The following is a 57,671-nucleotide window of genomic DNA, read 5'->3' on the forward strand; positions in this document are numbered from 1 at the left end:
TCCTTTTGCTCGTAAGCAAGCTCTAGTAGCTGCCTAATAACCTCTAACTGGTTCGAGCGCTTCTAGTCTGACTCCGTTAAGGGCTAGAGGCAAACCCCAACGGATGCGCTAGCAGTATTCTCTGGTTGACTTGCTAGCTAAGACTTAATCAGAGCATCCTACCGTTCGGGATAAAGAACGTTCCCCGCCTTGAGGGTAAGAAAGGCTAAACCTGTGAACGAGCGGGGGGTCAATACCCAGTCTGGACAGCAGTTCGACTCTGCTCGGATCCACTAACAGCTAATAAGAGACCAAGAATCCGCCTTACACTATCATGTGTTGGCGGATTTTGTTTTATAAGGATATGTCCAAAGTAGTTGTTGCTTGCTACAACCCGACCTGTGGCAAAGAGTTTACTAAACCACTAGCAGAGTTTCATAGAAGTCAAAAGTTAGGAAGACCTCATTTTTGTTCTTTGAAATGCCATGCACAATACAGAGGGCTAGGTAAAGGTAAGATAAATAGAGCTACTTCTCACTTAAGAGACATTATCAGAAGAGATGACTTTTCACCATTTAGATATCATTTAAAAGTCATGAAAAAGTCTGCCAAACGGAGAAAGAACGAATGTTCTGTAACACTGACAGACTTAAAGTTATTGTGGGAAAACCAAAAAGGCATTTGCCCTCTTACAGGCTGGAAATTGGTTCTTTTACCTTCCACAACTGATTATCAGAGTACAGCTTTAACCATTAATAGAGCCAGTGTAGATCGTATAGATTCTGCTCAAGGCTATACAACGAGTAACATACAATTTGTTGCTGTAATTGCTAATTTTGCTAAGAACGCTTTCTCAGAAGAAGATTTGATTGATTTCTGTTACAACGTATATAAATATAAAAAGCTAAGTATTGAAAATTTAATTGGTGATGCAGCTCCTAATATTTCTTATAATTTGTTTTCAAATAATCGCAGAGATGAATACTCACCCTTTCGCCAGCATTTAAAATTAGCAAGAAGACGCGTAAAAACTCATGGCAGGATATGTACTATTACACTGGAATATCTCAAGGAACTTTGGGAAAAGCAGGATGGAAGATGCCCTTATACTGGGTGGAAATTAGATAATCCTGAAACAACTGCTCACTGGAACAGTCATCAGCTACATCCAAGAACAGCCAGCCTAGATAGGATAAACTCTGCACTCGGTTATATTCCAGGAAATGTACAATTTGTTAGCGTGATGGCTAACTTTGCAAAGAGAGATTTTCAAGAGGACGAACTTTTAGAGTTTTGTTATGCTGTGGTTAGTTATAAGCTAGGGCAAGAAAATTTCTAACAAAATACTCGATCCGTACCACGTAAGGTAGAATGAAACATATGTTTCCAAATTTTCTACCTATCACCGTTGGGCAACTCACAGAAACCACTTCAGTTGCCCTTGCTCAAGCGATCGAGCAGATAGCGATCGCAACCCCCCTCGCTGCACAACCCGTGACGACAACCTATGTACGTCAAGGTAGTGGAGGTACGCCCTTGCTATTGATTCACGGCTTTGATGGTTCCGTATTAGAGTTCCGTCGGCTCTTGCCCTTACTGGCGCTGCAAAATGAGACTTGGGCAGTAGATTTGTTGGGATTTGGCTTTACAGACAGACCACCAGAAATCAAGTTTAGCCCCAATGCTATCAAAACTCATCTGTATTATTTCTGGAAAACCCTAATTAACCAACCTGTCATTTTGGTAGGCGCTTCGATGGGAGGAGCAGCCGCTATTGATTTTACCCTGACGTATCCAGAAGTTGTTCAAAAGCTGGTGTTAATTGACAGCGCGGGTTTAATAGGTGGTTCGCCACTAGCCAAATTTATGTTTCCACCCTTGGATTATTTGGCGTCTGAGTTTCTACGCAATCCCAAAGTAAGGGCTAGTATTTCCCGCGCTGCATACAAAAATAAAGCATTAGCATCAATTGATGCCCAATTATGTGCGGCACTACACCTCGAATGCTCTAACTGGAACAAAGCTTTGATTGCTTTTACAAAAAGTGGTGGCTATAGCGCTTTTAGATTTAAAAAATTATCAAAAATTGTGCAACCAACCCTCATTTTATGGGGTGATTCTGACCGCATTTTGGGTACTAAAGATGCTCAGAGATTCAAGCTAGCTATTCCAAATAGCAAACTTGTCTGGATTAAAGATTGCGGTCATGTACCCCATTTAGAACAGCCACAAATTACTGCCCAACACATTTTAGAATTTCAGTAAACTATATTCTAAAACAGTAGGGTGGGCACTGCCCACCATTTTTAACTTCGCTTAGCACTCTCATCAACCACTCATCTGCTATTCAGATTGATTTCGCTTATTAATCCAGCAACCACATTTAAGTAGTAGGGTGGGCACTGCCCACCATTTTTAACTTCGCTTAGCACTCCCATCAACCACTCATCTGCTATTCAGATCGATTTCGCTTATTAATCCAGCAACCACATTTAAGTAGTAGGGTGGGCACTGCCCACCATTTTTAACTTTGCTTAGCACTCCCATCAACCACTCATCTGCTATTCAGATCGATTTCGCTTATTAATCCAGCAACCACATTTGAGAATTAGTATTTTCAGCAGACTCTCCTGCTGAATTTTCAGGCATTTTTTTGGGAGTATAGGTAGGAGTTGAGTAGGATTTTTTGTATCTAGCCGCAGATTGGAAAGTATCCTTTCCTGGTTTTGGAACAATTTCAGGTTTGGAAACAGTTGCAGGTTTGGAAACAGTTGCAGGTTTGGAAACAATTTCAGGTTTGGAAACAGTTGCAGGTTTGGAAACAACTTCTGGTTTGGAAGCATTTACTTTCACCTGTTCCGTTAGCTGGGAATTAGCCTGTGCTAAATATATTGCTGCATTCTTTGCATCTTCAACTTCTTTTTTAAGTCTTTCTGACAATTCTTTTTGCTCGGATAAAGCTGATTGTAAATTAATAATCTCTTGTTGGAGAGCAGCTTCATTTTTACGTGATTTTTCCAAAGCCTCTCTCAATTCTTTGACTGTTGCTTCCAAGTTAGAATCTTTCGCATTTACAGGAGCTTCTAAAGGAATGGAGGAATTGTCATAGGTTGAAGTCACTGCAGTTGCAGTGATTTCAATAGTAGGTTCACCATCCCAAGGTGAGAATTTCTGTGCTTCTTGTTGCAAAATTTCCTCCATGACCTTTTTCCTCTTAAGACAAAAGGCGGTATTCTGGCTCTAAAGGAGACATAACCACCACTCTTAAATCGTAACCTGTTATCGTTAAAGTGACGATAGTTTTTGTTAAGAATTGGCACTTCAGACGTATTTACTCCACAAGATGTAGAATCAAGATGCATTCCATTCCATAATGTGCTTATGCAAGGAACTTACAATCTGCCTGATGGTCCTCAAATTCCTCTCTTTGTCAGGTTGATGAAATTTATTTTTCAACCATTGGAATATGTAGAAGGATTAGCCAAAACCTACGGGGATAGTTTTACAGTATGGGGTGCAAAAGGGACTCCTATCGTGTATTTCACTCAACCCCAAGCACTTCAACAAATTTTTGCCGGTGATGCCAATTCAGATGCTGGACGAGGAAACCAGGGTTTGGAATTTTTGATGGGAAGCAATTCTCTACTATTACTTGACGGAGAACGACACCAGCGTGAACGTCAACTTTTAACGCCTCCACTGCATGGCGATCGCATGCGGGCTTACGGTGATACTATCTGTGAAGTCACGCACCAAGTTATCGACTCCTGGAAAATGGGTAAACCTTTGGTTATCCGGACATCAATGCAAGAAATATCCCTGCGAGTGATTTTAAGGGTGGTCTTTGGTTTAGATGAGGGACCACGCTTACAAGAACTTCGGCAGCTTCTCAGTTCCGTAATGGATTTCCTTGGTTCCCCTTTCATGACCACCGTCACATTCTTTGAAATTTTCCAGAAAGATTTAGGTGCTTGGAGCCCGTGGGGTTGGGTTTTGCGCCAAATACAAAAAATTGACACCCTTATCTATGCTTTAATTCAAGAAAGAAGAACGGAATCGGAGCAAAATCGGCAAGACGTTTTGAGTTTAATGATGTCTGCGCGTGATGAAGACGGTCAGCCGATGACAGATAGAGAGTTGCGCGATGAGTTAATGACGATGCTAGTAGCTGGGCACGAAACAACTGCTTCGGCATTAGCATGGGCGTTTTATTGGATTGACTTCCTGCCAGAAGTGGGTGACAAATTGCTAGAGGAACTGGGCACCCTTGGTAGCAACCCAGATCCAACTGCTGTGACAAAATTGCCTTATCTCACAGCAGTCTGCCAAGAAACCTTGCGAATTTACCCCATTGTAATGAGTGCGTTGCCTCGCATTGTGCGATCGCCCATTAAAATTATGGGTTATGACTTACCAGTGGGAGCTATTATAATTCCCAATATCTATTTAGCACACCATAGGAAACAAGTTTACCCACAGCCAAAGCAGTTTAGACCAGAACGCTTTTTGGAGAAGCAATTTTCCCCATACGAATATATGCCCTTTGGTGGCGGGAATCGTCGCTGTATTGGGTTGGCATTCGCTCAGTATGAAATGAAGTTGGTATTAGCAACAGTTCTCTCACGCTTTCAGGTATCCCGAGTTGATAAGCGTCCCGTGCGCCCCGTGCGCCGTGGTATGACTTTTGCCGCACCAGGAAAAATGCGTATGATTGCAACTCCCATACCCCAATACCGTCAGATAAAACTGTAGGTTGGGTTGAGGAACGAAACCCAACATTAAACAACAAAACCCAACAACATTGTTGACAAACGAAACCCAACATGAGAAACAAAACCCAACAACATTGTTGACAAACGAAACCCAACATTGTTCATTGCATCATTCATCTGACGCCAAAGAACTGTCTAATTCACGGATAGCTACACCTATGCCGTTCCATTGATTGGGAAGACGTCAAATAAGCCCTGCTATGATATTAATACTAAGCGCCAAAATAATTGTGTTAAAAAAAAATGTTAATATACTGTGTGCCAGAGTCAAGCGTCTCATGCTGCTCGATCGCACAGCAACGTCGGAAACCTGACAAGTCATGCCAATAATAAAGGAAAAATATAAAAAGTCCCAGTAATCTGGTTGTTCTTCGTCAGGAAAATCTAAACCTCCAGCAGATTCATTCCTGGAATTTGCACGGCTTTCTACCCTGTGGTAATACATATGTGCATATCGCAAAGCAAAGATCGTGTGTATCAGTACCCAGGAACTAATGACTGTTACTCCTGCTAATATGACGTGCAGAGCCTTAAAAGACTCTGACAATCCTTTTGTATCTGCAAGCATATAAATGATGGCTAGTAAGCTACTACAAGCTGCACATATAACAAATATCATTAAAGCCCATCGCTTTTGATACTGGCGCTTAGCTAAAAGTTGCATTTTTTCCGGTGTGGCTTGAAGTATCATTAAAAACATTAAAACTATGAAGCAAATTGCACCTGAGTTCCAAGCAATAAGTATAGAGGTTGCTGGGCGCAGAAGGGTTCTTAATAGCAATGTGTATACTAATACAGCAACTATAATGGAAATAAATAATTTGAGCCTGGTATTTAACAAACCAAGTGCCTTTGCTCTGGACTTATATTTCACAGCGATTGCCTCAATTCCAAACATGAACCATACACCTCACCCCAGCAGACATTGAGAAATTAGTAGTAACTGCTCCTCAATACGGTTTGGAAATTATTCTTTCATCTTCTACAATGTAATACAGCATACTTTATTTTAGTAAGGTATACTTGGACGGGTAGAGATGCCAACCTCACAGGACTTGTATGATTTGGAGGGTAGTAAACTACCAAAAATAGTTAATAATACTAGTTACATACCAGTTTACCGTAGTATATGCTCCTTATTTAAAACCATACCTACGGAGGGCAAATGAGCGGTAAGAAGCAATTGAAACTGGGTGCTTTCATGCGCCCTGTCAGTATACACACAGGTGCTTGGCGCTATCCTGGGGCTTTGCCTGATGCCAATTTCAACTTTCCGGCGCTGAAACGATTTATCCAGAAACTAGAGCAGGGCAAGTTCGACGCATTCTTTATGGCCGATCACCTAGCGCTACTCAATATGCCGCTCAACGCCTTGAAGCGCAGCCACACTGTCACCTCATTTGAGCCTTTCACCCTGCTTTCTGCCCTCGCAACCATTACCGAACATATCGGGCTGATAGCTACGGCTTCCACAACCTATGACGCACCTTACCACATTGCTCGCCGCTTTGCGTCTTTAGATCATATCAGCGGTGGTCGTGCAGGCTGGAACATAGTGACCACAGCCAATCCCGACGCAGCGCTTAACTTCGGCTTATCTGAGGAAATTGAGCATGACCAGCGCTACGCACGGGCTAGAGAATTTTATGATGTTGTAACGGGTCTTTGGGAGTCCTTCGCTGATGATGCATTCATCCGGGATGTGGAATCAGGGATTTATGTCGATCCCGAAAAAATTCACGTTCTGGGTCATCGGGGAAAATATCTCTCAGTGCGGGGACCATTGAACATCGCCAGACCTGTCCAGGGTTGGCCTGTAATCGTCCAGGCGGGTTCATCCGAAGCAGGGCGTCAGTTGGCTGCCGAAACCGCCGAAGTCGTGTTTGCATCTGCCAGCAGTCTGGACGCTGGCAAGGTTTTCTTTGCCGACGTTAAGGGTCGTGCGCGGGCAATAGGACGTGACCCAGAAACCATCAAAATTCTTCCAGGTGCCTTGGTCATCGTGGGTGAAACTGTGGAAGCAGCAATTGCCAAGCGTGCCCATCTAGACAGTCTGGTACATTATGAAAGCGGAATTGGCAGTCTGAATAGCGCACTTGGCTACGATGTCTCTGGCTTCGATCCGGACGGTCCGCTGCCAGAAATCCCGCAGACTAACGCCAGTCAAAGCGCACGAGAACGAATTGTAACGCTTTCTCAACGCGATAATCTGACTATTCGACAGCTAGCTCAACGCATTGGCAGTTACGGAGGTCTTGCCTTTGTCGGTACGCCCAAAACCATCGCTGATGAGATGGAGCAATGGCTCACCGAGGAAGGATCTGACGGCTTTAACATCATGTTCCCTTTTCTTCCTCAAGGGCTGGACGATTTTGTAGACAAGGTTGTGCCAGAACTCCAACAACGTGGAATCTTCCGCCAGGACTACGAGGGCAAGACGCTGCGCGACAACCTGGGACTTGCCCGCCCTGCTAACCGTTTCTTTGAGCCTAAAACCGTGTCTTCTACCATGCTTGATAGTATCCAGTAGCAGTTCTAATAACCTGCACCCAAACTAAGTAAAATCTTCCAACAGCTTACCTTATGCTGTTTGATTTGCTTCCAACCAGGCTAGTAAGTCCTCAATAGCTGTAAAATCTGCATTTCCATCTAAACAATCGCTTAGAAGCGTTGCATTGACGATGGAGGTCATCAGTTAATTCCGCATGGCAGGAATATTGATGGATTTTCAGTAAGAGTAACTTTACTGCCTTAAGACAATATTGGTGTAGTTGTTCTCACTGATATGGATAAAAATGTAGTTATAAATACTGTGATATCATGTCCGCGTAAAGACTTATCATTAAGGCAGATGAGGAGATGGGGAGATGGGGGACGGGTTTTCCAGTTTTTGCACAGAGCGTTTAATAATAACTAATTAACCGGACTTAATATGACTTATTATTATATATGCGATCGCTGACTTGGTTTAGACGAAGTTCATTGGAATGAACGAATGAAGGAAAAATATGCAAAGGGCCAAAGAAACTGCTGCAATAGCCAGAGAGCAAATTGATTCAGCCCGTAAAACCGCAACCCAACCTTCTCATCCCTGTCCGGAAATATCTCCTAAAATTTGGGGAATTAAAAGTGTTAACCCTGCGAATGGACCACTCTTTTAAATTTCTTCATGCACGTCCATCATGGTCTCTACTAAGGCAAATCCAGTTGCAGATGCCGTTCCTAAAAGTATTCCATCTATTGGCTCGTATATTCCAATGCTTTTCCTATTAGGTGATGCAAGTAGTTTACTAAATAAATACACTATGAATAGTGGAAAGGCATGGTAGCGAGAAACTTGGTTACTCTTAAGCAGCATGCGTGCAACGCGTTTTCCCTTAAGTTCGACTGGCATATAAGAGAACTCTCGACCCAAAGCTATGGGTAAACTTAAATTTGGTTCTCTCTGTTCTCCTGTCACTGGATCTTTCCAACTTAATTGAATTTGAAAGTTCTTAGTCATTAGTTATTATGGTATGGCTAAAGTGTAGACCTTCAAAATTTTGACTGGAGTCGCCTCGAACATAACGAGTTGACCAATAATTACTAATTCGTAATTACCTGAGCGTAATGAAAATGACGGTGCTTAAATGTTCATACAGCTTGAGTATTTGAGTTTCCGGAACTTCTGGAAAATATATCTTGAAAATTGTGTTGGAGCGATCGCAAACCTGATTTTTCGACACGTTCAGTTTATACTAATTTCGTAGAAAAATATGTGCTGAATTAACTTTATCGCTTCAGTCCTGAACTTATTTGACGGGAGTCTCAAAGAATTTTTTCAATAAAAAACTGTTTTTTTAATAGTATCTGCCGCTTATATGAGTTATACTAATTCACTTTTTTAGTGATACAAATACGTGGGTAGGGGCTCTCGGCCGAAAGCTCCTACAGCAATTACATATGTATCAGGATTTTCGTGAAATGGTATTAGCGGTAGAATCTGTTGGGTTCTCAAGCTTAGCTAGCTAAATAACCTCTTATCTTATCTTGATTGATACGTAAGACATTCAAAGCTTGCATCTCTATTTGTCGTACTCGTTCACGACTAATACCCATACGTTGACCAATCTCTGCCAAAGAAAGCTCATGCTCATTTGTAAAACCAAAGCGCAAACATATGACTTCCTTTTGTTGGGAAGACAGTTTTGATAATAGGGTTTGAAGGTCTTGGCTGAGAGATTTTTCAACAACATAATTAAAAGGAGAATTGGTTTCATCTTCTAAAATTTCTTGCAATTCGGTGTCGCGTTCCGGTCCTACTCGTACCTCTAAAGAAATGGGTCGGCGAGAAAACTGTATAAAATCTCGAATTTGACCGGGCTCTAAGGAAAGGGCGTGTGCTACTTCTGCAGTCGTAGGAAGCCTGCCTAATGTTTGAGATAATTCTTGCTGAACTTGCTTTATTTTGTTTAGCTTTTCAACAATATGAATGGGCAATCGAATTGTACGTCCTTGTTGGGCGATTGCCCGTGTAATTCCCTGACGTATCCACCAGTAAGCATAGGTTGAAAGTTTGTACCCTTTATTAGGGTCAAATTTCTCAATTCCCCGCTCCAGCCCTAAAGTACCTTCTTGAATTAAATCGAGCAAATCCATGTTGCGTCTTTGATATTTCTTTGCAACTGCCACCACAAGCCGGAGATTAGCCTGAATCATTTTCTGTTTGGCTTTTTGACCTTTATGAAGCATATCAAGCAGTATTTCTGGGCTCAGATTCATTTTATCAGCCCACTCTTCTACTGTTGGTTCATGTTCTAATTTAATAGCCAGCCTTTCCTTAACAGCTAACAATTTCATCATCTCCTGAACTTTTGTAGACAAAGAAGTCTCTTGCTCTTGAGTTAACAGAGGTATGCGTCCAATTTCTTTAAGATAAGAACGTATAATATCTTGAGAGTAAATTTCTGTCTTATTGCTATTGGCTCCAGTCAGGGATTTTATTGACTTCCTCATCGTCATAATTTCCTATAGCTAATTTGTTCTTTCAACATTCAATTAACAACTTTTAACTTTAAAACTAATTTGTATTAAATATTATAAAATTAGCCCTATATTAAAAATTAAAAAAATAACTGATAAGATATCTATAACCAAGATATATTATTAGCATATGACCATCCTATTTGATTTTTAAATTACATATAGGATGGGCATAAAGATGCAAGCATCTGTGACAATGGCACTTGCTCCATATTGCATGCAAACATCAGCATCTGGCGCAGAACTGCAATATAGGTGCTACTAGCAACATTATCTAGACTGGAATTAGCAACGGTATTTACGCTAACATCAATCAAAATTCCCACTACTATTGCGGTTCCAATTGCTGCGATCGCGGTGTTAGAACAAGAAAAAAAGGATTTATTACCAGGCATTTTAGTTCGATGTGGCATAACTAAGATTTTGTCTTGGTCATTTGTCATTGGTTACCGTTTGATAGGCTTCTTTTTGATGCTTGTAACTTGACTGTATATGGAAAAAGTTAAGAACTTGGGAAGATTTGCTTTGAAGGCAAGGATTTTGTGAGGGGTTAGTGGTTACCGATAGTGGCGAGCACCTATCACCGTTAGCTGACTGCGGTAGACGTTATATTCCTCATAGAACCAAGGGTGCCGATCTTCTCCCAAAAGTGGTATATTGTCATTGAATTTAACGAGCCAAAATCATGAATTTGCCTGTAGGACAACGAAGTCGAAGTGTTGTACGTGCCCCTAAAGGACAGGCAAAGTTAGAGAACTGGATACGTCAGCTAGAAATTGAACGCTATCCGGTTCCAAAGTTTGTTCGCCGTTCACAGCTTGAAGGTTGGAGCGATCGCAATTAAAGATAATCAGTCGCAAGGTTCAATTGTGACAGTAGATATAACTGTACTTTGAACGCGTCTCGATAGCAAGGGGAATTTTGAAGCCGCTACAACTTACGCAAGAACCGTATGAGAAAAAATTAAAACACCTCCTCAATCTCCTACCAAAACTTCGCCTTGCTGTGCCGCCATATCTGAAACCGTACTTTCCTGTAATAGTAGGGATTGTGGATCTCTTTGGTCAATTTTGGGACGGATCGGAGTCAGAATTATTCCAACTAGCACCATTGCTGCACCAATGAAACTGCGAGTTGAAAAGGTTTCGCCCAGTAGCAGAAATGCGACAATTGACCCGAATACAGGTTCTAGAGCGAAGAATAGTGCCGCCTCGTAGGCAGATATCCATTGCTGTGCAACTGTTTGGAACAAAATGACTATGGCAGTGGCAACTACTCCCAGGTAGATTAGTACACCAAAACTTGTTTGAATTGCCTCAATGTGTTCAGTCAATAGACATAATAGCCATGCCCAATGAGGGTTTTGAGTTCTTTGCCCGTTGCCACATGCCAGAGTTTGATAGTTTTGTCCCAACTGGCGGAAGCAAGTTGTTTGCCATCACCACGCCATGCCACGCTTGTGACAGAACGGCTATGACCGGAGAGGGTTTTGAGTTGTTTGCCCGTTGCCACATCCCAAAGTTTGATGGTGTTGTCTAAACTACCAGAAGCAAGCTGTTTGCCATCAGCACTCCACGCCAAGCTATTGACATAACTGTCATGCCCAGAGAGGGTTTTGAGTTGTTTGCTCGTTGCCACATCCCAGAGTTTGATGGTTTTGTCTGAACTGCCGGAAGCAAGCTGTTTGCCATCAGCACTCCACGCCAAGCTATTGACATAACTGTTATGCCCAGTAAGGTTTCTGAGTTGTTTGCCCGTTGTCACATCCCAGATTTTGATGGTTTTGTCTGAACTGCCAGAAGCAAGCTGTTTGCCATCAGCACCCCACGCCAAGCTATTGACATAACTGTTATGCCCTTCTAGGGTGTTAACTTCTATAGTTTGCTGTTCTTGTGGGTGTAAGTAGACTGCTTGTTGTAATGTTGCCACAACCCGTAACTTAATATCTTGGGTTGCCCAAGTTGCGTTTTTGAGTTTTGTCCCTGCTTTGATGCCATCTACTATAGAACCTAATGTTTCCCCTGTGGAAGAAAAAGCTTCTGAAGAATTTGCTAGAGCTTTGATTTCGTTAATTTCAGCTTGTTTTCGTTGTTGTTCTTCTTGCTGTGCTGAATGCCAAGCAGTAACAGCTAGAACAGCCAATACAAACCCAGCTGCAACTGAACCAAGTAAAGCGCGTTTGAGCAACCGATTTAACTTGTCTTCACTTTGCTTTCTTTGCTTTCTTTCTTTTTCCAGTTCTGCCATTAACTGGGTTAATTTTGGTTCTTGCTGTTGGCGAATAAACGCTGCTAAATAGTCATGTACGAGTTGATAGCGGTCGGCAGGATTTTCTGGTAAGAACAGTACCAAGCCGGATTTCACAAAAATCTGCAACACCAAATTTAATTTGCTGGTTTCTGCTAAATCTCCTGCGAGTTCCTTTAAATTTGTTTCCAATTCAACTTGTGTTTTGAGAGGACGAGTTCCTTTTTCATCTGTCAGCAAATACAGCACAAATTCTGCTGCTTGCTTGTTTTCTTCGCCGCAATCTCGAACCACTTCTTGCAAGTAGCGATTGACCAGTTCTTCTTTTGTCCCGCACTCTCGATATCTTTCTAAAGTTGTGATATTTTCTGTCTGGAGTTGTGCTCCTACCACTTGTAACTCAATTGGACGTACTTCCCCTGTATCACCTGCTAAATTTTTAACAAGTTCATCTATCAAATCGGGTTCTAAGTGAAAATTAGAACGTTCTGTTAGATTTGCAATAATTTTCTTTGTATCGGTGGTAGAAAAGTTACCTAATTCATAAAGAACATTTTCACTGAGAATATCTATGCGAAGGTTGTCTCCCGACTGCAAGCGGTTAAATTTCAGCAAATAATGCAAGTAATCTTCCCGCAATGATAATATGACTTTTAATGGCAGAATTTTGAGGCATTCTCTCAAAAATTTAAAGAATTCTTGCCTTTGGGCTGGTTCATTCTTAACAAAGAAGAATTCTTCAAATTGGTCGAAAATGAGTATTGGACGGATGTTATGTGTTTTGCATTGCCGTAATTGTTCCACAATGAGCAATAATGGGGATGGGTGGCTGGAAAGATTGACCAACGGATTTGGCAACATTTTTCCCAACTCTTCTACCCAGTTTGTGTAAACGCGGATTGCAATGACTAAATTATCTTGAAAGCCAATAGCTTTCTTTTTTAAAGCTGGAACAAGCCCTGCATTCACTAGGGAACTTTTTCCCACTCCTGATTGTCCGTGAATTACAATCAGCTTGTAATCGTGACGCCCAATTCGTTCTATTAAACGTTCGACATCTAAAAGACGACCTGATGCTCTAATTTCTGGTGAAACGTTTTCTTGTAGAGACGGAAAGTTTTGTATTTCTAAAACTTTTGTGGAAGTTAAATTTACCTGTTTGGATGACTGCAAGCGACCCGCACCAATAAACGCCCTCAATCCAAATTGTTGCTCTACAGAACACTGTTCTTGCTTGATATCATAAGCTTGCAAATACTCTTTTTGCTTGTGATAAAGTTTTTGCAAAAAATTAAGAATATTCAGATAAATACTTAAATCTAACTGGGGATTAAGTTCTTGTTTGGCAAGTTCTAAATTGTGAATGGCTTCTAAAGGTTGATTTAAATGAAATTGCGATCGCGCTAAAATCAATCTATATAAATTCACATCTCGAGAGATGATAGCTTTTCGAGAAGCCTCATCTACATCGCTCAATAGACTTGACAACTCCGATTCTGGAATAGCCGTTAAATTTTTCAATGCATCTTTAGCTAATGTGTTCGCCTTTTCCCATTTTTGCTGAAACAGAGCAACTTCAGCCAAAAAGCCGCAATCTCTTGATAATTCAATCAGCTTATTTTCCGCTCTATGTTGTTTAATTGCCTGTTCTGCAAGCTTTTGCAACTGTTTGCATTCAGGTGTTTCCTGGATAATTTCCCCAAATTTTGCAATAATATTAGGTATAAGGTCGATACATTTATTTTGAGCAATAAATTTTAAATATTCCCGAAGCCAGTGCTGTGTATTTTGCCAATCGGGATGTTGAACATCCTGTTTTTTAAAAGCTTTGAGATAATAGCAAAAAGCAAGATTCTCCAGAGTTTTGCCTTGAAGTCCAAAATGAGAAGTTTTTTGCCAAAGTTCCAAGCTCGCTTGATAACAATCTATAGCATCATCTATTTTAAAATTAACTTGTTTGACAAAACCCAATAAAGCTTTTAAATTAACTTCTAGTTCGACGTTAGGAATTTGTGTATCATCAAGTAATTCTCCTTGAGCAGCTTCGAGTTCGTTTTCTAGCGATAGATAATCATCTCTATTAAATTTAGGAGTATTGCCGAATAATTCCCCAGCAGTTTCTCTAATAAAGTTTGCTAAAACCTCCTGAGAGATAGTAAAATTCCTAGTCGTTGCCCAACTTTCAAAATCGGGAGCAAACTCCATAAATTGCTTGTGAGTTGCATCGTCAATCCATAAGATTAAAGGGAAAGAAAAATGATGGCGAAACTCCTCACGCACTTGATTTGCAGAAATCAGCATTTGGGAAAAATTCTGCACGGATTCCAAACCCAAAACCATTAAGCAAGCTGGGGCTTCATGCCCTAATTCTTCTCGAATTGTGCTAAAGAGAGTTTTCTCTGATTCTTTAAGAACCAAAATACGAATCTCGACGCTGCATATTTGCCGCAACCGTTCTATCAACTGATTGCGTAAGCTAGCATAATTGCACCGTGCCAGAATCAATTTAAATTGCCCAACAGAAGCCTCAATTGCCCAAGCAAGTTGCTGCAATGAACGTTCGTTGTTGGTACTCATCTCTTCCATGAATTTGGTTAGTAGTTAGTAGTACATGGTTTTCTCATTGCAATGCTCATTGCCCAATTTCCTACTAAGTCAGCCGTTATGAATAAACAAAAATACGTTACAAAATGTAAATGCATCTAAAACCCTTACTAATGACAAATGACAAATGACTAAGGACGATCCTTACCGACTTACTTACCTCAACTCCTTAGCTTCTGCCAGGATGGGATTGACATCAAACCAAGATTCACCTGCATCTCGATATTCAAACACAAATCGACTGCGGATGAGCTTTTGGTATCCGTCATCATCGCTGACTTTTTTCCTTTTTTTAACATGATGCAACAATTCCCACTCACTATCAGAAATAGGCATTGTCATTTCATTGCGACGGGCGCGAATAACATTCTCTAAGGTGTTAAGAGAAAGGGGAAGTTGCATCTCTTCCATAATCAATGTGTTGAGCAGTCGTAGTAAATCGCGGACGTGCCCGCCACTCACCTTACACAGACGATCTAAAGTTACAGGGCTATCAAAAAGTTCTGGAATGTGCTTGAGACGTGCCTCTGCTGGCAAATCGGGAAATGCTCTTGCTAGAACCATTTGTCGCATGAGTTCCATACCCTTATAATGGGGGCTACCATCAGGCCATGCTACCGGAACCATCGGCAAAACTCTGGGGTCTTCAAGAAATTGCTGTGTCAGAGTTCCATAATCATTGGAAAATTTTAAAGCCAGTGGCATTGTGTAGACCACATGGCAATTCAGCTTGGTCAGATGCTCACCTTGATCCACAAACAGGTATTCTTGTTGCGGGCGACCCCAAGGTTTGGGACGGTTGTCAATGCGGTCAAGGTTATCCACAATCACCATTAGACCTTTTTTACCCTGTTGTTTCAACTTTGCGATCGCTGGTTCTAGGAGTTCTCTGTTTATCGCTTCTAACAACTTGATTTTTTGTGGTGCTAAATACTGATTGAGTTTTTCGCGCAGCATGGCGTCATGTTTTGCCTTGGCAGTGATTTCCCCAATACCAAAAGCCAGAGTAAACTTTTCTTTTTCAGAGGTAATGCCCACATCCCCAACCTGGGGAACCTTGAATTTTACTCCTTGCAAGTCTCCATCCTTCAAAGCATTCACCGCACCCTGCAGTAACTCCTTTAGCCGTTTGGGTTCATCAAGTGCGATCATCTCCAAACTCTGACTGACACGGCGGGCGATTGCTAGCAACACATCAGCAATATCCACATCAGTCATTTCCAAGTCTTCACTCGACTCAAAATAGACGACATGAAACCCTTGAGCTTCTAACTCTAATTTCAACTTCAGCAATTCTGTGGATTTCCCGCAACCAATATGCCCGGTGAACAACGTACACGTCGGGTCATCTGGTTTAAAAAATGTAATTTTTTGCTTGAGTTTGTTGATAATGTCCCCACCTCTGACGGAAGAGAAGTCAATGTAATACTTTCTGTCCTGTACATTACTGACAGCCAGAGTCCGGCTGGGGTCAGTTGCTTCAAAGAATTTTCGTAAATCTACTGCCATAAAATTTGTTATCTAATTTTTTTAATATTCTTTAAGGTAAGGATATAAGTAATTACATTATTTCCAATGGATTTTTCAGGAATTTTAATGTCTTGAGGGTAAGTTTGGGAGGTCATTCCATTTCTCTTTAAACGTGAAACATACCTTTTTGTAGAGACGCTTCAAACAGCGCGTCTCTACGGGATTTAGATGCATCACGATAAACGTGAACTGGTATCAGCACGTGTCCTACACTTCAGTGTCCAATAAAATGATGGGTTTTGGTGCTAACCATCAAGCTAGGGTTTGACCTAAACTTGCGATTAGGTGACAAATACTACAAAAAGGTCATTTGCGCCTGTTCTTAAAGGAAATGTAGCGATTTGTGACATCTTGTTCTCAATCAGAGACGGTGGGCAGTGCCCACCCTACTTCCACTTAGGTAAAAAATACTACAAAAAGGTCATTTGCGCCTGTTCTCAGAGGAAATGTAGCGATTTTTAACATCTTCTTCTTGACTAGGGACGATGGGCAGTGCCCACCCTACTTCCGATGAGAACAGTACCTTGCTGTGTTTTGTCTTTCAATAGGTTTGTGGGTTTAGTAAGAAAAACCTTTTTCTGTCAACTAGTGTTGACAAATCGTAATATTATTTGTTAAGTTTATTTACATAAGTTAATAATTTAATAAAAGGTTTTCAGTTCTAACATCGGTAACTCCCATCGACATTTGGATTCCTCGTATCCCCTCGGTTTGACAGCCGGGGTTTTTTGTCACAAAATTAAAGCAAGTATTTAAACTCCATTTATTGTAAAAATTATCAATAGGGTTTTTGTCGCAATATCCTATCTACAGCAGTAATGCTAGTCTGAAAGCGTTCTTCCCAGGAACCTCTGATTATGACAAAGCGCCTTCCCCTTGATTCGAGTTCTTGAATACAGCGATCGCGAAACGATTCTCTCATGTGGGCTAAATACCTCTGATTGTCATCAACCCAAGGAACATCAACATCTAACATTAAGTACAGGTCATATTGCCGTCGGTTTGCCTCATCATGAATCCACTTGGGACACTCCCCAAACAGAACATCACTCCAAATGGTTGTGGTAATCAAGTCTGTATCGCAAAATAAAAGACGGTTTGCTTGTCTGGCTAAAGCATCTTCGGAGGCAATTTGACCTCTGGCAATCTTGGGAATATCTTCAAAATCGCATTTTCCTCCTTTGAAATCTAGCAACCCGCGAGCATATTCCCCAACGCAGACAGTGTTGTAGTAAGCAGCCAGGTTTTGTGCCAAGGTTGATTTGCCCGTAGATTCGGGACCAAAAATGCAGATGCGACGGACGAAATAAGGTCGAACGCAGCTTGGAAGGTAATTCCAATTAGCAATGGGGTCTTGCCGTACCTTTGTTCCAGAAATGGGCACCCAGTTGCGGGGATGGTCTACAGGAATATAAGTTGCTCCAAGAATTTCTGCTAACTTCCAACCGTAGTTTTCTGAAGCAAATACATAATCTGACCCGGTCGGTAATACTTTACGGATAGAATCGTACCAAATTTGCCAAAAATCTGGATGTTCTTGTGGTTCTTGGGGATTTTCATCAGTAACGTGTACGACTTCTACATCTGAAAACATCTCCCGCATCCAGTCGTAGCGTAGATATCCGGGAATGGGCTCAGATTGAATCGAACAAACAAGAACCGTCAGGTGACTGACATAGTTCCGGGCAAAATCAACAAGATACTTGTGTCCTAAATGAGGGGGCATGAACTTGCCCAGTATCATTCCAGTGCCTGTTTTTTGTAAACCTTTTTCCATGTCAAATACCCCAGCACCGCTAGAATGAGAAACACCGTATAAAGCCCAGTTGTTGGATAGAGTTGTTTAGCTGCGTAGACTCCAACCGCCAACACATCTACCACAATCCAAATTAACCAGCACTCTAACACTTTCTTTGCCATCAACCACTGAGCAATAAGACTCATAACGGTAATGGCTGCATCGGGGTAAGGCAAGGCAGCATCTGTGTAGCGATGCATGACAAAACCAAGGGTGAAAGTACCAACGATTGCAATTCCACTCCAAATTATGATTTGTAACTGAGTGATGGAGGTGACGTGCAGTTCTCTCCGATTTTTACCTCCATGAAGCCAAGCATACCAACCGTAGATTTGCAGGAAAACATAAATAACTTGCAAGATGACATCTGAATACAGGCGAGCTTCATAAAAAATAAAGATGTAAAGAAATACCATAACTATGCCCGTGGGCCAACACCAGATATTTTCTTTGACAGTTAACCAAACGCTGACTAGACCGAGGATTGCACCAATTATTTCAATAGAACTCATGACAATTTTCTCAACTCTTTAGGGTGTCATCTGAAATTTGTAATTTTTAATTTAAATTTAAAATTTGTCATTGCCTATGATGGAGGAGCGAATTTAGACTGTCCGGAAATGCCATGCCAAAACGCCTCATGATAGGGTTAAATAGCTGGTTGCAGCGAGATAGAATTGTACGTAATCTGGAGTTTTTTCAAGACATTATTGTTATCTCTCTGTGTCTTGGTTTATTCTGTGTCATGCTTATACGTTTGGGAACTATGTTTCTCTCCCTAGTGCATCCATTGGATTTACGGGAAGTCACGTCTGAAATTTTGTTTATTTTGATTCTCGTAGAGTTGTTTCGTCTGTTAATTGATTACTTACAAGAACGGCAAATATCTGTAGGTGCAGCAGTAGAAATTACTATTGTTTCTGCTTTGAGAGAGGTCATTTTACGTGGTGTTCTTGAAATTCCTCGCGACCAAATTTTTGGAATTTCTGTATTTTTAATCGTTTTAGGGGGTATTCTTGCTGCTTTACCTTTGATGTCTCCTTTTCTCGAACACGTTAAAATTCCCATTCCTAAAGAAAGTGAGGAAACGACACAGTTGTTGTCTGAAAATTCTTTACCTGCCGAGTAGGGCTGGCAGTGCCCACCCTACGGCTACGGCTAAGCTGATTAGGGTTATGCTACAAATTTAATGTTGGTGGGCAGTGCCCACCCTACAGTTTGTGAACTCACGCACTTTCAATCAATACTGTTACGGCAGCTACGGCGATTAACATTTCATCATTTTTATCGTTGAGTGCGGGAATTGCTTTGCCTTGAACGACCATCCCGCCAGATTCTACTGTCAGTGTTTTTCGTCCAAAGGGCAGCACTGCTAAGACTTCTTCTTCTCTTACCTGTTCGGGGTAAGGAACGGCAACCTGTACCTCCACTATCATTTCATTTGGGTCGCTTAAACCAGCAACTTCCCAAACTCCAGGTAAAGCGTTATGGGCGATCGCATTCCTTACAGCCCTTGCTGCTGCGACAGTTGGTTCTTGTCCGTGTTGGTCAATGCCCATCCCCATCTCGATAATTAGGCGTTTGCGTGCCATTGTGACCTGCCGTGTAAAAAAGTGCTGCGTTTTGCTCCTCAACTCAGCCTACTAGATTTGTGTCTTCCGCTTGCATAAATTTGCCTGGAATTGCTTGTGTAGTATATGTAGTATAAAAGATGAACTTCCCAATCCGAACAAATATGAACAAGTATCGCTTTCAGCGTTCCTTTCAGAGCGCTTCAACCTTAAGCAATCAACTGTTTAACCTGCTAGAGGTTGTTTTTCCAGGTTATGGAATTAGTGATGCTGCCGAACATGGGAGAAAGCTGGGCGCATCTTGGGAGTCTGCTTCAACTCCGTTTATGCTCTTCCAAGATGATATTGCTGTTACCCATGTTGGTGTTCTGGAAATACCCATGCAACTGATGGGAAAGTATGAAATCGTGGGAGGAGTTCATGGAGTTGCTACCCATCCTGATTTCCGACGCCAGGGCTACTATCGTCAAGTGATGGAAGAGGTACTTGACTACTGCTATCGCCGTTACAATACTTTAATATTAACCACATCACAACCTGAAATTTACGAACCTTTTGGCTTCCGTTATGTAACGGAACATATGTTCATTGCCCAATGCAATACAACAGGAGGTCATAATGGTTTTCGATTGCTAGATACTTGCAATTCCAATGATGTCCAATTACTGAACCGACTCTTGGAAAAACGCGAACCTGTCTCTCATATTCTAGGAGTCGTGAAAGAGAAAGCTGTATTCTGCATCATTGAAGGAAGCAATCCCTTGTACTACGCAAAAGATTTAGATCTCCTGGCTGCCATGACGGTAGAAGATACCAAACTCAAGCTTTTTGATTTGGTAGGAACAAAGGTCTGCCCTCTGAAAGCAATTCTTGAAAGGATACCCCAACCCATTCAACAAGTAGAAATTTATTTTAGTCCAGATCGTCTGGATGTTGAGGTTCAAGCATTTCCTCACCGACTGAATGGCGATGACCACCTTATGGTTCGCGGCAAATTTACACCAGAAGGGCAGAAATTTATGCTACCACGTTCAACACGTTGCTGATTTGGCAAGTTTTGGTTGCTTGGAATACACAAATGTAGAGACGTCAAACCTAACGCCTCCACATTATTTGTGCTAAAAGGTAAAGGGAGCAATCGCAGCAATATCTGGATCTGAGTTACCAACCTGACTGGTGGTAAGTATCCACATAGAAGCCCCCTGGTTAAGAAATATTTGGCTAACAGTATCGCTTGCCTTGCGAGGAAGAATACTACGCCAACTGACTAAAGCTCTAAAAAGTTGTCTTAGAGGGTCGTCTGCAAGAGAACTGCCTATGGTTGTAGTTCTACCCTGCCAGTCAGCCCTTGCTATGCCAAAAGGTAAGAGTTCGCGTCTGAGAACTTTGCCTAACTTCACTAACTGCTTAAAACTGGTGGCATATTCGGGATGACGAAGTAACCAGTTTTTAAACTCTGGATTGGTTTCGAGGGCATAGGGGATATTTTTGCTATCTTGTTGAATGGCAGTCTCAATAGCAATAATCGCTGCATATAATGCCTGGTGAGAATCTTGGGCGCAATTGTTGGCAGGACCGACATAGGTTGCACCCATGCCATCTCCAATGCGGTAACGCGCTGTCATAATTTCTAATTGACGGACGAAAACTTCCAATGGCGATCGCTTGATTTCATCAGTATCATAATCGTCTGTAAGGGCATCGAATTTAATGAGAATATCGCAGGTGGGACGAATGCCCAACCAACCAAGCTGGCGATTGCCCATATATTGATTCCAAGACAGGGTACCTGCAATCAGCGCATCACCATTGTGGCAATAAACTTGGTGATACTCAATATCAAAGCGCAATTCACCTGTCAGTGGTTCCCGCACGACTTGTGCCACACCATAAGAAAAATGACCAAAGTAGACAGGAGCTTTCGCCGACTCTTCTCGTTTTTTCCCGCCTATACCACCATAAACGTGTAACAGCAAAGCCAGGTCACCTTCACGCCATTTGGATACCGCTTGCTGAATATCCGTACTCTTTGTATTCAAAAGAACAGATTGTATTTGTCCTTTATGGGCGACAATGTTCCTCCAAGAACGTTTTTTGAGGTATTCGGAGGCTGCTCTTCTGCCGACAATCGTCTTTTGGGGTTCGACGCGTAACAAAGCACGGGGAGCTAGAGCCTGTACAACAAATATTCCAGTAGCATTTTTTGCACCGTAAATATACCAACCCGTTTCGTTAAGGGGAGACTTTTCCAGGTTGCGGTTGCTTGAGGGGTAAATAATTTCCTCAAAAGGAACCACCTCAGGCAAAAGTACAACTTCCTCAACCCCATCAAACTGACGGGAATCACGATTAAAAGGTACAACACGATACTCTGGGCTTGTTGCATTAACTGGCTGCAAAAACTTCACTAATCCATAAAAGCGTCCAGAAATTTGAACGGGTTCACTGGTAACGTAAAGAGTCACACTTTCCCCATTCTGTTTAACTGTAACTGGCTCCCGTAACATGACGACAATGTCATCATCCGGTCTTGAAGCAGCTAAGGATTCTAATGGAGTCACTTGACGCCAATGATTTATACGCATTGGCATAATTTTCCCTTGGGTATAGTTGTTCAGTGCTTCCGCATTGAAGTGAACGTCCTTTTTGCTTGACTGAACTGATACTTTTGATAGGGGGTCGTCAATCCATTTCAAATACGCCATCCACCGCCTTGTGCAGCGCTTTTGCCAGTTCTGGGCTGTTCATGTGGTACTCGCCACCGGGACGGTAGTTGACAAACCCGAGGTTTTCTAACTTCTTCGTTGTTATTTCTGGGAAAGCTTTGCAGTGGAAGGCAAGTATTTCTTGCGCCAGTTCGCTGACACTCAAGCCACCTACACGAGAAGCCGTCCCGTAAAAGCCCAAGTCCAGTAAATCCCGACCGATACCAATTGCCTCAAATATTTGTGCGGCTTGGTAGCTTGAGAGCAAAGAAATTCCCATCTTAGAGAGAATTTTCAGTAACCCCCCTTCTACTGCTTTGCGGTAGTTGGCAATGGCTTGCTCCAAACTCATGGCAGTAATTTTGCCCCGTTCCATAAACTGTTGGGTTTTGGGGTCAAACCACCAGCTACGCACGGTATCCAAAGCCATGTACGGGCAAACCGCTGCTGCACCATAGCCTATCAAGCAACCAAAGTGATGGGTACTCCAGCATTGAGCCGTATTAACAATCAGAGATGCTTTCATCCGCAGCCCTTCACGGATGAGGTGATGGTGGACTGCACCTACTGCCAAGAGCGGTGGTATATAGGTATACTCAGTCCCAATTCCCTCTTTGCCTTCAGAGTTGACGCGATCGCTCAATATCAAAATCCTTGCACCTGCTCTGACCGATTCCGCCGCCTGTGCTTGTAGATTTTTGACTGCTGCTTTCAACCCTTCTGGACCTGCAGCGATTTCAACTAGAGTTGATAACTCTGCTGTTGCAAATCCCGACAGTTTGATAGCCTCTAACTCTTCCTCTTGCAAGACTGGTGATTCTAGCATCAGTCTGCGGGCATATTCTGGCTTAATTTCTAATAAATTGCCCCGTTCGCCCAATTCTACTTTCAAAGACATCACCAAGCTTTCCCGCAAAGGATCGATAGCGGGGTTCGTTACCTGGGCAAAGCGTTGTTTGAAGTAGTCGTACAACAGGTGTGGTTTTTCTGACAAGACTGCTAGCGGAATATCATCTCCCATACAGAAAGTGGGCTCTTTGCCGTCCATTGCCATTGGCTGAATAATCATTTCCACATCCTCTGTGGTGTAGCCAAAAGCAAGTTGGTGCTGGAGGAGAGTTTGCTTGTCTGGAGGTGCGGTTGGTCGAGTGCCATTGACTGTCTCTACAGGGGTCGCGGCAGAGCCATTGCCACTGCCATTCCCATTCCCATTCCCACCAATTACCCATTGCCCATTGCTCAATTTTTGGCGGTACTGGCGCAACCATTCTCCATAAGGATGTTGCTTGGCTATGCGCTGCTTAATTTCCCAATTCTTCAGAATCTCTTGGCTTTCCAAATCCACGGCAATCATTTGCCCCGGTCCGAGTCTGCCTTTCTCAATAATGTCTGCTTCCGGAAACTGTACAACCCCTGCTTCTGAAGCAACTACGATGTAATCATCTTTAGTGATGCAATAACGGGCTGGTCTTAAGCCATTGCGGTCTAATGTTGCCCCTACTTTGCGCCCATCGCTAAACACCAACAGTGCGGGTCCGTCCCATGCTTCCTGCAAACCACTGTAGTATTCGTAAAAATCTACGATTTCGGGATAAGCTCGCAATTCCGGCTGATTTTGGTATGCCTCTGGCACCATGATCGTGATGGCTTCTAATGGGCTGCGTCCGGAATGCACCAGCAATTCAAACACGTTGTCTAAATTTGCTGAATCGCTGCTGTCAATATTGACAAACGGTTTCAGTTCGTCAATGCGATCGCCCCAGACTGGATGATTTAAACTAGCCTCTCTAGCCATCATCCAGTTAATATTTCCCAACAAGGTATTGATTTCCCCGTTATGACCCAAAAGGCGCATGGGTTGAGCTAGGGGCCACTTCGGCATTGTATTGGTACTGAAGCGGCGGTGATAGACACTAAAGGGGCTCTTATAAGACAGGTTTTTTAAATCCTCATAAAAATCTCCCAATACTGCCGAACGTACCATGCCCTTGTAAACAATTGTGCGGCTGGATAACGAGCAGATGTAAACGTCTTCTGACCAAGTGCTTTTTAGTTGGCGAACTGCTGTGTGGATGCGGCGACGTGTGATGTACAACGATCTTTCTAGCTCGTCACCGTTTTTGTCTTCTGATGCTACAAAAACCTGTTCAATTCGGGGTTGATTTTCTCTTGCTTGTAACCCCAGTAATTTAGGCTGTACTGGTACGACTCGCCAACCCAATACAGTTAATTTCTCTTCAGTTGCCAATTGCTCAAAAATCACCTTGGCTTTTTGGGCTGCTTCCTCATCTTGAGGTAAAAATACCATCCCGACAGCTATGTTACCTGTGGAAGACAGGTTTTTTCCCCATCCAGCCAAATCCTTTTGGAACAACTCCCAAGGGATAGCGGTCAATATTCCCGCACCATCTCCAGAGTCTTGGTCGGCACTACAACCACCCCTATGTTCCAAACAACTTAAAGCGTTTAAAGCTTTTTCTACAACTTCGTGGCTGGCTTGATTTTGACGGTGGGCGATAAAACCCACACCACAAGCATCTCGCTCTTCCACTAACCATCGTTGACCTTGGTAGGTACTCCCATTAGAAATTTCTAAATTTGTCATGTTTTTTTGTTGAGTCATCCTTGTTTCTATCCCTGATATCTTGAGCTACGATTTTTTTCTACTTCGTTGTTAGGAAAAATTTTCTAAATTGCAAGATGGGAATCTTAGAATAACCGAATTTTAGGGAAAAAAAATTTTAACTTCGGGTAGTTATTTTTGTTTCCCCCGTGTTAAAATTCTCTCGATATTTTTATGTGTTTATCCCGCGTTACGTGCACAACTTCTCAGCCAACAGCTTTCTACTTAAAATGCCCCCTATAGTACGCTGCGTAGTTTTTACCGAGTTTCTCTTTCCTCACGACGAGCGCATTTCAGGTGCAGCTTTTGTAACTTACCTGAAATAGGGAGTTTAACATACGGATTGACAACTCTTAGCGGGAAGATTATCCGGATTTAGCAACAAATTCAGCGTATTACACTATATGCCCATTTGACAATTCCCATCCTACATATCTCTTCTGTTTTCTGGCTTTTTATCGCCAATTCTTTGCGACTTGTACTGCCACTGCCTTGACCTGACATAAAAGACTACGATCGGTCAACACGGATGCCTTCATTTTACTTTTTACAGCAATATCATACATCTGCGAAAGGTTAAAAGTGCTAATCTTGCATAGCACTCTTGTAACAATCGCATTAAAGAATTCCTTGTTTTGTTTTAAGAGACAAAAAGCCCATATATACGATATCACATTCGGTTCTGCTGCAAAACTCCCGTCATCATTTTTTGATGTTTAAATGAGCGATCGCTAAAAGAATCGTTGTCAAAATTACATTAGGAATTATGGTAATAATACTGAGTTTTGGTTTCACCCAATATTGCAGTTCTGTGGCAAATAAGAGCAATAGTCGTTTCGTCAAGGTTTTGCTACCATCAATACTTTCCACTCTACTGTGTTTGATAGCTATATACGATAGTGCAAAAGCACAGCAAGCGATCGAGACTGCACCAACATCAAAAACAAGTTCCCAACCTCCCGCTCCTGCAATCCCAAAATTGATTTCTTACGGTAATCAAGTTTCCCTCAATGGTCGCATCTTTCCTGGGGCTTGGTTGCAGCAAAAATCTCATACAGGCAAGTTGAACACTCATATCAGTGATGGAGCTATTAGGCAATTAGTAGGAGTCAATTTATTAAACAACAACAACCCAACTAGACAACCAGTACAGTGGTTTTCGTCATCCACTAACCCTATGGTTTTAACTAGTTTGATAACAACAGGATATCGGTATCTTGATATCACAAATTTTGCCAAGACAGCTGAATGGGAGATACAAACAAATGGTAACACGTTAGCGATTTCCACGCCGAGGGCAAAAGCGATTAACATTCGCCAGAGTCAGCAAACTTTGGGTAATACCATCATTATAGATTTAGATCGTCCAACTCCCTGGCAAATTTCACAGGGGTTACCCGTAACAAAATCACCAATTTCACTACTTGATTCTGACAGCACAATCCCCAAACCGTCCTCTGTGCCAAACAGAGAATGGACACTGACTCTAGATGGAATAGCTGATACTGGTTTAGTAGCACAATACACTACCCAAGAGGGAGACTTGGCAAGGGGTCAGGAGGAGGAAAATATCTTACCGCCTACACTACCAACACCATCAACACCCGATTCACTCATTCAAAAAGTAGAAATTGTTAACAACCAAACGATTATTAAGCTGAGGGTGCCATTTGGTTTAGCACCTAGAGTGAATACTTTATCCAATCCCTACCGCTTGACGGTTGAAATATTACCGGATGCTATGGTAGAGAGAAGTATTGCTTGGGCACCAGGATTGCGACAAGGGCAGCAGTATGTGAATTTAGGTCAAGACCGTTTTCCAGTGGTCTGGTTAGAAATTAATCCTCGCACCACTGGGGTGACATTAAAACCAATTTTGACAAATTCCGACACAATGGTTGGAACTGCCCCTCTGATCCAAACCGCACAACAACAAATAGCAGTTGCAGCCATTAATGGTGGCTATTTTAACCGCAATAACCGATTACCTTTGGGGGCAATTCGTCAGGATAATGTCTGGTTGTCGGGTCCGATTCTCAACCGAGGTGCGATCGCTTGGAATCATTCCGGAGAGTTTTACATCGGTCGTCTCACCCTACAAGAAACGTTAATCGGAACCAATAACGCACAGTTTCCAATTTTAAATCTCAATAGTGGTTACGTTCAGAGTGGGATTGCCCGTTACACGCCCACATGGGGAGCAACCTATACCTCCCTTACCGACAACGAAATTATCCTTGTTGTTCAGAGCAACAAAATTATCAATCAATTTTCAGGGGGTAAAGCTCTTGAAAACTCTATTCCCATTCCAAAAGACGGCTACTTGTTGACATTACGGGGTAACGCTACAGCCAGTGCTTCCCAGTTGCCCGTTGGCTCTGTGGTAAAAATTACCAGTTTCACTACCCCTAATGAATTTAACCGTTATTCCCACATTTTAGGTGCGGGACCCGTGTTACTTCAAAATCGTCAAATTGTTCTTGATGCCAAAGGGGAAAAATTCAGCGATGCTTTTATTGCAGAAAAGGCTGTGCGTAGTGGTATATGTACGACAGCAACAGGGAATTTAATTATTGCAGCTGTACACAATCGTGTCGGTGGTGCTGGACCTACCCTAGCAGAACACGCTCAGTTAATGCAGTCTCTGGGATGCGTAAATGCCCTGAATTTAGATGGTGGTAGTTCTACCAGTCTTTATTTGGGGGGACAACTCCTCGATCGCTTTCCCAATACTGCTGCTCGCGTTCACAACGGCATTGGAGTATTTCTACCGATTCGCTGAGTTAGCACTAAAAACTTTAAAGCTTCCAATAAGGCGTTATGTCCTTTAATGAAGAATTGGTGTAGAGATATAATTTTGTTGGAATCATGGATTACACCTCTAGATTTCATTTGCTATGGTTGGCAGAGGTGCCATGAATTGCTTGTCATTACGCTTTGCAACATCGCGCCATATTTTTGCATCGACATTATATAGACTGCTGGCGGTCTTTCCTGTCAAACAATGAGGTAACTATGGCTCAATTACAAGAGGCAACACAAGCTAACACATTGCCCCTCCCCCCTGCTGTGACTCCTAGAGGCGTTGCTGCTACAGAACTTCGCCCTTGGGGTTCTTTCACTGTACTGGAAGAGGGACGCGGATACAAAATCAAACGCATAGAAGTGAAGCCCGGTCACCGTCTCAGCTTACAAATGCATCACCATCGTAGCGAACACTGGATAGTGGTGTCTGGTACAGCCAAAGTCGTTTGCGGCGAGCGCGAAATTCTGCTGAGCAACAACCAATCTACCTACGTACCTCAATGCACCACTCATCGCTTGGAAAATCCTGGCGTCATTCCCTTGGTATTAATTGAAGTCCAAAATGGCGAGTATTTAGGTGAAGATGATATCGTTCGATACCAAGATGATTACGCTCGTACTGAAGAACGCAAACAATAGATAATTGACCATCTAATGACAACACTCGGTTTCTTGAAGAAGCCGGGTTTTTAAGTTTAAATAAAAATGGGTTTTAAATTCTATTGTCAGTTTCATGATTCAACTGAGTGCAGCAGCTGCAAGTGAGATCGAGCGACTCAAATTAAAGCAGCAGCAATCAAATATCTTTTTTCGCTTAACAGTAAAACCCGGTGGTTGTTCCGGGTGGTATTACGATCTGTCCTTTGATGGGGTAGCAAAAGCAGACGATTGCGTTCTTGCTTGTCAAGGTATTCAGGTGGTTATAGATGCTGAAAGTCTCAAATATGTCAACGGGCTGACGGTAGATTATTCAGAGGATTTGATGGGTGGTGGCTTTCGCTTCTACAATCCCCAAGCAAGTGCGAGTTGTGGCTGCGGTAACTCTTTCTCAATCGCAAGCGTGAAGAGTGATGAATTGAGTGTTATTTCGTGATGATAGCAGGGAATTATAATACATAGGTGAATCTAAATTTACCGAGTCCTTCAGACAAGGGTGACATCATTTTTTTATGGTTCCGAAGGCTAATAGTTCCTCTGCTAACGTCTCTTCCACACTCAATCCAGCTAGGGAATTTGAACAATTTCTTGTTCAGCAAGAATATCAAACTCTATTAGTTGATACCATTACTAAAATTCGAGAATCGCTAAATTTAGAAACTATTTTAAAGACGGCAGCACTACAAACCCGTCAACTCCTCAACGCCGATAGTGTGGAAATATTGCGGTTAGTCTCCATACCTAACAATGTTTCATATATTACGGTGTCTTCAACATTTTCTCAAATGCCGAAATCTGTTAATGAGAACGTGTTAGAACCAAATCAAAATGAATATCAAGGGAGTTTATTAAGTAAAAACCGAGAACTTTGTCTAAAAAACTTGTATAATAGCAAACAAGTAGTAAAGAACCAAGCGATCGCCGACATTTATGAAGCAGAATTGAGCGAGAGCCAAATCGCCACCTTGAAAAATTCTCAAATTAGAGCGAGTTTAATTGTGCCCTTAGGGGATGGGGATAGTCTCTGGGGGCTATTGTGTATATTTCAACACGCTAAGCCAAGACAGTGGCAGGAATACGAGATTGAAGGTGTAACTTGTATTGCTAAACATTTAGTAACAGCCATTGAGCAAGTGCAATTACTCGCTGAAGCTCAAAGTCAAATAGCGTCTTTCAAAGAGACAGAAACTTTATTGCTCAAGAACCAAAGCCTTTTGCAAGATACAGTAGCTAATTTACCGATTGCAGTCTTTCAATTTAGGAGTTGCAATGGAGTCTGGACTATTGACTACATCAGCGATTACGTTTGGGAACTAGCTGGGATCGCGGCAAGAGAAATGATTCAGGATATACAGAATTTTTTGGCTCTGGTGCATCCTGATGATTTAGAAAATTACTTGGCTTCCGTTGAAGAAGTTATTATCCGTAAAAAGCCCTGGTTTTATGAGGGACGGTTAATTAAACCGAGTGGGGAAATTCGCTGGTGGCAAGGGCGTTCAACCCCCATTGGTGTAAATGAAGAAATTATTTTCTGTGGTGTGCTGTTAGATATTACCGAACGCAAACAGGCAGAAATAGCCCTTCAACAATTTAATGAGGAACTAGAACATAGGGTTAAGGAAAGAACTGCTGCACTGCTTAACAGCGAAGCCAGATTCCAAAAGCTGGCAGAAAACGTACCGGGAATGATTTATCAATTCCGCCTTAGTCCTGACGGTTCTGTCTCATTTCCATATGTTAGTTCAGGGTGCTATGAACTATACGAGCTATTACCCCAAGAAATTCACGGCAACAGTTATTTGTTGTTAGAAATAATACACGCAGATGATTGCCCATCCTTTTATGAATCTGTGACCATCTCTGCTCAAACCTTAGAGCCTTGGTTCTGGGAAGGACGTGTGGTTCTTCCTTCAGGAAAAATAAAATGGTTGCAAGCAGTATCGCGTCCAGAAAAGCAGGCTGATGGTTCTATTCTTTGGGATGGAGTAGAGCTAGATATTAGCTCTCGTAAAGCTGCCGAGGCTGCCCTGCGAGAAAGTGAGGCAAAATTCCGCAGTATTATAGAAAATGCAAATGATTTAATATTTATCAGCAATCTTGAAGGAGAGGTTTCATACATCAGCCCCAGTTATGCGCTTGATACGGGCTACTCCTTGGAAGAAATGGCGGAACAGTCTTTTCTGCGGCTGATTCACCCAGAAGATTTACCCATTTGCAAGAATGCCTTTAGCCTAATAGCTGGAGGTAAAGCAAGCGTGACAGGATTGGAATACCGATTTAGATATAAAGACGGCAATTACGGATGGTTCTCAACTAACATCGCTGCTGTTAGGGACATAGACGGTCAAGTTCTTGACCTAATTGGTATTGCTCGTGACATCACTGCTCTAAAAAAGGCACACAAAGAACAAGCAAGATATATGGCTCTTCTTGAAGCCGCCACCGATATTATTGCGATCGCTGATGCGGAGGGCCATAGCATTTATCTTAACAAGGCAGGGCAGGATATTTTAGGTATTCCCGCAGAAAAAGGCGATGGTTTGCATATCAGTGAGGTTATGGTGCCATCACAGCTAAAGCGTTTACAAACTCAGATTTTGCCAACTGCAATCAAACAAGGTATTTGGTCGGGAGAGAGTATTTTTAGATCTGGCGATGGTAGGGAAATGCCTGTCTCTCAAGTGATTGTGGCACACAAAGGGGAAAACGGAGAAGTTGAGTTTTTCTCAACAATTGCACGAGATATTACCGCACGCAAACAAGCCGAAATTCTGTTAGCACAGCAAGCTAAAGATTTAGAACAAACTCTCCAAGAGCTCGAGCGCACCCAAGCTCAGATGATTCAAAGTGAAAAAATGTCGAGCTTGGGTCAAATGGTGGCGGGTGTTGCCCATGAAATTAATAATCCAGTCAACTTTATTCATGGGAATGTTGTTTATGCTTGTGAGTACATCGAAGATATACTACAATTGGTAAGGCTATACCAAGATTGCTATCCCAATCCTGTTGCACAAATTCAACAGATGATTGAAGCTATTGACCTTGAGTTTATCCAAGAGGACCTTGCAAAACTGCTCAACTCCATGAAAGTGGGAACTCAGCGCATCCGCGAGATTGTTCAGTCTCTGCGAACCTTTTCCCGTCTTGATGAAGCAGAATGTAAAACTGCCGATATTCATGAAGGTATTGACAGTACTTTGATGATTCTTAACAGCCGACTGAAAGCACAGCCAACTCGTCCAGCTATTAAGTTGATTCAGAACTACGGGCAACTTCCATTAGTAGAGTGCTATCCAGGTCAGTTGAACCAGGTTTTCATGAACGTTTTAGTGAATGCTATTGATGCTTTGGAAGATAGAGACCAGAGGCGAACTTTTGAGGAGATCCAACAAAACCCCAGTACTATTTGCATTACGACAGAACTTCTTCAGTCTGAAAAGCGTGTGAGAATTAGAATCGGTGATAATGGGTTTGGAATCCCTGAAAGCATTAAAAATCGCATCTTTGACCCTTTTTTCACTACCAAAGCCGTTGGGAAAGGAACAGGATTGGGAATGTCAATTAGCTATCAAATTATTACGGAGAGGCACAGAGGCACTTTAAGTTACACTTCATCGGTAGAACACGGAACAGAGTTTGTAATTCAGATCCCCATAACACAACAAACGGTTAGTGGTCGATCTGGTGAATAACCAATGACTAAAATTAAAAACTTGACACAAAACTCACAAAAAAAGCTATAATCAGGATTTGTTGTTACTTAGACTAAAAGCAGCTTCTCGCGCTGTAACTCATGCCAACAATACAGCAACTTATACGTAATGAACGCGAACTAGCGCGTCAGAAAACCAAGTCCCCTGCTCTGAAACAATGCCCTCAGCGTCGAGGGGTATGTACCAGAGTATACACAACCACACCGAAAAAACCTAATTCAGCTCTACGCAAAGTAGCAAGGGTAAGGCTGACCTCTGGGTTTGAAGTCACAGCTTACATACCAGGAATTGGTCACAATTTGCAAGAGCACTCTGTTGTTATGATTCGTGGTGGTCGGGTCAAGGACTTACCAGGCGTGAGATACCACATAATCCGTGGAACCTTAGATACAGCCGGAGTCAAAGACCGCAAACAAGGTCGTTCCAAGTACGGAACGAAGCGTCCAAAATCCTAGTGAAAGTGCTTAAGAGATGAGTGCTGAGAAACACGGTAGCTCCTCAGCACTTAGCACTTTTCTAGAAAAAGTCACGTTATATAATTGTTTCGCCTTGTGTGTCTTGTTGAGGACAGCAAGAGTGGGAGTTAGTATTGCTGCAATTGCAGCTAAAAAAGCTGAAGGTTGGTCTAAAGCGGTGAAACAAACCGCTGAGAGCTTCCGGTGTAAGATAGCGTATTGCATATAGTCTCTTTGCCAAATCGAAACTAAAGGTTAAGTATGTCTCGTAGAGGTGTCATCCAAAGGCGGCCAGTTCCTCCTGACTCTGTATACAATAGTCGTTTGATCAGCATGATGATTCGGCGGATCATGCGTCATGGCAAAAAATCGCTTTCTGCGCGAATTGTCTATGACGCCATGAAAACGATTCAGGAAAGAACTGGTGGCGATCCATTAGAAGTGTTTGAAAGAGCAGTGCGGAATGCCACTCCGTTAGTAGAAGTGAAAGCTCGTCGTGTGGGCGGGGCGACTTACCAAGTTCCAATGGAAGTACGCTCTGAACGCGGTACAACTCTTGCCTTGCGCTGGCTCGTGCAGTTCTCCAGATCTAGACCGGGCCGTACTATGGCAAGCAGGCTGGCAAATGAGTTGATGGATGCAGCAAACGAAACTGGAAACGCAATACGCAAGCGGGAAGAAACACACCGCATGGCAGAAGCGAATAAAGCTTTCGCCCACTATCGTTACTAACGTAGAGACGCGCTATAGCGCGTCTCTAGAAAATCAATAAATTGTGAAAAAATCAGCAGTGTCTTGCGTGTTTACACATGAAAAGACGGTTTTCCGTAAGAGTATAATATCTTAACAAAGTGTAATATACAAGATATCATGAGGCGAAAACTATAGGAGGCAGCTGTGGCACGTACCAACCCGCTAGAGAGAGTACGCAACATAGGTATTGCGGCGCACATAGATGCGGGCAAAACCACAACAACAGAGAGAATATTATTTTACTCTGGGATAATTCATAAGATTGGTGAAGTTGGGCAAAGCACGGGCGAAAACCCCCCACCTCCCGCCAAATCGTCAGAACCTTGACAAAGCAATACTTTCAGCGATTTAGGTATGAGCACCAGCCTGTTCGCCAAACCCTGAAATGGACTTTTAAAACAGTCCCGCCAAAAATGGTCGTGGGAATGCCTCTCCAGTTAGCTTCGGTTGGCTTCCCTTTCAATTAAATGAAACCCGCTTGCGGGATTGAAACATTTCAGCACGGCAACAGCTAACTGTCTGTTACGCCTTTCAATTAAATGAAACCCGCTTGCGGGATTGAAACTGTCGCGCTAACTCCAGCCATCTACTCGGGCGCACTTTCAATTAAATGAAACCCGCTTGCGGGATTGAAACGTGTTTTCAGTGTTGCTATTGCTTCAGGAAACCAGTGCTTTCAATTAAATGAAACCCGCTTGCGGGATTGAAACTAGCAATTCTACTTCCAGTTTTGACATAATGATTGTGCCTTTCAATTAAATGAAACCCGCTTGCGGGATTGAAACGGGTCGATTAAAGTTTTGGACCCAGCGACCAAGGACTTTCAATTAAATGAAACCCGCTTGCGGGATTGAAACCTGCGCTTTCACGATTGCTGTTGAAAATATTAAAATCTTTCAATTAAATGAAACCCGCTTGCGGGATTGAAACTCGAATATGAAAGAGTTGCGGTTAAGGTCGGGAAAAACTTTCAATTAAATGAAACCCGCTTGCGGGATTGAAACGATGGAACCCCTAAGGGAAAAATCACGAACGCCAGCACTTTCAATTAAATGAAACCCGCTTGCGGGATTGAAACGCTGCAATTGGACTTTAGCAAGCTGCTCAACGGTTATCTTTCAATTAAATGAAACCCGCTTGCGGGATTGAAACGATATGAAAATGAAAGTTAATGACTTGACTACTCTTACCTTTCAATTAAATGAAACCCGTTCGCGGGATTGAAACTAAAATCCACCACCAAGAGAACTATCTTTTTCGTACAACTTTCAAATCAATGAAACCTGTTCGCGGGATTGAAACGCGATAGCCCCTGTTGCCCAGCTTAGAGAATGCAAAAACTTTCAAATCAATGAAACCCGTTCGCGGGATTGAAACATCCTCGTGGAAACTATTTAGACGACTCAGCAGCCTTTCAAATCAATGAAACCCGTTCGCGGGATTGAAACAACCCTAGTTTACCTCTTTCCTGCTTGTTGCCTTTACCTTTCAAATCAATGAAACCCGTTTGTAGGATTGAAACAATATTTTTCAACTAAAGCGTAAGAATGAACATCAATCTTTGAACAAGAAATGCAATTCCGCAGTCCCCACCTAAAAATACTATAAAGATATTTACATTCTAGGTGGGGTTAGGAATTGCCAACAATAAAAAGCTCCGCAACATTATTCTTTATTCTTTAGGGAAGTCGAAGTCTCACTACACTTGATTTTTGCCCATTCTTCAACGTGGAGTCGAACCCAGTTACCATAAGTTTGTTCTGGTTCTTTGACTTTATCGATTTGTTCTGTCACCCATTTTTCTAAATAGACTGTGGTCTTAGCTCTAGATTTATCGTATTTTGCTACGTATTTCTTGACTTTATCGCGGTTTCCCTTCTGCCAATTTTTCCCAGATTCTGTTACAGGCACTTGACTTATCCTAAACGTTTAGGTACTATAAAATTATAGTGGTAGGTCGAACCAATGAGCAAGAGAAAGAGAAAAAACAAGAGCAAGAGAAAAAAGGGACTACTAGAAATAATTAGAACTGACGTTTGGGATTTGGTAACTAAACCAGAAGAAAAGCAACAGCTAATTATGACGATAGAGGAATATCGAAGATTCCTCAAGCCTCTTGTTTTAATTATAAATGCTCGTTGGATAGAAGTTGCCGACTTATCTACAAAGGAAAGGGTTGCTAGTGTTGAGAAGATAATACACAAAACAACAGATAATCCAGCTCCCAAACATAGCTATTATCAAAAAGTCATTTATAAATATCCGTCTTTCGGAAAATTCCCAAGTTATTTAAGAAGGGCTGCAATTGCAGATGCTCTTGGCATAGTGTCGAGTTTCCAGACCCGTTACAGAGAATGGCAATCTGGTATTCGTTCAAGGCGCGATGCTAAACCGCCACGATTGACAGCAATGTGTAACTCTTATCCATCTTTATATAAGGGTCAACAAGTTCGTTACGGCTTAAATTACAGTTCGGTAGATATCAAAGTTTGGAATGGTAAGGATTGGGTATGGATTAATAAAATACCAGTTAAAGGATGTGGGAACAATAGGCATCTGATATTTGGCAATGAAATGCAGTCTCCAACGTTAGTGGTGAATAAAAAGACTTGTCAATTATCTATGCCTGTGAAAATTCTCAAAGTGAATAAGGAGGATTCGGATGAAGTTTTAGGTGTTGATTTAGGTATAAATAATAGTGCCACTTGTTCAATCGTTAGTCGTGATGGTACTGTAAAAGCAAGGGTGTTTATTAATCCTGCTAGTGACATAGACCGTCGCAACCAACGACGCATGATGATAGCTCATAAATCCAAGCAAACCCAAGCAAGAATTGGAAAAGACAAAAAACTCCCCAAGGGTTTTTGTAAAGGGCTATATCGCCAATCTTCAAATATTAATTTGGAGATAGCTAGAAAAGTTAGTAAGAGAATTATAGAATTTGCCTTCCATAAAGTTAAGGTAATCGTCATAGAAAACCTTGAGGGATGGAAAGCTAAGGCAGGTCGGAAAAAGTCTCTAACTAAACAAAAATTCCATCTTTGGTGTCATCGAAAAATAGTAGAGACGCTAACCCAGAGATGGACTGAATTGGGAGGGATTGTTCAAACTATCAATCCTAAATACACAAGTGCCTATGCTTATGATGGTAGTGGAAAAGTCAAACGGAATAAAAATAATTATTCTCTGGCAACGTTCACTACTGGTAAAATTTACCAAGCCGATCTATCCGCATCATATAATATAGCCGCCAGATATTGGTATTGTGTAATTGTGAGTGACAAAACCTTCTCTAGAGTATTCGAGGACAGAAGTTCCACGAATAAATCGCGAACGCCGATAACGCTGGGGACGTTGTGGAGCCTTTCGGTTTCATAGCGTAACAATCCCCAACCATAATCGCAAGATTTGGTTGGTGGTGCGTTCAAATCATCAATGCAGTAGGATGTAAAAGTCTATCAAAAACGGTCAATATATTGCTCGTAAAATTGGGCATTTTTTGCACAATATCCTGTAACTCTGATTGCATAAGGGTTAATTAAGCATGGATTTTGGATCGTAATTAGTACATATGAACGCATTGAAAGGGCTGGGTGGGCACTGCCCACCGCAAGCTGCTGTGTACTATAGTTCGGTGTTGTGCGCCATAGCCCACCCTACGTTGTATTCAAGGTGCGATCGCGAAACGCAAGCTGTACCCAGCTTATCGCCTCAGCTATTTCATCTTAATTAAGGGTTATCGCTTGGAATTGGATGAACTGTACCCTTGAACACTGATAGTTTAATGATAGTATTAGCTTTTCTAAGAAATTCAAAGCTGACGGAATTCAACATTCGTGACTCAACCCAACCTACGTTCTTTTGCCAAGAAAATGAAATGACATCCAATAATTTGATTAAATGTTGGGTTTCGTGACTCAACTCAACCTACGCTTTGAGGTGGGCGGTGCCCACCCTACGAAATAAGAAGCTACTACGAAATAAGAAGCTACGAAATAAGAAGCTACGAAAGGATCAGCTTAATTTCTAATCTGAACTGGCATGGCTAGATAAGTCATCTTTAAACCACCCACTGGGGTAAAAATCACTGGGGTCAGATTTGAATTTAATTGCATTTGAATTTCTGTAGAGGGCAATGCTTTTAAACCTTCCATCAAATACTTAATATTAAATGCAATGTCTATTTCCTCTCCCAATATCTGGGCTGGTAATGACTCTCTGCCGTTACCTACATCTTGAGCTTCACAAGATAAGGTAATTTCCTGTGCTTCACTGTCTACACTGAGTTTAACTATATTATTCTTTTGGTCTGCTAAAACTGCAATTCGCTCCAGGGTATTTAAAAATTGTTTTCTATCTAAGGTTAATTCTCGCTCAAATTGTCGGGGAATAAGTTGACGGTAAGCAGGGTATTGTCCTTCTAAAGTACGGCTGGTTAAACGTTGATGTTGCCATTCAAAAATAACTTGACCTTGGTCAAGGTACATGGTGACGGATTCATCTGATGATGCACTGTGAGCTAGCATCCGTTCGAGTTCCCGTAAGGCTCTCGCTGGTACGGTGACTTCTAGGTTCGCTGCGTTTGCTGTCTCTGTACTCTCATTTGTTGTTTGTACCACAGCTAAACGATGTCCGTCTGTTGCGGCAAATTCGAGGGTGTCTTGTTGAACCGTTAAATGAACTCCGGTGAGTACTTGTTTGGTTTCATCAGCACTGGTTGCAAACAGTGAACCTTTCAATCCCTCAATTAGGGCTCCAGAGGTGATATGAAGTACTTGAGCGTTGTCAACCACGGGGAGTTCTGGAAAATCTTCTGCGCCCATTGCTCTGACTTGGTAACGCCCGCTTTTTGGTGTTAGGGTCACAATTAAGCCTTCTCCAGTTATGGTGTCTCCTGTGGAAGCTGATTCTTCCTCTAGAGTGATTTCTCCCTCTGGAAGACGGGCGGTGATATCATTTAACAATTTAGCGGGAATCGCGATCGCGCCCCCTTGCAATACCTCAGCGTTGAAGCTGGTACGGATACCCAAGCTGAGGTCAAAGGCTGTTAGGCTGACTTGGTTTTTTTCCGCATCTGCTTGTAAAAGCACGTTAGCAAGTACCGGATGAGTTGGACGGGAGGGTACAGCACGGCTTGTTAGTGAGAGGTTAGTACTGAGGTCGCTTTGGGTGCAAACTAGTTTCATGGTCAAATTCGGCAAGTGTGTTGGCTATGTTAACACCTTGTTGCTTGGTCGGGAGTGGGGAAGCTTGAAATCACAGTTCTTTTTGTGGAAAATGTGGAAAACTTGTCTAAATTCCTTTTTATAAATCCTCTTGTACGAGATTTCCTGTGGATAACTTGTGGAAAACTAGGGGGTGTTTTCCACAGGGTAGTTATACTTAAAATCAAGTTTTCCACAGATTTTTCCAAAGTTTTCCACAAAAAATAATAAACTTTCCACAATATAATTCAATCTTTAAGTTTTTTTATACTTGGCTTAACATTCATATTTAGCCAAGCGGTCGATCGCATCTCAAAATTGCCAAGGGGGAACTCCCAAACTTTCAAACCCCTTCCTCAGTTAATGAGATTTATGGGGACGGGTTGTCATGCTGATGCGATCGCTTAATTGACGTAGAGTTTGTGACACATTTTTGTCGGTCTCTCGCAGTTGGGATATTTTTTCACAGCTATACATGACTGTGGTATGGTCTTTCCCACCAAACTCTTCACCTATTCTAGGCAAACTCAAATCCGTATGTTGCCTCATCAGATACATTCCGATTTGTCTCGCCCAGCTAATTTCCCGTCGTCGCGAATTCCCTTTGAGGTCTTCGATCGATACATCAAAAGTATCGGCAATAACTGATAAAATAGCGTCTGGAGTTGCCTCCACCTTCTCAATTGGCGGTTCTAAAACCGGAGCAATGTTTCCCACAGTCATGGGTAAGCCCCAGATAGAAATATATGCCACCGCTCGAATTAATGCTCCTTCTAATTCTCGAATATTAGAAGTGTAGTGTGAGGCAATATACTCAACAACATCCCTCGGTAGGCGAATATTTTCATACTCAGCTTTTTTTTGTAAAATCGCCATGCGAGTCTCTAAATCTGGCGCTTGGATATCAGCAATCAAACCCATAGAAAACCGCGAACACAAACGCTCTTGTAGGCGGGGAATCTGATTGGGAGGGCGATCGGAAGCCAAGACCACTTGTTTGCCTGCTTCATGTAAAGTATTAAAAGTGTGGAAAAATTCTTCTTGGGTGTACTCCTTACCCTCAATAAACTGAATATCATCTACCAACAGGACATCAGCAGCACGGTAATGCTCCCGAAAACTTTGCATGCTATCTTTACGGATAGCTGCAATCAAATCGTTCGTAAATTGCTCCGTAGAAACATAGAATATACTCGAATCAGGACAAATTTCCAGTCGGTAATGACCGATCGCTTGCATGAGGTGAGTTTTCCCCAAACCTACACCACCACATAAGAATAAAGGATTAAACTCTCTTCCCGGATATTCAGCAACTGCGAGTGCAGCAGCATGAGCCATCCGATTGTTAGCACCGACAACAAATCGTGAAAAAACGTACTTTGGATTGAGTTCTACTGTTCTAACTCGTTTTTTAGAAACAGCTTCAGGAGTCATATCTTGGGTTGGAATTTCCCAAGAACCCTCTGATTCATTTACATTGGGAACCTCATCCCCTTGCCCAACCGTTATATAAATGTCTACGGGATAACCCAAAATATCTTGTACTACATTAGCAATAGTTCTTATGTAGTACTTTTGCAGCCAATTACGAGCAAATGGATTGGGGGTGCGAATCACCAAGCAATTGTTTTCCAATCGCTCCGCACTAGCAGTTTTAATCCAGGTTTCAAAAGTGGGACGGGATAGCTCTAGTTGCAAGCGTTCCAGTACCAGATTCCACAGGCTGTCTATGGGCATTTCCATGATTTACCACCAATGCGGGCGCGATCGTCACAATAATGAAGATATAGCAAGCACCAATTTAACAAACTATCCTCTAGTACAGGAACATACTTGTAAGCTATATATTCTTGGGTTCGTCCCAGTAGCCAAGATCGTACCATTCACTGATTCCCAAGGAGAAGATAAAGACTGATGAAGACTCAATACCATGAATTTCAACCCGAAAGAAAACACGGAGACCCGAGGACTTTGGGACAGGTCTACTTGGAAAATCTCTCCGCGTCGCCCTATCTCCCCGTCCCGGCGTCACTAAAGGGGTATTTACCTCAAGGTCGGTCAGTAACTGGTATTTCGCTCCTACTTCTGTGTAGCATACTAATGGGAGGGCTTGGGGGTTGTTCTATACCTGCTGTGACTGTAGAGGCGAAAAAACCTGAAGCAGAATCACAAACCCAAGCTCAAAGACCAAATGACACTCCTGCCCCAAATATTGCATCGGGGATTTTCTCGTCTAATAATAATCCTAACTTCGTTGTAGGCGTGGTCCAAAGGGTAGGACCTGCCGTAGTTCGCATTGATGCTTCCAGAACAATTGCCCAGCAGTTACCCGAAGAATTCAACGACCCATTTTTCCGACGGTTCTTTGGCGACGCGGTACCATCAGAACCAAGACAACGAGTGGAACGGGGAAGCGGCTCTGGGTTTATTATTAACTCCGAAGGTCAAATTTTAACCAATTCTCACGTGGTTAATGGTGCTGACAGCGTAACAGTCAAATTAAAAGATGGTCGTGAATTTAAAGGACGGGTCCTTGGCGAAGACCCAGTGACGGATGTGGCAGTTATTAAGATAGATGCTGGCAAATTACCATCAGTGTCTCTTGGTAACTCGGAAACTTTGCAACCAGGAGAAGCCGTCATTGCGATCGGCAATCCTTTGGGTTTGGACAATACCGTGACTTCGGGAATTCTCAGTGCTACAGGGCGTTCTAGCAGTGACATCGGCGCAACCGATAAGCGAGTAGATTACATTCAAACCGATGCTGCAATCAATCCCGGTAACTCTGGTGGTCCATTATTGAATGCTCGTGGCGAAGTCATTGGTATGAACACGGCTATTATTCGAGGTGCCCAAGGGTTGGGATTTGCGATTCCCATTAATACAGCCCAGCGAATAGCGCAGGAATTGATTGCCAAAGGAAAAGTGGATCATCCTTATTTAGGGGTTCAGATGGTGACTTTGACACCGGAACTTAAAGAAAGAATTAATTCTGGATCTGAGATTGGTATTGCTGCTACTCAAGGAGTATTATTAGTTGATATTGTGCCTCGTTCCCCAGCCGCCGCAGCAGGGCTCAGACAAGGTGATGTTATTCAAGGTATTAATAACCAACCAGTTACGAAAATAGAAGACGTACAGAAAATAGTAGAAAATAGCAAGATTGGGGTTCCAATACAAATACAAGTGCAACGTGGTGGGCAAACGACACAAATAGCAGTTCGTCCTGCACCGTTACCCGTTCGCCGCGACAGTTAAGAGTTGGGTATAGTTGAGATTGGTAGCAAGACTAGAAGTCGCGCCTACCCAAACAAAGCCCGCACAAGCGGGCTGTAAAATATTTATAGTTACCAATAACAAATGACAAAGGACTAAGGACAAATGATATGTCTGAAATACTTCCAATCATTCAATTAGGCGATCCCATATTGCGGCAAAAAGCTTCCTTCATTGATAATATTCATGATGAGCGTATTCAGAAACTTATAGATGATTTAATAGAAACAGTTGCTCGGGCAAATGGTGTGGGGATCGCTGCGCCTCAGGTAGCGGAAAAATTACGTTTGTTTATTGTGGCATCCCGCCCCAATCCCAGATATCCCCATGCTCCAGAAATGGCACCAACGGCAATGATAAATCCTAAAATCATTGCACATTCTACTGAAATTGTGAAAGGCTGGGAAGGTTGTTTGTGTGTACCTGGAATTCGGGGCTTAGTTCCCAGGTATCAAGCAATAGAAGTAGAATACACGGATCGAACTGGAAAGCTACACAGGCAAGAACTTACAGATTTTGTTGCTCGTATTTTTCAACACGAGTATGACCATCTTGATGGTGTCATTTTTCTTGATAGACTGGAGAGCACTTTAGACATAATCACCGAGCAGGAGTACCAAAAACAGATAGTTCAAAATACTTAATAAGTAGTAGAGCATTAACTAACCTACTAAGAATAAAAAAGAACTCGAGTGATAATTAATGACCAATGGCTAACTGAACTCTGTTAACGAGAAACTCCAACATTTCTGTTGTGTCTTTCTAGAAAATCATGATTGACTGATTCGCTAGAATTAACAGTTGGCAAGAGGGGTAAATTTGGTTCTTGAGTTGCCACAACTCTCGAAAATAAAGCATCGTATTCTTTTAAAGCCTGCTCAAAAGAATAACGTTCAACTGCAAATTGTCTGCCCTTATAACCTAGCTGAGTTGCAATAGCAGGATTATGGTACAGATGTATCACAGCCTTTGCTAGAGCATCTGGTGATTCTGGGCTTACCACTATACCACCGCCACTTTCTTGTACTGCCCGCGCTGCTGTCCCCGTAGCAGGAACACTAGCCAATATCGGGCGACCAGACGCCAACAATAGGGGAATTTTAGAAGGCATATTGAAAGAAATGACATTATGCTTTTGCACAATTAACCCAATATCCGCTGCTGCCAACATTTCCGGCAGTGTCTCCCGTGGCTGTAATGGCAACAGCAAAACATTATTTGCCTTAGCTGCCAAACAATATTTATTTAACCTCTGTAGGGCTTTAGATTCACCTACAATGACAAAAACAATTTCTGGGATGTGGCACAAAGAAGCTGCTGCTTCGATGACTGTTTCCAAACCTTGCGTCAGCGCAATATTGCCGGAATACATCACCACAAATTTTCCTTCAAGCTCATGGCTAGCCCGAAAAGAGTTGTTTTCTTTTGGTAAGGGGCGGATGAAATTAACATTGACCCAGTTGGGAATACAAACAATTTTCTGGATGGGTACTCCCTTATTAACCAAATTTTCTAAAAAACCATTAGCAATGACACTGATTGTGTGTGCGTTTCGATATGCAAATTTCTCTAAAGCTTCTAGGGCACGAATCATGAATTTGTTTTTCAGTAGCCCAACGCGAACAGCCGCCTCTGGAAGAATATCTTGTACGTTCAGCACTATTGGGCAGTTATACAGCCATCCAAGTAGACTTGCTGGTAATGACACCAATAACGGTGGAACTGTTAGAAGAATGATATCGGGTTTCCAGCCATTTAAGGCTTGCGGTATACTTGTAAACACAAAACTTAATTCTAGTAACAGTCGATCCAATAAGTTAGGTTTGGATTTGATGCGTAAATAACAACGCTGGATGGTAACGCCATTTTTTTGTTCTGTTACATACCACTTTCCCCGATAAGCTGGATAAATTTCTCGCTGCGGGTAATTAGGCATACCCGTAATCACCCGCACTTGATGACCTTGATTAACTAGCCCCTCTGCTAATTCTGTCATCAACGGCGCTATTCCAATCGGTTCTGGATAGTAGTTGTAGGAGTAAATTAGAATGTGCATTATTTGTCAGTCTATGTTGGGTTTACTGGAAATCAACATCTAGTTTTACTCATGATTATGGCGTGCATCCTCATTATTAGTACGTGTGAGCCAAGTTAATTCCATACTTGAAAATGGAAAGAAGACAGAGCGATCGCACTCTACTCTCTTTGCACAGTACTATTACGTAAAGAATTTTTAATCTACACAACGGTCTATTTGTAAAATACCCCAGTTTTAGGTTTCATCCGTAAAATTTTGCGATCGCGTAGGCTAAAACAAGTATAAATAAAACTTAATTAAGTTGGTTTTCACAACTTAATTCTTGATTTCGACCTAGTAGATTCACGAAAAATGCTAACATCACCTACAGCAGTAAGTTACATTACTCAAGCTTTTTTCACTAAATCTTTACAGTGTGCTTTTTTTAATCAAATAACTAGAGCAGGCTGATTAAACGCAAGATTCTGCTTGTCAAAACCCGGTTTTGTAAACACGATTGGGTTTTCATGTCTTAGTTTTTTTATGTTGACCGACTTAGATTTTGAAAATTACTTTATTGATTATGAAGTTTAATATAAAAATCCTATTTAATTTTTGGACAAAGATGTTTCGCGCAGTCCCCACCTAAAAATACTCCACCATATTCAATTGGTGGGCGGTGCCCACCCCACGTCTACGTCTTTTGGTAATGCAAATTTCTCATGCTAGAGAGAAATGAGTTTCCACTGCTTCCTCAGGCTCATATCCGTGAGTTAACTGTTCAATGGCGCGGTCAATTAAATCCACACCTTGTTCAACTGATTCAATCACACTCAGTTGTCCGCGCAAGTCAGCAGCACCAGCAAAGCCCTTTGCATACCAAGTCATATGCTTGCGTGCTTGACGCACACCCCTGATGCCCTTGTATTCGTACAAAGCTTGTAAGTGTTCCCTAGCGCATTCCAAACGCTCAATTGGGGTAGGAGGTGCCAGTAGTTCGCCAGTTTTTAAGAAGTAATCAATTTCTCCCACCAAAAACGGATAACCTAAAGTTCCACGAGAACGTTTCGCTACCCGACCTTGATATAGGCGATTTTCCAGTTGTTTTTCTGTCATCCCTAAGTGGGATGCTACGATTGATTTCCCAGCTTGATATTCCAGTTGGTTACTTAAAGAAGCTTGTAATTCTCTAAATTCTTCTAAAAATCTAACTCGACGCGCTAATTCTACCTCTTCGTCTGGCTTTAACAACGGGTAACGCGCCATTTCTTTAAAAAACGCACCCACAGCATCGTCATATTCGGTTTTGTTATAGCCCGAAGGACGCGCCGCCGCCATACCATCTCCATCGCGGTCTTGGGATTCTAAATTGTCTGTAATTGAGGCATCTTCTTCTATTACTGCATCTACTACTGCATCTAAGTTAAATGTTAATTCTTCATTATCAGCAGCAGTTTCAATAATTTCGATGGTGCCTAATTCAGCAATATTCATGGTTTCCATTAGGGATTGTTGCTCTGTTTGGTACATAGGTACATAGTTTAGTGATAGTGACAGCTGCTTGAAGATGTTTGTTCGCTTGTTCCGGGAACAGAGGCACTGCTTGGGGTTTTAAGTGCCAAAGACAAATGCTTTACCAGAATTTACATTTTTGGAGAAAGTGGAGTACCTACTTGTCATTGCCAGAATTTCTCTCTTTGGTTAATAAAGTGTTTTAAGCTGATGACTCTAGGAAGAATCTAAATAATAGGTAGGGAGCAAAGCTGAAGTAGGAAGAAATAGGGAACATTGGCATAAAAGCTGCTAAATGGATTCGCAACGCTTCTTTCATACTTCATCTTTAACACTTTAACCTTGAGTTGGCTTCATCTTTTGGTTACAATTAGATACTTTTTTCAATCCCACTCAATCGTTCCACCATATAGATATCCCGTCAGTCTGCTGACATATATCTTCCTCATTTTTTCTTAAATAGAAAATATTTCAAACCCCCCTCAATTAAAATTTCCTTATCTTAACAAATATAAAAACTTCATCTATCATGCTCCAAATCTTAAATATTCATATAATTTTCTAAACTCATTGACTTTTTATGCATTGGTAGTCACTTAAAAATATCTGAATTTTTGTTGTCGGGCTATGGAACGCTGTTAGCTTTGCCCAGATGCTACCAATTTGAGTGGTAAAAACTTTAGCAATGTCTTCTCCTGATAAAGGATCTCACAGACTCCAAGGGTTGAATATCTATCAATAGGTGGAAAAGGCTTCCTTCCCATTTAGTATCCAGAGAAAATCAAGCGAAAAAAGTTGAAATTGCCTAGTTTTATCGAAAGTGGCATCCAGTGATTTATCGCTATCTAAAGTTGAGATGAATTTATCTACCGGATTACATAAGAGGAAAGTTATCAAGTATTATGTCTTATGACAGTATTGCCAATTACATTTTTGATAAAGGGTGGCAAACAGTTAGAGTTAGTTGGCAAGGTTAAGATAGACAAACGACTTTTGAAATTATCTACTCTCTCCCCGCACAAACATATGTATATGAATGGCGTCACTTTGCTCCCCGTGATGGTTGCCGAACCAAGCGAATCCTATCAATCAGGAACAAATAGGAATCGTTTGATAGAAGTGCTGGTGGATTGCCCATCTGGAGCCGAGTTCTACACTTACCGATTGCCAGAGCGATTGGAAGTGAAACCAGGAGATATTTTAAGTGTGCCATTCGGTTCCCAAGTGTTAGGAGGGGTTGCCATTCGTTTTCTAACACAACCCCCAACAGATATACCACCCGAAAAGATTCGAGATGTAGAAGATGTGGTCAGCACAGGGTTTTTTCCCTCAACTTATGCGGAACTTTTGAATCGAGTTGCAACCTACTACTTTACGCGCCTGGGTGAAACATTCCGTATGGCGTTACCACCAGGATTATTGGGGCGATCGCAACGTCGGATTCGCTTAACTGTAGCTGGGGCGGCGGTTCCTACCAACACGAACGCCATCGTAGAGCCAAACCCTATCTACATCAACAGTCCGATTCTGACTTTTACCACTGTACCAAAGCCTTATTCTTTCCTGATTCATTTTTATCTACTCAAGATTCTTGAGAATAACTACTTGGTGGTTACGTTGACTTTATTAATCTTTCAAGGGTCAGTTGGTAAAATCAGCAATAAAACTGCCGATCGGATATTGCAACTTCTTCAGACACAAACAGATGGGGACTACAGCTTTGTACATCTTCAGCGCCAAGTTCAAGGAGCCCATAAAGGATTAAGAGAATTGTTGCGACGAGGTTTGGTAGAAAGTTATTTAGAACCCCCACGAGCAATTCGACCAAAGTATGAAAAAGCAGTGACTTTAGTGGGAAATCTCTTCGATCGCGACTTAACCACTCGCCAAAGAGAGATTTTGGAAGTGCTGAGAAGGCGTGGAGGGGAGTTGTGGCAAACTGAATTACTGCAAATTTGTAATGCGAGTCCATCGATCCTCAAAACGTTAGAACAAAAGGGCTACGTTGTCATCGAAGAAAGGGAAGTACTGCGAACAGAGAGTTCCTCTACGGCAGGGGGGATGCTAACAACACAGCAAACCAAGATATTAACACCAGCTCAATCAAAAGCGCTAGAGGTGATTACTCGTTTAGATGGATATGCTAAAGTACTATTACATGGAGTCACGGGTTCTGGAAAAACGGAAGTTTATTTGCAGGCGATCGCGCCTCTGTTGGCTCAAGGAAAATCAGCCATTGTCCTAGTACCAGAAATTGGACTCACCCCTCAGTTAACTGACCGATTCCGCGAGCGTTTTGGAAATAAAGTGAGCGTTTACCATAGCGCCCTCTCAGCAGGGGAACGTTACGACACCTGGCGGTTGATGTTAACAGGAGAACCCCAAATCGTTATCGGAACGCGAAGTGCCATTTTTGCCCCTTTGTCAAACCTAGGTTTAATCATCCTAGATGAAGAACACGACAGCAGTTTCAAGCAAGATTCTCCCATTCCCACTTACCATGCCCGAACGGTAGCCCAATGGCGAGCAGAATTAGAAAATTGTCCCTTAATTCTCGGTTCGGCAACCCCCTCGCTAGAAAGTTGGGTAAGCATCCAGGAAAAAGAAACAAGGGTACAAGGAGAAATTTTCCCGCACAGCCCCCAACCCCAGAGGGAACCCCTAGCCCCCACAGCCCCCAAGCCTCCCCTTTCCTTGTCCTCCTACTACCTCTCCCTCCCGGAACGTATCAACTCCCGCCCATTACCACCAGTGGAAGTTGTGGATATGCGGCAAGAATTGCGAGAGGGAAACCGATCTATATTTAGTCGTTCTTTGCAAGAGGCTTTACAAGAACTTCAAGAACGACGACAACAAGGAATTTTATTTATTCATCGCCGGGGACACAGTACTTTTGTCTCATGCCGAAATTGTGGATATGTTATGGAGTGCCCTCACTGTGATGTTTCCCTGGCATATCACTATACAGAAGAAGGTGCCCCACAAGTCCTGAGATGTCACTACTGTAACTATGCGCGATCGCATCCACGAAACTGTCCGGAATGCAGTTCTCCCTATCTGAAATATTTCGGTAGCGGTACCCAAAAAGTAGAGCAGGAATTAACAAAACAATTTCCCGAACTGCGCTGTATTCGCTTTGATAGCGATACTACCAGAACTAAGGGCGCACACCGTAACTTGCTTACCCAATTTATCAATGGTGAAGCAGACTTGTTGGTAGGTACGCAAATGCTGACCAAAGGGTTGGATTTGCCGCAAGTGACACTCGTGGGTGTTGTTGCTGCTGATGGACTGCTCCATTTCTCAGACTACCGCACTAGCGAACGAGCATTTCAAACCCTGACTCAGGTTGCTGGACGGGCTGGCAGAGGAGAAGATCTGGGGAGAGTCATCCTCCAAACTTACACTCCAGAGCATCCCGTGATTGAAGCAGTAAAGACCCACGACTATGAGTCTTTCGTAAATGCAGAATTAGAACAACGGCAAGCGTTAAATTATCCCCCCTATGGAAGGTTAATTTTACTGCGTTTAAGCAGCACTGACCCAATTCAGGTGGAGAATACAGCACAAGCTATCGCAGCAGGATTGCCGAAACAAGAAGGGCTGGATATTTTGGGACCAGCACCAGCAAATGTTTTACGGGTAGCCAATCGTTACCGCTGGCAAATACTAGTCAAGTTTGCTCCTGAAGCACTGCCATATTTACCAGACTGGGAAGAAGTGCGTAAACTTTGTCACCAGTCCGTTAGTTTAACAATTGATGTTGACCCACTTAATATGATGTGATTACACTCGTTGTATAGAATTTTTAATTTAGCTTAGGGTAGGCAATGTCCACCAAATACTTAAGGTGGGCACGGCTGACCCTACAATCTATTTTACCGATTACGGATTTCGGTATTGTAAAACTTCGTTCATAACATAATCAAACATAGTCATTTTTAATTATTTATTTTTTTGGTGCATCGAGTTGTGCTATCCAGGCTCGAACAATATCTGAAGCTGATACACCTCTTGCTTGACGCCATTCTAATTGCCTTAAAAGTTCCGCGAACGAAGTAGCAGTTATCTATTATAGAAAGCTATGTCTGCCTATATTTGGCTATCCGGAACTAAACTATTGCTATTAACTGGGTTATCTTTATTGTATGTGGTGGTATTCTCTTCTCTAAAAGCAGGATAGACAACCAATTATCACAAATTGTTCTGATGCTGTTAACAGTTACTGCTGTCTCTTACAAAATTGACAGCCTGCGAAGCAGCGAAGCAAAAAGAACTAGAAACGGAGGTTTCTAAACTTAGTTCAAATACCCTTATGGCTGATAACAATCGCTCTCAATGGGACTTAGGCAGGTTTATCGAAACCCTGACCTACTTTGAGGTTATTCCTTTCCTCAACTGGATACAAGATTTATTTCAGGGTCGCTCCAGTCATAATGAAGACAGACCTGATGGAGCAAAACAAGTGGGCGTTATATTAGTAGCTGGTGCAACGGGTGGTCTTGGTAAACGTGTGGTGCAACAACTCCTCGAACGGGGTTATAAAGTGCGATCGCTAGTTCGAGATATCGATAAAGCGAGGTCAATTCTCAGCCATGATACTGAATTAGTTGTTGCAGATATTACTCAAACAGACACTCTGACTCCCCTTGTCATGGCTAACATCAAAGCCGTAATATGCTGTACTGCCGTGCGCGTACAACCTGTAGAAGGAGACACGTCAGAACGTAATAAATATTATCAAGGCGTGAAATTTTACCAACCAGAGATTGTTGGCGATACCCCAGAAAACGTCGAATACCAAGGTGTGAAAAACTTGGTAGAGGCTGCAGCAAAATATCTGCCAAAAGCAGGTGAACGGGTGTTATTTGATTTCACAAATCCATCTACAGAACTAAAAAATATCTGGGGCGCGGTCGATGACGTGGTAATGGGCGGGGTTAGCCAAAGTAATATTCAATTAGTAGAAGGTACAGCTTTGTTCGCTGGCTTCGTTTCAACTGCCAACTCGGGAGGATTCGCATCTGTCAGAACCAAAAATTTCACACCTCCAATCAATGTGTCCGACTACAAAGGTATAGAACTGCGCCTGCGAGGTGATGGCAAACGTTATAAATTTCTCCTGCGTACAGAGTCACAATGGGATGGCGTTGCTTATAGCTATTCTTTTGATACGGAAGCAAACACTTGGATAAACGTCCCCATTCCCTTTGCAGATATGACTGCAGTTTTTCGTGCGAAAACGGTCAAAGATTATCAGCCTATTGACGCTAGTAAAATTTGCTCATTTCAGCTAATGTTGAGCAAGTTTGAATACGACGGTGAATTAAACCCCAATTTTTCCCCCGGTGGTTTCTCCCTACAGGTAGAATCAATCAAGGCTTATGGTGGAACTGTCTTGCCACAGTTTGTCCTTGTGAGTTCAGCAGGCGTCACTCGTCCCGGAAGACCTGGAATTAATTTAGATGAAGAACCGCCTGCAGTTAGATTAAATGACCAATTAGGGGGGATTTTAACATGGAAATTAAAGGGAGAAGATAGTATAAGGCAGAGTGAAATTCCTTATACAATTATCAGACCATGTGCCTTAACTGAGGAACCAGGGGGTAAAGAGTTTATCCTTGCCCAAGGCGATAATATCAAAGGAAAAATCAGCCGTGAGGATGTGGCTAAGCTTTGTGTAGAAGTGCTAGAACAAAGTCAAGCGTGTAATACTACCTTTGAAGTAAAAGAGAGAGAAAAGAATGCTAGTTCTATTGACTGGCAAAATCTATTTTCTCGGCTGCAATCTGACTAAAATCACCCAACAGTTATCAGTAGCAGTGGTAACTGATAACTGATAACTGATGACTGGAATAAAGCGATGAAACGTATCTGGCTGGTGGTATCAGCACTATTTTTAGGAATCTTAATCTGGGGTGGAATATTGTCTAATACTGCAACATCCCAGCAATTCGATTCCCGCGTCTCGAACTTAGAAGCGGATTTGAACCGTTTGGAAACTAGGGTTATCCGTATAGAATCACTACTGAGTCAAAATCGCCGGATACCTCCAACCCAAACCCCACCATCATCATCATCGCGTTCCAGAACAACTTTGCCGCTACAGGATCGAGAGCGTATGTTCGATAGGCTAGCCACACTGGTAGTAGAACTGAAGCAGCAGGTTAATCAATTAGAAGGGCGAGTGGCAAAATTGGAGAAACGTTAAGCAGGTTGGTACAAATAAAGTTAACTAGTTTAAAGTTGTTATTTGTCATTTGTCACTTGTCATTGGTAAGTTAGCTGGCAATACCCATCCTGTGAAATCTATATATACCGCTTACAGGAGCGTGGAGTTGTGTTACTTGATAACTTATGTACTAAGTTATCTATTTTCCCTGGTCAGAACTAGCAATTTACTTGAATATAAAGGTGACGGTATCGAGTGTTTATCACAACTAAACTTAGGCAGCCGTTCACAAGAAAAATATCATCAATTCACCATTCAATCTCAATATACAAGTATGAGCAAGAAGTCGGACATCAAACGGGCATATCAATTAGCAGCAGAGATGACACATATTTTAGTTGTTACTTTAAGCACAGACAAAAACCGAAAGAACAAAAAATCTGTAACTAAGCGAAAAAATGAGAAGTAGGTCAACAGGAAAAAACGCCATTTTTATGGTACGGGGAGACGCCCGTACCACATTCCTGGAGAATTTATTTATGAGAAATTCCTAACTCTTTATTAATAAAAAGAACTAATCCCTAATGATAAAGGAAGGCTTTTATCTGCCATCTACTACTACCCGAATTTGCTTGCGGGGACAGCGCCAAGGCTGTGCAACTCCTGTCCCAACATAGACACAACCTTCGGCTCGCATTGCATCGTCAGAGACATTATTTGGCTTGTAAAATCGCCAACGCCCTTTGTCATCTGGTCCCGATACTGCTCGCAATGTACGCGTTTCAGATGAACCTCTATCGTATCGATCATCGTAACGACCGCCCCAATCGCGCTCAGAAACTTCTACACGAATTCTCTGACTGGGACAACGCCAAGGTATTTGTGTACCAACATTAACACAACCTTCGGCTCTCATCGCGTCGTCAGAAACATTATTTGGCTTGTAGAATCGCCAACGTCCTTGGTCATCAGGTCCCGATACTGCTCGCAACCTGCGCGTGTAAGACCCACCTCTGTCATATCGGTCCTCATAGCGATCTCTACCATATCGATCGTCGTAGCGATCGCGATCGCTATAATCTCGCTGGAAAATTTCTACTCGAATTTGGTCGCGGGGACAGCGCCAAGGCTGAGCATTTCTTCTCCCAACATAAACACAACCCTGTGCTTGCATTTCGTCATCCGAGACATCACTTGGTTTGTTAAATCGCCAACGTCCTTTGTCATCCGGTCCCGATACTGCTCGCAGTGTACGTCTTTCCCTGTACCTCTGAGATATTAGCACAGGTGACTCCAGCGGTTTCACTTCTTCTGCTGAGACAATTGGTTCGTGTATTCCAACTGTTGCAACAGACACAAGCAAAGCTACAGATAAAGCAGAAATTCGCTCGATATTCATTTTACTCTACTTTCGCAACGTTTTCTTCTTGCACTAACGTTATTTGCTCGCTTTTTGGCTGCAACAATCCCAGGATGTTCCTGCTTAAGATAAAAAAGGATTTCACTATGTAGGATGACTGAATAATTACCAAATTAGTTCCTTATTTCATTATTATTTTCCAGAGTAAATCAGCACCATAAAGGTAACAAAAAGATAAGATTTTATGCATATTTGAATATTTTTGTCAACTTTTTATGCTCAAAACTTAGTAACAATTTATATAAAGAAGCGTCATACCAAATACTAACGCTTGTAACCAAATCAGTATCTCGCTCGGCTCTAACCATAGTCTTTAAAGCATTGAATTGAAGGTAGTTCTTTAAGATTATAGGAACGATGCGGGAGACAAATCGTCCGATTGGGTGTAAATAGCTCACCGCGATAGGTGAGTTCTTTTTCTATCAACGCCTTTCCTGACCAGCAGATAAGGTAAGGCTAGCTTAGAAGCCAAAAAACATCAGGGATTTAAACGGATAATAAGCTACTCGTTATTGATTTGAAACAAAAATCTCTCACTTCTGAGGGTTAAAATTGCCCTTTGATAGTCGGAAAACTTAACAATAGAAACTCTAATGAGATGCATATGACATTACCTATTAAAGAAATAGTATTAGCGCCAGGAGAAGGCGATCGCCTTACCATTGGCAATAGCGAAGTCACATTCAAAGCAGTTGGATCTGATACTGACGGTCATGTAGGTATATTTGAAAACTTAATACAACCAGGAGGAACAGCGCCAGGACCGCATATTCACCGCCACATTGAAGAGATGTTTTATGTGTTGGAGGGAGAAGTTGAGATTTTAGTTGGCGAGCGAAAAGTACAAGGTCAACCAGGGGCTTTTGTGCTGGTTCCTCGCGGTACTCCTCATGCATTTGCCAATCTGGGAACAACACCAGCAAAGTTACTTATAATGTTTTCTCCTGGAGGAGAGCGCGAAAAATATTTTCAGGGTTTAGCAGAACTGATAAAAGATGGTCAAAAGCCAAAGAAAGAAGATTTACTGGATTTGATGCGACGATTCGACCAAGAACCAGTAGAAATAGAGGAAAAATAAAGATTGAGCCTGTTGTCTACCTATAATCTTTTAATCTTTGATTTGGGTAGGATAAGTTCACTTATGGCTCATGAAAGAATTTCTATAATCATTCCAGTTCTTAATGAGGAAGAAAATATTAAGCAAACCTTAGCTAGTAGCATCCCAAATACAAACGTAGAAGTCATTGTTGTAGATGGCGGGTCAACAGATACCACGGTCTCAATTGTTCAATCCTTAGGTGTTAAAGTCTTATCAGCTCCTCCCGGTCGTGCTTGTCAAATGAATGTGGGTGCTTTAGTGGCAACAGGCGAGATTCTGCTGTTTCTGCATAGCGATACATGGTTACCTCCTGGGTTTGATGAAATGGTTCGCACTGCGTTGAAGCCTCTGAAGCAAAAATGTGAAAGCGCTCCTGTAGGTGGTGCGTTTGCATTGCGAATCAATTCACCTTTAGCAAGTTTGCGGTTAGTTGAGTGGGGAGTGAATTTGCGATCGCGCTTTTTACAAATGCCCTACGGGGATCAAGCCATTTTTCTGAAAGCGGAGACATTTCACAAAATGGGTGGCTTTCCCGATCTACCGATTATGGAAGATTTTGAATTGATGCGTCGATTGAGAGGCACCGGAACTATTGCGATCGTTCAAACACCTGTTGTCACCTCAGCACGTAAGTGGCTAAAAAGAGGTGTTCTTCAAACTACGCTCATCAATCAAATAATTATTTTTGCTTACTTATTGGGAGTTTCACCCCTGCGGCTTGTAAACTGGTATCGCCGACAATACTCTCGCTAAAATACGTTCATTTTAGCGGGCATGGGCGGGAAACGCTGGTTTAGTGCTTGAGAATGATTCTGGGCAAGCACAACTGGTGAGTACAGAATCTCTAGCAAGGCTATTTAAATCATTTCAGAATCATATTGAGTGTGTCTTCTTGAACGCATATTATTCAGAAAATCAAGCTGCAGAATGGAATATTAAGACCGTGAATGCACAATAGCAATATCTTGAAGAATGCTCTCATCTCCTCGATGATGGGCAGCTTGCCTCACTCTTTGCCACAGCTCGTTATTCTCTCGGTAAATGCTTAAGGCTGCGATCGCATCTTTTGCATCCGTACTTTTGCCCTTTTCTACCAATGATATAAGAAACTCCAAAGCAGAATCTTGTCGCAGCATGGCGATCGCGAGTAGTCCAGTCCGACGCAGTTGTACGTTATTTGTTTGTTCCCACCAACTTTTGAGAATTGGGAATGCGTCATTGATTCGAGATTCACCCAATGCCAAAGCTGCAAGCTCGCAAACTTGTTCTTCTGGTGTAATGAGAAAACTTGCAATTAAAGGCAGTGACTGGACGGGAGCAAGTTGCAATAAACCAGTGAAACATTCTGAGAGAACTTGAGGAGCCTTATCACCCATACGGACTTTTAAACGCAGCAATGGCACACCTTGAGGATTTGCAGTGTAAGCGATGGCTTTAGCTGCTGCAACCCTTGCCTCTGGTTTGGGATCGGCTAACAAATCAGCCAATTCATTCATGACATCTGGATAGTTCATCCTTACCAAACCTAGAGCACATATTCCACGTAGAATCGCAGCTGTATCTTCCTTTCCTCCCCAAACAGGCTCCATTTGTATATGACGAATGCCTTGAAGAAAAACGTTTTCCTCACTGTATTCCAAACGGTAGAGTGTTTCCGCTATCTCCTTTTTAGCCAGACAACCTTGGTCTGTTTCTGCGGGCTTGACCATCATTCGCTCAAAAGCTGCTACAAGGTCGGGTATCAACGAAGCGATTGCCAGCTCTCCCACCATCTTTGCTGCGCGAGCAATGGCAACAGAATACTTGCTTTTGATAACTTGGCGCAGAGTGGCGAGGGCTGCTTCATCTATGGGGTTTTCCCGAATTTGAGTCAGGATAGATAAGGTGTCTTCAAGCTTGCGCGATTTTGCCATATGTTCTCCTAGCTCCTTTGGTTGTAACTCTTACTACAGCTTCAACAATGTCAGAATAAGTTGATGGTCAGTTGCCTTCGTCATTATAAGTATACTTGTACTATTTTCAAGACGCGATCTCATTTTATTAGCAATAAAAAAAGCGCTTCGAGAACGAAGCGCTGTAGCTGGTCTTTATTAAGCACTCATAACAGACCGAGCAAGAACCTAAATCTTAATAACCTTAGCCGTTGATAGCAGAACCCTCTCCCCATCTCCCCCTCTCCCCATCTCCCCATCTGCCTTAATGATAAGTCTTTACCCGGACATGATATGACTTCCTCAAAGGGGCTTGTCCTCTCAAAAATTTAGAGTAGAAATTGCGTCCTGCTTTTGCTTTTCAGTTACGCTAAGATAGGTCTCAAGAGCAGCCAAAGTACGATAACCACTGATTGATTGAATGTGCTGCAATAGTACACCAGTATGGCTCATCCTGGTCAGTAGTTAACAAAAATAAACAGTAATTCCTTAATTGCTTTAACGCGATCGTATCTTCAGGATATGAAGCGGGATACATCTAACAAGAAGTTGTAGAGACGCGCCATGGCGCGTCTGCCATAATGCGTCTCTACATTTCTAAAATTCCTACAAACAATCTTTAACCGAACTCTATAGAGAATTAACGGTAATTTCTATTCCTTGGGTCGTCGTAGTAATCTTGGTCAGCAGGGTCACCATAAGGGTCTTGATTAGCTGCAAAGGGGTTATCGTAACTCTGGTCACCGGGGTCACCGTAAGGGTCTTGGCTGGCTGGAATGGGTCTGCCGTAATACTCTTGGTCAGCGGGGTCACCATAGGGGTCTTGACTGGCTGGAGTGAGGTTACCATACTGCCCGTAAGCATCAACGGGGTCACCGTAGGGGTCTTGGCTGGCTGGAGTGAGGTTACCATACTGCCCGTAAGCATCAGCGGGGTCACCGTAGGGGTCTTGACTGGCTGGAGTGAGGTTACCATACTGCCCGTAAGCATCAGCGGGGTCGCCGTAGGGGTCTTGGCTGGCTGGAGTCACATTACCGTATTGCCCGTAAGCATCAGCGGGGTCGCCATAGGGGTCTTGACTGGCTGGAGTCACATTACCGTATTGCCCGTAGGTGTCAGCAGGGTCACCATAGGGGTCTTCATTTGCAGGACGTACTTGACGGTCATCTTCATCCGATCCAACAAACAAATCCCTCGCCTTGCGGAAAAAATCGTCTACCATAACCTATCTCCTTAAATTCTTTTCAATTCGTTCCCTTAGTACACTTCTTGTGGAACAACGTCAGTTAAAGTCCGACCTGTACTGCGTCCGTTGTAGCCTTGGAAATCTTGATAGCGTCGTGCTTCAGACTCTGGAACTCGAATTCCTCCTTCAGGAGGCGTTACCCAGTGAGGACGACCTTGAGCATCGCGATAGTAAACACGCCCATTCTTAGAAAGGTAGTACTTGCCTTGGGGTCCAGCACCCTGTGCATTCTTGCGTTGATTGTAAATATAGTAAAGGGCAGCAGCACCCGCCAAAATTGCCACTTTCTGTCCCGTTGATAATCCCCTTCTTGCTTGTTGTGGTGCGTTTGCAGGACCGGGATAATTCACATTTCTACCACTTACAGTATCGTCAATAGGTGGTGCTGAAGATTGTGAACCTCCACCACCGCAGCTACTCAGAACTGGAACTGTTAACAATGCCGAAAGAAAAACAGCTGTTGGGAGAGAAGCTAGTTTGCGCTTTAAGAAATTTATGTTCATAGTGTTTTTTTCAATCGCCTTGCATTTGTTAAATGTCCTGCTGTTGTAACAACAGTG

Annotated in this window: 43 protein-coding genes, 5 pseudogenes and 1 CRISPR repeat array; of the genes and pseudogenes, 23 read left to right on the plus strand and 25 right to left on the minus strand. The window is 42.4% G+C overall.

The window, feature by feature from the left end:
• Nucleotides 1-343: 343 nt before the first annotated feature.
• Nucleotides 344-1,318, plus strand: coding sequence for a hypothetical protein (locus ACYRY3_RS16115; protein ID WP_460202646.1), 975 nt, complete (start codon nucleotides 344-346; stop codon nucleotides 1,316-1,318).
• 41 nt (nucleotides 1,319-1,359) lie between these two features.
• Nucleotides 1,360-2,244, plus strand: coding sequence for an alpha/beta fold hydrolase (locus ACYRY3_RS16120; RefSeq protein ID WP_460202647.1), 885 nt, complete (start codon nucleotides 1,360-1,362; stop codon nucleotides 2,242-2,244).
• A 318-nt stretch (nucleotides 2,245-2,562) separates the two neighbouring features.
• Here ACYRY3_RS16120 and ACYRY3_RS16125 read toward each other — a convergent pair whose 3' ends face one another.
• Entirely contained in the window at nucleotides 2,563-3,180 is a 618-nt protein-coding gene (locus ACYRY3_RS16125; RefSeq protein WP_460202648.1) for a hypothetical protein, read from the minus strand.
• A 180-nt stretch (nucleotides 3,181-3,360) separates the two neighbouring features.
• Between ACYRY3_RS16125 and ACYRY3_RS16130 the strand changes: the two genes are divergently transcribed.
• The gene (locus ACYRY3_RS16130) at nucleotides 3,361-4,731 is read left to right on the plus strand and encodes a cytochrome P450 (protein WP_460202649.1); all 1,371 of its coding nucleotides are present in this window, start codon (nucleotides 3,361-3,363) and stop codon (nucleotides 4,729-4,731) included.
• 204 nt (nucleotides 4,732-4,935) lie between these two features.
• On the opposite strand, the gene ACYRY3_RS16135 is transcribed toward ACYRY3_RS16130, so the two are convergent.
• Nucleotides 4,936-5,649 carry a DUF1345 domain-containing protein gene (locus ACYRY3_RS16135; RefSeq protein ID WP_460202650.1) on the minus strand — a complete coding sequence of 238 codons (714 nt, stop codon included), beginning with the start codon at nucleotides 5,647-5,649 and terminating at the stop codon, nucleotides 4,936-4,938.
• 267 nt (nucleotides 5,650-5,916) lie between these two features.
• Between ACYRY3_RS16135 and ACYRY3_RS16140 the strand changes: the two genes are divergently transcribed.
• Together ACYRY3_RS16140 and ACYRY3_RS16145 are read left to right on the plus strand one after the other, a co-directional pair.
• Nucleotides 5,917-7,281 carry an LLM class flavin-dependent oxidoreductase gene (locus ACYRY3_RS16140; RefSeq protein ID WP_460202651.1) on the plus strand — a complete coding sequence of 455 codons (1,365 nt, stop codon included), beginning with the start codon at nucleotides 5,917-5,919 and terminating at the stop codon, nucleotides 7,279-7,281.
• 478 nt (nucleotides 7,282-7,759) lie between these two features.
• Nucleotides 7,760-7,912 carry a hypothetical protein gene (locus ACYRY3_RS16145; protein ID WP_460202652.1) on the plus strand — a complete coding sequence of 51 codons (153 nt, stop codon included), beginning with the start codon at nucleotides 7,760-7,762 and terminating at the stop codon, nucleotides 7,910-7,912.
• Nucleotides 7,913-8,070: 158 nt separating this feature from the next.
• Here ACYRY3_RS16145 and ACYRY3_RS16150 read toward each other — a convergent pair.
• The 3 genes and pseudogenes from ACYRY3_RS16150 to ACYRY3_RS16160 form a co-directional block, all read right to left on the minus strand.
• Nucleotides 8,071-8,253: pseudogene (locus tag ACYRY3_RS16150) on the minus strand (hypothetical protein); the annotation flags it as partial.
• 497 nt (nucleotides 8,254-8,750) lie between these two features.
• A complete protein-coding gene (locus tag ACYRY3_RS16155; protein WP_460202653.1) occupies nucleotides 8,751-9,746 on the minus strand; it encodes an RpoD/SigA family RNA polymerase sigma factor in 996 nt (331 codons plus the stop codon).
• Between the two features lie 177 nt (nucleotides 9,747-9,923).
• Nucleotides 9,924-9,992, minus strand: a complete 69-nt coding sequence (locus ACYRY3_RS16160) for a hypothetical protein (RefSeq protein ID WP_460202724.1) — start codon at nucleotides 9,990-9,992, stop codon at nucleotides 9,924-9,926.
• Nucleotides 9,993-10,458: 466 nt separating this feature from the next.
• Here ACYRY3_RS16160 and ACYRY3_RS16165 point away from each other — a divergent pair, with 466 nt between their 5' ends.
• Nucleotides 10,459-10,617 (plus strand): hypothetical protein, encoded by a 159-nt coding sequence (locus ACYRY3_RS16165; RefSeq protein ID WP_460202654.1) that lies wholly within the window; start codon nucleotides 10,459-10,461, stop codon nucleotides 10,615-10,617.
• A 132-nt stretch (nucleotides 10,618-10,749) separates the two neighbouring features.
• Here ACYRY3_RS16165 and ACYRY3_RS16170 read toward each other — a convergent pair whose 3' ends face one another.
• The 5 genes from ACYRY3_RS16170 to pnuC all read right to left on the minus strand — a co-directional run bounded on the left by ACYRY3_RS16170 (nucleotide 10,750) and on the right by pnuC (nucleotide 18,464).
• Entirely contained in the window at nucleotides 10,750-11,106 is a 357-nt protein-coding gene (locus ACYRY3_RS16170; protein WP_460202655.1) for an EamA family transporter, read from the minus strand.
• On the minus strand, nucleotides 11,103-14,606 hold the full coding sequence (locus tag ACYRY3_RS16175) for an nSTAND1 domain-containing NTPase (protein WP_460202656.1): 3,504 nt from the start codon (nucleotides 14,604-14,606) through the stop codon (nucleotides 11,103-11,105). Before ACYRY3_RS16175 ends, ACYRY3_RS16170 begins: the two co-directional genes overlap by 4 nt.
• A 174-nt stretch (nucleotides 14,607-14,780) precedes the next feature.
• Nucleotides 14,781-16,133, minus strand: a complete 1,353-nt coding sequence (locus ACYRY3_RS16180) for an ATP-binding protein (protein WP_460202657.1) — start codon at nucleotides 16,131-16,133, stop codon at nucleotides 14,781-14,783.
• Nucleotides 16,134-16,932: 799 nt separating this feature from the next.
• On the minus strand, nucleotides 16,933-17,931 hold the full coding sequence (locus ACYRY3_RS16185) for an AAA family ATPase (protein ID WP_460202658.1): 999 nt from the start codon (nucleotides 17,929-17,931) through the stop codon (nucleotides 16,933-16,935).
• Nucleotides 17,895-18,464, minus strand: a complete 570-nt coding sequence (pnuC, locus tag ACYRY3_RS16190; RefSeq protein ID WP_460202659.1) for a nicotinamide riboside transporter PnuC — start codon at nucleotides 18,462-18,464, stop codon at nucleotides 17,895-17,897. Before pnuC ends, ACYRY3_RS16185 begins: the two co-directional genes overlap by 37 nt.
• A 113-nt stretch (nucleotides 18,465-18,577) precedes the next feature.
• On the opposite strand from pnuC, the gene ACYRY3_RS16195 reads away from it, so the two are divergent.
• A complete protein-coding gene (locus ACYRY3_RS16195) occupies nucleotides 18,578-19,081 on the plus strand; it encodes a phosphate-starvation-inducible PsiE family protein (RefSeq protein WP_460202660.1) in 504 nt (167 codons plus the stop codon).
• A 97-nt stretch (nucleotides 19,082-19,178) separates the two neighbouring features.
• Here ACYRY3_RS16195 and ACYRY3_RS16200 read toward each other — a convergent pair whose 3' ends face one another.
• A complete protein-coding gene (locus ACYRY3_RS16200; RefSeq protein WP_460202661.1) occupies nucleotides 19,179-19,544 on the minus strand; it encodes a Lin0512 family protein in 366 nt (121 codons plus the stop codon).
• A gap of 143 nt (nucleotides 19,545-19,687) precedes the next feature.
• Here ACYRY3_RS16200 and ACYRY3_RS16205 point away from each other — a divergent pair, with 143 nt between their 5' ends.
• Nucleotides 19,688-20,569, plus strand: coding sequence for a GNAT family N-acetyltransferase (locus tag ACYRY3_RS16205; protein WP_460202662.1), 882 nt, complete (start codon nucleotides 19,688-19,690; stop codon nucleotides 20,567-20,569).
• A gap of 72 nt (nucleotides 20,570-20,641) precedes the next feature.
• On the opposite strand, the gene ACYRY3_RS16210 is transcribed toward ACYRY3_RS16205, so the two are convergent.
• Together ACYRY3_RS16210 and ACYRY3_RS16215 are read right to left on the minus strand one after the other, a co-directional pair.
• On the minus strand, nucleotides 20,642-22,228 hold the full coding sequence (locus ACYRY3_RS16210) for a hypothetical protein (RefSeq protein ID WP_460202663.1): 1,587 nt from the start codon (nucleotides 22,226-22,228) through the stop codon (nucleotides 20,642-20,644).
• Nucleotides 22,224-24,851 (minus strand): annotated as a pseudogene (locus ACYRY3_RS16215) (glutamate synthase central domain-containing protein); the annotation flags it as partial. The pseudogene ACYRY3_RS16215 and the gene ACYRY3_RS16210, both read right to left, overlap by 5 nt.
• A gap of 766 nt (nucleotides 24,852-25,617) precedes the next feature.
• Here ACYRY3_RS16215 and ACYRY3_RS16220 point away from each other — a divergent pair.
• The 5 genes from ACYRY3_RS16220 to rpsL all read left to right on the plus strand — a co-directional run bounded on the left by ACYRY3_RS16220 (nucleotide 25,618) and on the right by rpsL (nucleotide 32,481).
• Entirely contained in the window at nucleotides 25,618-27,633 is a 2,016-nt protein-coding gene (locus tag ACYRY3_RS16220) for a phosphodiester glycosidase family protein (RefSeq protein ID WP_460202664.1), read from the plus strand.
• A 233-nt stretch (nucleotides 27,634-27,866) separates the two neighbouring features.
• Entirely contained in the window at nucleotides 27,867-28,295 is a 429-nt protein-coding gene (locus tag ACYRY3_RS16225) for a phosphomannose isomerase type II C-terminal cupin domain (protein WP_460202665.1), read from the plus strand.
• A gap of 94 nt (nucleotides 28,296-28,389) precedes the next feature.
• On the plus strand, nucleotides 28,390-28,749 hold the full coding sequence (locus ACYRY3_RS16230; protein WP_460202666.1) for a HesB/IscA family protein: 360 nt from the start codon (nucleotides 28,390-28,392) through the stop codon (nucleotides 28,747-28,749).
• Nucleotides 28,750-28,825: 76 nt separating this feature from the next.
• A complete protein-coding gene (locus ACYRY3_RS16235) occupies nucleotides 28,826-32,005 on the plus strand; it encodes a PAS domain S-box protein (RefSeq protein ID WP_460202667.1) in 3,180 nt (1,059 codons plus the stop codon).
• Between the two features lie 101 nt (nucleotides 32,006-32,106).
• Nucleotides 32,107-32,481: a 30S ribosomal protein S12 gene (gene rpsL / locus ACYRY3_RS16240; protein WP_460202668.1), complete on the plus strand. Its 375-nt coding sequence runs from the start codon at nucleotides 32,107-32,109 to the stop codon at nucleotides 32,479-32,481.
• A gap of 9 nt (nucleotides 32,482-32,490) precedes the next feature.
• On the opposite strand, the gene ACYRY3_RS16245 is transcribed toward rpsL, so the two are convergent.
• A complete protein-coding gene (locus ACYRY3_RS16245) occupies nucleotides 32,491-32,706 on the minus strand; it encodes a hypothetical protein (RefSeq protein ID WP_460202669.1) in 216 nt (71 codons plus the stop codon).
• A gap of 36 nt (nucleotides 32,707-32,742) precedes the next feature.
• Here ACYRY3_RS16245 and rpsG point away from each other — a divergent pair, with 36 nt between their 5' ends.
• The gene (rpsG, locus tag ACYRY3_RS16250; RefSeq protein WP_460202670.1) at nucleotides 32,743-33,213 is read left to right on the plus strand and encodes a 30S ribosomal protein S7; all 471 of its coding nucleotides are present in this window, start codon (nucleotides 32,743-32,745) and stop codon (nucleotides 33,211-33,213) included.
• Between the two features lie 165 nt (nucleotides 33,214-33,378).
• Nucleotides 33,379-33,519 (plus strand): annotated as a pseudogene (locus tag ACYRY3_RS16255) (GTP-binding protein); the annotation flags it as partial.
• A gap of 171 nt (nucleotides 33,520-33,690) precedes the next feature.
• Nucleotides 33,691-34,756: a CRISPR direct-repeat array (repeat unit 37 nt; unit sequence CTTTCAATTAAATGAAACCCGCTTGCGGGATTGAAAC).
• Nucleotides 34,757-34,899: 143 nt separating this feature from the next.
• Here ACYRY3_RS16255 and ACYRY3_RS16260 read toward each other — a convergent pair.
• Nucleotides 34,900-35,145 (minus strand): hypothetical protein, encoded by a 246-nt coding sequence (locus tag ACYRY3_RS16260; RefSeq protein ID WP_460202671.1) that lies wholly within the window; start codon nucleotides 35,143-35,145, stop codon nucleotides 34,900-34,902.
• Between the two features lie 54 nt (nucleotides 35,146-35,199).
• On the opposite strand from ACYRY3_RS16260, the gene ACYRY3_RS16265 reads away from it, so the two are divergent.
• Nucleotides 35,200-36,612: an IS200/IS605 family accessory protein TnpB-related protein gene (locus ACYRY3_RS16265; RefSeq protein ID WP_460202672.1), complete on the plus strand. Its 1,413-nt coding sequence runs from the start codon at nucleotides 35,200-35,202 to the stop codon at nucleotides 36,610-36,612.
• A 641-nt stretch (nucleotides 36,613-37,253) separates the two neighbouring features.
• Here ACYRY3_RS16265 and dnaN read toward each other — a convergent pair.
• The 3 genes from dnaN to ACYRY3_RS16280 form a co-directional block, all read right to left on the minus strand.
• Nucleotides 37,254-38,420 (minus strand): DNA polymerase III subunit beta, encoded by a 1,167-nt coding sequence (dnaN, locus tag ACYRY3_RS16270; RefSeq protein WP_460202673.1) that lies wholly within the window; start codon nucleotides 38,418-38,420, stop codon nucleotides 37,254-37,256.
• A gap of 378 nt (nucleotides 38,421-38,798) precedes the next feature.
• On the minus strand, nucleotides 38,799-40,181 hold the full coding sequence (gene dnaA / locus ACYRY3_RS16275; RefSeq protein ID WP_460202674.1) for a chromosomal replication initiator protein DnaA: 1,383 nt from the start codon (nucleotides 40,179-40,181) through the stop codon (nucleotides 38,799-38,801).
• Nucleotides 40,166-40,321: a hypothetical protein gene (locus ACYRY3_RS16280; RefSeq protein ID WP_460202675.1), complete on the minus strand. Its 156-nt coding sequence runs from the start codon at nucleotides 40,319-40,321 to the stop codon at nucleotides 40,166-40,168. The genes dnaA and ACYRY3_RS16280 overlap by 16 nt, the downstream gene beginning before the upstream one ends.
• 217 nt (nucleotides 40,322-40,538) lie before the next feature.
• Between ACYRY3_RS16280 and ACYRY3_RS16285 the strand changes: the two genes are divergently transcribed.
• A complete protein-coding gene (locus ACYRY3_RS16285) occupies nucleotides 40,539-41,696 on the plus strand; it encodes an HhoA/HhoB/HtrA family serine endopeptidase (RefSeq protein ID WP_460202725.1) in 1,158 nt (385 codons plus the stop codon).
• A gap of 128 nt (nucleotides 41,697-41,824) precedes the next feature.
• Nucleotides 41,825-42,358 (plus strand): peptide deformylase, encoded by a 534-nt coding sequence (gene def, locus ACYRY3_RS16290; protein WP_460202676.1) that lies wholly within the window; start codon nucleotides 41,825-41,827, stop codon nucleotides 42,356-42,358.
• A gap of 83 nt (nucleotides 42,359-42,441) precedes the next feature.
• On the opposite strand, the gene ACYRY3_RS16295 is transcribed toward def, so the two are convergent.
• The 3 genes and pseudogenes from ACYRY3_RS16295 to ACYRY3_RS16305 all read right to left on the minus strand — a co-directional run.
• Nucleotides 42,442-43,770, minus strand: coding sequence for a glycosyltransferase family 4 protein (locus ACYRY3_RS16295; RefSeq protein WP_460202677.1), 1,329 nt, complete (start codon nucleotides 43,768-43,770; stop codon nucleotides 42,442-42,444).
• 681 nt (nucleotides 43,771-44,451) lie between these two features.
• Nucleotides 44,452-44,793: pseudogene (locus tag ACYRY3_RS16300) on the minus strand (tRNA-dihydrouridine synthase); the annotation flags it as partial.
• Nucleotides 44,794-45,261: pseudogene (locus ACYRY3_RS16305) on the minus strand (sigma-70 factor domain-containing protein); the annotation flags it as partial. It abuts the pseudogene before it with no gap.
• Nucleotides 45,262-46,269: 1,008 nt separating this feature from the next.
• Between ACYRY3_RS16305 and priA the strand changes: the two are divergent.
• The 3 genes from priA to ACYRY3_RS16320 all read left to right on the plus strand — a co-directional run bounded on the left by priA (nucleotide 46,270) and on the right by ACYRY3_RS16320 (nucleotide 51,454).
• Nucleotides 46,270-49,029, plus strand: coding sequence for a primosomal protein N' (gene priA, locus ACYRY3_RS16310; RefSeq protein ID WP_460202726.1), 2,760 nt, complete (start codon nucleotides 46,270-46,272; stop codon nucleotides 49,027-49,029).
• Nucleotides 49,030-49,558: 529 nt separating this feature from the next.
• On the plus strand, nucleotides 49,559-51,040 hold the full coding sequence (locus tag ACYRY3_RS16315) for a CIA30 family protein (RefSeq protein WP_460202678.1): 1,482 nt from the start codon (nucleotides 49,559-49,561) through the stop codon (nucleotides 51,038-51,040).
• 66 nt (nucleotides 51,041-51,106) lie between these two features.
• Complete coding sequence (locus tag ACYRY3_RS16320; RefSeq protein ID WP_460202679.1) at nucleotides 51,107-51,454, plus strand: hypothetical protein; 348 nt, start codon at nucleotides 51,107-51,109, stop codon at nucleotides 51,452-51,454.
• Between the two features lie 562 nt (nucleotides 51,455-52,016).
• Here the strand turns inward: ACYRY3_RS16320 and ACYRY3_RS16325 are convergent.
• Nucleotides 52,017-52,814 (minus strand): hypothetical protein, encoded by a 798-nt coding sequence (locus tag ACYRY3_RS16325; RefSeq protein ID WP_460202680.1) that lies wholly within the window; start codon nucleotides 52,812-52,814, stop codon nucleotides 52,017-52,019.
• Between the two features lie 625 nt (nucleotides 52,815-53,439).
• Here ACYRY3_RS16325 and ACYRY3_RS16330 point away from each other — a divergent pair.
• Nucleotides 53,440-53,913 (plus strand): cupin domain-containing protein, encoded by a 474-nt coding sequence (locus tag ACYRY3_RS16330; RefSeq protein ID WP_460202681.1) that lies wholly within the window; start codon nucleotides 53,440-53,442, stop codon nucleotides 53,911-53,913.
• Nucleotides 53,914-53,976: 63 nt separating this feature from the next.
• Nucleotides 53,977-54,687 (plus strand): TIGR04283 family arsenosugar biosynthesis glycosyltransferase, encoded by a 711-nt coding sequence (locus ACYRY3_RS16335; protein ID WP_460202682.1) that lies wholly within the window; start codon nucleotides 53,977-53,979, stop codon nucleotides 54,685-54,687.
• A gap of 182 nt (nucleotides 54,688-54,869) precedes the next feature.
• Here ACYRY3_RS16335 and ACYRY3_RS16340 read toward each other — a convergent pair whose 3' ends face one another.
• From ACYRY3_RS16340 to ACYRY3_RS16350, 3 genes are all read right to left on the minus strand, one after another.
• Nucleotides 54,870-55,847: a hypothetical protein gene (locus tag ACYRY3_RS16340; protein WP_460202683.1), complete on the minus strand. Its 978-nt coding sequence runs from the start codon at nucleotides 55,845-55,847 to the stop codon at nucleotides 54,870-54,872.
• Between the two features lie 658 nt (nucleotides 55,848-56,505).
• On the minus strand, nucleotides 56,506-57,087 hold the full coding sequence (locus ACYRY3_RS16345; protein ID WP_460202684.1) for a hypothetical protein: 582 nt from the start codon (nucleotides 57,085-57,087) through the stop codon (nucleotides 56,506-56,508).
• A gap of 35 nt (nucleotides 57,088-57,122) precedes the next feature.
• Nucleotides 57,123-57,614 carry a hypothetical protein gene (locus ACYRY3_RS16350; RefSeq protein ID WP_460202685.1) on the minus strand — a complete coding sequence of 164 codons (492 nt, stop codon included), beginning with the start codon at nucleotides 57,612-57,614 and terminating at the stop codon, nucleotides 57,123-57,125.
• Nucleotides 57,615-57,671 lie beyond the last annotated feature (57 nt).

The organism is Scytonema sp. NUACC21, assembly GCF_054684315.1.

Coding starts and splice junctions, on each gene's coding strand:
- ACYRY3_RS16115 (WP_460202646.1), top strand. CDS start 344: ATGTCCAAAGTAGTTGTTGCTTGCTACAACCCGACCTGTGGCAAAGAG.
- ACYRY3_RS16120 (WP_460202647.1), top strand. CDS start 1,360: ATGTTTCCAAATTTTCTACCTATCACCGTTGGGCAACTCACAGAAACC.
- ACYRY3_RS16125 (WP_460202648.1), bottom strand. CDS start 3,180: ATGGAGGAAATTTTGCAACAAGAAGCACAGAAATTCTCACCTTGGGAT.
- ACYRY3_RS16130 (WP_460202649.1), top strand. CDS start 3,361: ATGCAAGGAACTTACAATCTGCCTGATGGTCCTCAAATTCCTCTCTTT.
- ACYRY3_RS16135 (WP_460202650.1), bottom strand. CDS start 5,649: ATGTTTGGAATTGAGGCAATCGCTGTGAAATATAAGTCCAGAGCAAAG.
- ACYRY3_RS16140 (WP_460202651.1), top strand. CDS start 5,917: ATGAGCGGTAAGAAGCAATTGAAACTGGGTGCTTTCATGCGCCCTGTC.
- ACYRY3_RS16145 (WP_460202652.1), top strand. CDS start 7,760: ATGCAAAGGGCCAAAGAAACTGCTGCAATAGCCAGAGAGCAAATTGAT.
- ACYRY3_RS16155 (WP_460202653.1), bottom strand. CDS start 9,746: ATGAGGAAGTCAATAAAATCCCTGACTGGAGCCAATAGCAATAAGACA.
- ACYRY3_RS16165 (WP_460202654.1), top strand. CDS start 10,459: ATGAATTTGCCTGTAGGACAACGAAGTCGAAGTGTTGTACGTGCCCCT.
- ACYRY3_RS16175 (WP_460202656.1), bottom strand. CDS start 14,606: ATGGAAGAGATGAGTACCAACAACGAACGTTCATTGCAGCAACTTGCT.
- ACYRY3_RS16180 (WP_460202657.1), bottom strand. CDS start 16,133: ATGGCAGTAGATTTACGAAAATTCTTTGAAGCAACTGACCCCAGCCGG.
- ACYRY3_RS16185 (WP_460202658.1), bottom strand. CDS start 17,931: ATGGAAAAAGGTTTACAAAAAACAGGCACTGGAATGATACTGGGCAAG.
- pnuC (WP_460202659.1), bottom strand. CDS start 18,464: ATGAGTTCTATTGAAATAATTGGTGCAATCCTCGGTCTAGTCAGCGTT.
- ACYRY3_RS16195 (WP_460202660.1), top strand. CDS start 18,578: ATGCCAAAACGCCTCATGATAGGGTTAAATAGCTGGTTGCAGCGAGAT.
- ACYRY3_RS16200 (WP_460202661.1), bottom strand. CDS start 19,544: ATGGCACGCAAACGCCTAATTATCGAGATGGGGATGGGCATTGACCAA.
- ACYRY3_RS16205 (WP_460202662.1), top strand. CDS start 19,688: ATGAACAAGTATCGCTTTCAGCGTTCCTTTCAGAGCGCTTCAACCTTA.
- ACYRY3_RS16210 (WP_460202663.1), bottom strand. CDS start 22,228: ATGGCGTATTTGAAATGGATTGACGACCCCCTATCAAAAGTATCAGTT.
- ACYRY3_RS16220 (WP_460202664.1), top strand. CDS start 25,618: ATGGTAATAATACTGAGTTTTGGTTTCACCCAATATTGCAGTTCTGTG.
- ACYRY3_RS16225 (WP_460202665.1), top strand. CDS start 27,867: ATGGCTCAATTACAAGAGGCAACACAAGCTAACACATTGCCCCTCCCC.
- ACYRY3_RS16230 (WP_460202666.1), top strand. CDS start 28,390: ATGATTCAACTGAGTGCAGCAGCTGCAAGTGAGATCGAGCGACTCAAA.
- ACYRY3_RS16235 (WP_460202667.1), top strand. CDS start 28,826: ATGGTTCCGAAGGCTAATAGTTCCTCTGCTAACGTCTCTTCCACACTC.
- rpsL (WP_460202668.1), top strand. CDS start 32,107: ATGCCAACAATACAGCAACTTATACGTAATGAACGCGAACTAGCGCGT.
- ACYRY3_RS16245 (WP_460202669.1), bottom strand. CDS start 32,706: ATGCAATACGCTATCTTACACCGGAAGCTCTCAGCGGTTTGTTTCACC.
- rpsG (WP_460202670.1), top strand. CDS start 32,743: ATGTCTCGTAGAGGTGTCATCCAAAGGCGGCCAGTTCCTCCTGACTCT.
- ACYRY3_RS16265 (WP_460202672.1), top strand. CDS start 35,200: ATGAGCAAGAGAAAGAGAAAAAACAAGAGCAAGAGAAAAAAGGGACTA.
- dnaN (WP_460202673.1), bottom strand. CDS start 38,420: ATGAAACTAGTTTGCACCCAAAGCGACCTCAGTACTAACCTCTCACTA.
- dnaA (WP_460202674.1), bottom strand. CDS start 40,181: ATGGAAATGCCCATAGACAGCCTGTGGAATCTGGTACTGGAACGCTTG.
- ACYRY3_RS16280 (WP_460202675.1), bottom strand. CDS start 40,321: ATGGTACGATCTTGGCTACTGGGACGAACCCAAGAATATATAGCTTAC.
- ACYRY3_RS16285 (WP_460202725.1), top strand. CDS start 40,539: ATGGGAGGGCTTGGGGGTTGTTCTATACCTGCTGTGACTGTAGAGGCG.
- def (WP_460202676.1), top strand. CDS start 41,825: ATGTCTGAAATACTTCCAATCATTCAATTAGGCGATCCCATATTGCGG.
- ACYRY3_RS16295 (WP_460202677.1), bottom strand. CDS start 43,770: ATGCACATTCTAATTTACTCCTACAACTACTATCCAGAACCGATTGGA.
- priA (WP_460202726.1), top strand. CDS start 46,270: ATGTATATGAATGGCGTCACTTTGCTCCCCGTGATGGTTGCCGAACCA.
- ACYRY3_RS16315 (WP_460202678.1), top strand. CDS start 49,559: ATGGCTGATAACAATCGCTCTCAATGGGACTTAGGCAGGTTTATCGAA.
- ACYRY3_RS16320 (WP_460202679.1), top strand. CDS start 51,107: ATGAAACGTATCTGGCTGGTGGTATCAGCACTATTTTTAGGAATCTTA.
- ACYRY3_RS16325 (WP_460202680.1), bottom strand. CDS start 52,814: ATGAATATCGAGCGAATTTCTGCTTTATCTGTAGCTTTGCTTGTGTCT.
- ACYRY3_RS16330 (WP_460202681.1), top strand. CDS start 53,440: ATGACATTACCTATTAAAGAAATAGTATTAGCGCCAGGAGAAGGCGAT.
- ACYRY3_RS16335 (WP_460202682.1), top strand. CDS start 53,977: ATGGCTCATGAAAGAATTTCTATAATCATTCCAGTTCTTAATGAGGAA.
- ACYRY3_RS16340 (WP_460202683.1), bottom strand. CDS start 55,847: ATGGCAAAATCGCGCAAGCTTGAAGACACCTTATCTATCCTGACTCAA.
- ACYRY3_RS16345 (WP_460202684.1), bottom strand. CDS start 57,087: ATGGTAGACGATTTTTTCCGCAAGGCGAGGGATTTGTTTGTTGGATCG.
- ACYRY3_RS16350 (WP_460202685.1), bottom strand. CDS start 57,614: ATGAACATAAATTTCTTAAAGCGCAAACTAGCTTCTCTCCCAACAGCT.